Source organism: Sphingomonas baiyangensis, from assembly GCF_005144715.1.
GTDB lineage: Bacteria > Pseudomonadota > Alphaproteobacteria > Sphingomonadales > Sphingomonadaceae > Sphingomonas > Sphingomonas baiyangensis.
The window spans coordinates 2,527,200-2,581,717 of the sequence record NZ_SWKR01000002.1; the positions used below are offsets into that span (position 1 = coordinate 2,527,200).

The window sequence follows — 54,518 nt, forward strand, 5'->3', positions numbered from 1 at the left end:
GCTCGAAGCCTTCGAAGATGCGCGTGCCCACCAGCTTGGGCGTGCCGCCGCGCGCGGCATCGGCCTGCGCCTTGGCGTTCGCCCAGACGACGGTGCCGCACATCGCGCGGCCGCAACGCTCGGCGCGGATATGCACCGAATTGCTGCCATTGGCCCAGGTGCCCGACCAGTCGGGCGCGCGCTGCTGTGCCGCTGCGGGCGCTGCCGCCATGCCGAGCGCCAGCGCGCCGAACAGGATATTCCGCATCGAAACGACCTCATCCTTCTGGTATCGCTGAGGAATATAGGGGTGGCGATGCGCTGCTGCGAGTCCGCCCCCCTTGCCCGGCGCGGTCGAGCGGGTAGACCCCGCGCATGACCGCTGCGCCCGACATCGTACCCGACAGCCAGCATCGCGGAATGGTAGGCCGCCTGCCGCCCCGGCTGCGTGCCTATGCACTGCTCGCGCGCTTCGACCGGCCGATCGGCTGGTGGCTGCTGTTCTGGCCGGGCGCCTGGGCGCTCGCGCTTGCGGGTACGTTGCCGGCGCGCTGGGACATGCTCGCCTGGTTCCTGCTCGGCAGCATCGCGATGCGCGGCGCCGGCTGCGTCTATAATGACATCGTCGATCGCGATCTCGACGCGCGCGTCGCGCGTACCGCTAGCCGCCCGGTGGCGAGCGGCGCGGTGTCGCTCAAGGCGGCTTGGGGCTGGCTGGTGCTGCTGTGCCTCGTGGGACTGGTCGTGCTGCTGCAACTGCGCTGGCAGGCACAGCTGGTGGCGCTCGCGAGCCTCGCGCTGGTGGCAGCGTACCCGTTCATGAAGCGCATCACCTGGTGGCCGCAGGCATGGCTCGGCATCGTCTTCACCTGGGCAGCGCCGGTTGCATGGGTAGAGGCCGATCCGGGCACGCTGGCGCCGCTCGCCTTTCTCTATGCCGGCAGCATCGCCTGGGTGATCGGCTACGACACCATCTATGCGTTGCAGGACATCGAGGACGACGCGCTGGTGGGCGTGCGATCGTCGGCGCGCGCGCTGGGGCGCGGCGTGCGCGGGGGCGTGGCGTTTTTCTATGCCGCGGCACTGCTGCTGTGGGCGACGGCGATCTGGCAGGTCTTTCCCGATGCGCTGGCACCCGCTGCGCTGCTGCCCGTGGCAGCGCATTTCGGCTGGCAGGTGGCGACGCTCGCCCCCGCCGACGGCGCCAATGCGCTCGCGCGCTTCCGTGCCAACCGCGTGGCGGGCCTGCTGATGTTTCTCGCCTGCCTCGTCGTCGGCAGTGCGGGTGCGATTGCGGGCGCGAGCTTCGCACCCTAACTGGCAGCGATGCTTACTCCCGAACTGGCGCGCGACCGCGCGATGCAGGCGATCGACCGCGCGCGCGCCGCCGGTGCCGACGCCGCCGACGCCGTCCTCTCCGCCGATACCGGCACCGGCGTTTCGGTGCGGCTCGGCGCGGTCGAGGATGTCGAGCGGACCGAAGGCGAGGAGCTGAGTCTGCGCGTGTTCTGCGGTCAGCGCACCGCCAGCGTCTCGTCGACGCGGCTGGGCGACGCCGATCTTGCCGATCTGGCCGCGCGCGTGGTGGCGATGGCGCGCGCCGCACCCGAGGATCGCTGGGCGGGGCTGGCGCCCGAGGACCGGCTGATGAAGGGCAGCGCGCCCGATCTGGATATCTGGGACGGCGGCGCCGTCGACCCCGAAGCGTTGCGCCAACGCGCACTTGCGGTGGAGGACGCCGCGCGCGCGGTGGCGGGCGTCACCAACAGCGAGGGCGGCAGCGCCTCGGCGCATGCCGCCGTCGTCGCGCTGGTGACCAGCCACGGCTTCGCCGCCGCCTATCGCGCGACGAGCTACAGCCTCGCCGCCAGCGTCATCGCCGGTACGGGCAGCGCGATGCAGCGCGATTCGGCGAGCCACAGCGCGCGCTATCAGGCAGCGCTCGACGCCGCCGAGGCGATCGGCCGCAAGGCGGGCGAGCGTGCGGTGGCACGGCTCGATCCGGTCAAGCTCGGTTCGGGCGCGATGCCCGTCGTGTACGACCGCCGCATCGCATCGGGACTGCTCGGCCATTTCGCCTCGGCGATCGCGGGGCCGGCGATCGCGCGCGGCACGAGCTTCCTGAAGGATGCGATGGGTGCGCGCGTGTTCGCCCCCGGCATCGAGATCGTCGACGATCCGCATCGCCCGCGCGGGCTGCGCTCGCGGCCGTTCGACGGTGAGGGGCTGCCGGTATCGCCGATGACGCTGGTGGACGACGGGATGCTCGAGACCTGGCTGCTCGACGCTGCATCGGCGCGCCAGCTCGGCCTCGAGCCGACGGGCCATGCCAGCCGCGGTGGCGGCGTATCGACGAGCAATCTCTACATGGCTGCGGGTCATGTGCCGCGCGATACGCTGATCGGCGAGATCGAGCGTGGGCTGTACGTGACCAGCCTGTTCGGCCAGGGCGTCAACGGCCTGACGGGCGATTACAGCCGCGGCGCCACCGGCTTCCTGATCGAGCATGGCGAGATCACGCGGCCCGTCGCCGAGATCACGATCGCGGGCAATCTCAAGGACATGTATCTCGCGCTGACGCCGGCAAGCGACCTCGAGTTCCGCTACGGCGTCAACGCGCCGACGGTGCGGATCGACGGGATGACCATTGCCGGCGCCTGAGCGTCTGGCCGATCGGATCGCGGCGATCGCCGCCGAGGCGGGGGCGCTGGCGATGGCGCGCTTCGGCGGCCCGGTCGACCGCTGGGAAAAGGCGCCGGGGCAGCTGGTGTGCGAGGTCGATCTGGCGGTCGACGCGCTGTTGCGCGAGCGGCTTTCGGCGCTGCTGCCCGATGCCGGCTGGCTCTCGGAGGAGACGGTCGACGATGCGGCGCGGCTCGCGTGCCGGCGCATCTGGGTGGTCGATCCGATCGACGGCACGCGCGACTATCTGCGCGGGCGGCCCGGCTGGGCGGTTTCGATCGCGCTCGTGGAGGACGGGCAGCCGGTAGTGGGCGTGCTCGATGCGCCCGCGCGCGGCGAGCGATGGCGCGCCGAGGCGGGCGAGGGCGCATGGCGCGGCGATGTGCGGCTGCGCGCGAGCGATCATGCGACGCTTGCCGGCGCGCGCGTGCCCGCCGATGCGCTGGCCAAGGCCGATCGCGATTTCGCGACGGTGGCCAAGCCCAATTCGATCGCGCTGCGCATGGCGATGGTGGCGGCGGGCGAGGCCGATCTGCTAGCGACGCTGCGCTGGGGCCATGAATGGGACATTGCGGCATCGACGCTGATCGCGTGCGAGGCGGGCGCAGCCGTCACCGACGCGTTAGGGCGGCCTCTGGCGTTCAACACGCCTGCCGGAAAGGCGTTCGGCGTGCTCGCGACGGCGCCCGCCATCCACGAACTGGCGCGCAACCGGCTGCGCGCGCGTGCCGAGGCGGCAATGGCGCGGGGGGATTGAGGCGGAACGCCCCTTTTTCCGTTCGCACTGAGCCTGTCGAAGTGCTGCTCTTGCTCAACCTCGGGAGAAAGCAGTGCTTCGACAGGCTCAGCACGAACGGAAATAAGGGGTGGGTGGGGAACGAATCCGCCTACGCCGCCTTCGCTGCGTCGCTCGCGGCCTCGATCTCGGCGGCCTTCGCCTCGACCAGCTGGACGATGTGGTCGATCATCCCGGCATCGTCGATCGTGTGGCTGGTCATGCCCGACAGATAGACCATGTGCTTGCCGGCACCACCGCCGGTGAGGCCGATATCGGTCTCACGTGCTTCGCCGGGGCCGTTGACGACGCAGCCGAGCACCGAAAGGCTCATCGGCGTGCGGATATGCTGGAGCCGTTCCTCGAGCGTCTGCACCGTGCGGATGACGTCGAAGCCCTGCCGCGCGCAGGACGGGCACGAGACGACGCGCACGCCGCGGTTGCGGATGCCGAGCGCCTTCAGGATCTCGAAGCCGACGCGCACTTCCTCCTCGGGCTCGGCCGACAGGCTGACGCGGATCGTGTCGCCGATGCCGAACCACAGGAGCGATCCCATGCCGATCGACGACTTCACCGTGCCGCCGATCAGCCCGCCAGCTTCGGTGATCCCCAGATGCAGCGGGCAGTCGACGGCTTCGGCAAGCTGCTGGTACGCCGCCACCGCCAGGAACACGTCGCTGGCCTTCACCGCGACCTTGTATTCGCGGAAGTCATGGTCCTCGAGCAGCTTGATATGGTCGAGCGCGCTCTCGACCAGCGCCTCGGGGCAGGGCTCGCCATATTTTTCGAGCAGGTCGCGCTCGAGGCTGCCGGCGTTGACGCCGATGCGGATCGCGCAGCCATTGGCCTTGGCGGCGTTGACGACCTCGCGCACGCGATCGGCCGAGCCGATATTGCCCGGATTGATGCGCAGGCACGCAGCGCCCGCATCGGCGGCCTCGAGCGCGCGCTTGTAGTGGAAATGGATGTCGGCGACGATCGGCACGTTGCTGGCGCGCACGATCTGCCGCAGCGCCTGCGTGCTCTCCACATCGGGGCAGCTCACGCGGATGATGTCGACGCCGGCTTCCTCGCAGCGGCGAATCTGGTCGATCGTCGCGGCGGCATCGCTGGTGGGCGTGTTGGTCATCGTCTGCACCGTCACCGGCGCATCGCCGCCCACGGGCACGTTGCCCACCATGATCTGGCGGCTGGGGCGGCGGGCGATGTCGCGCCACGGACGAAGGGACATGGGGGTTCTCGCTAACGGTTCGCTTACGCTCGCCGCGCTATACGCGTGCCGGGCGTGACTTGAAAGGCAGGCACGCGTCCGGGGTCGTAGCGCGTGCAGATGTTGTCGAGTACCCATGCCGGCGAGGCGCCGGTCCGGCCGATGCGCCATTACGGGCTCGACTGGTTGCGCATTGCCGCGTTCGGCCTGCTCATCCTCTATCATATCGGCATGGTGTTCGCGCCCTGGCACTGGGTGATCGACACGCAGAAGAGCTATCCCGCGCTCATCGTGCCGATGGCGGCGCTGTCGCCGTGGCGGTTGGGGCTGCTGTTCGCGGTGTCGGGCTATGCCTCGCGCATGCTGCTGCTGCGATCGGCGGGGCGGCGCGCCTTCGTGCGCAGCCGCAACTGGCGGCTGCTGATGCCGCTGGCGTTCGGGATGGCGGTGCTGGTGCCCGTCGAGATGTATATCCAGGTGGTCGAGCGCGGCTATCAGGGCGGCTACTGGCGCTTCTGGACGACCGACTATTGGCGGCAGGGGCCGCTGTTCGGCGTGATGTTCCCCAGCTGGGAGCATCTGTGGTTCGTGGTCTATCTCTGGGCCTATACGATGGTGGCGCTGGCGCTCGACCGCGTGGGCCGCCTGCCCGGCGCGCGCACCGCCCGATGGCTGCTACGCGGCGGCCGGCTGCTATGGGCGCCGATCCTTGCGATCGAGGCGATGCGCCTGTCGATCCTGTTCGTGCTACCCGAGCGGCAGGGGCTGTTCACCGACTGGCCGGGCCATGTCGTCTATTTCCCGTTGTTCCTGTTCGGCTTCGCGCTTGCGGCGCATCCGGCGCTGTGGGACGCGATCGCGCGTCTGTGGAAGCCCGCTCTCGCCGTCGCGGCGGTCGCCGGTACGATCGTGGTGGCGACCGAGTTGCGCTATCCGGGCGAGGCCGTGCCCGGCCATGCCGCGATGCTTGCCGATCGCGCGGCGCGCGTGGCGATGGCGTGGAGCATGACGCTTGCGCTCTTCCATCTCGCGCAACGCTTCTGGAACCGCGACCATCGCTGGCGCCGCACGCTCGGCGAAGCGGTGTTCCCCTTCTACCTGCTCCATCATCCCGTGATCGTCTTCATCGCCTGGGAGACGCTCGGCCTCAGGCTCGATCCGTGGATCGAGTTCGCGATCCTGCTGGCGGGCACGCTGGCGGCGTGCACCGCTTTCTATCTCGCCGCGCGCGCGGTTCCGTGGCTGCGCCCGCTGGCGGGGCTGGGGCCACGACCGCCGGCCTGACGATCAGTCCTCGGCCGCGATCTTCACGCGCAAGCCGTCGAGCGCGTCGGTAAAGGGGATCTGGCAGGCAAGGCGCGAGGTGGCGTCGCGGTCGGACGAGCTGTCGAGCAGGTCGTCCTCGTCCTCGCTCATCGCCGGCAGGCGATCGGCGAAGTCGGCATCGACATGCACATGGCAGGTGGCGCACGAGCAGCACCCGCCGCACAGCGCCAGCAATTCGTCGAAGCCGTTGTCGCGGATGACTTCCATCACCGAAAACCCCGCTTCGCCCGAGACCTCGCGCACTTCCCCTTCCCGCGTCTCGACGATAAGCTTCGGCATGCCAGTCTCCTTGTCCGGTCGCCGCCGCCATGCCGCGTGCGGCCGCGTTTCGCAAGCATCGCCACGATGGGCCTGAGCGCCGAGGCGCTGCGCGCCGACCTCGATGCCCTCGCCGCGATCGAGCCCGCCTTCGCTGCGGCGATCGGCCGTGTGGGCTATCCCGAACCGCGCATCCGCGCACGCGGCGTCGCCACCTTGCTGCGCACGATCGTCGGCCAGCAGGTGAGCTACAAGGCGGCCGATGCCGTGTGGCTACGGCTGGAGGAGGCGTTGGGGGGCGACGCCACCGATACCGCCGCGTGGATGGCCGCGAGCGACGAGACGCTGCGCGCCGCCGGTCTCTCGCGTCAGAAGACCGGCTATGCGCGCAGCCTTGCCGGGCTGGTCGAGGCGGGCGCGCTCGATCTCGCGCATCTGCCCGAGGACGACGAGGCGGCGATCGCCGAGCTGGTGGAGGTCAAGGGCATCGGCCGCTGGTCGGCCGAAATCTACCTGCTGTTCGCCGAAGGGCGACCCGACATCTGGCCCGCGGGCGACCTGGCGGTGCAGATCGAGGTAGGGCGCATCCTGGGCTGGCCCGAGCGCCCGTCCGAGCAGCAGGTGCGCGAGGTGGCCGAGCGCTGGCGCCCGCATCGCGGTGCTGCCGCCATTTTCACCTGGCACCATTATCGCAGCGACATGGGCGTGATCTGAAAGGTCGTTTGATTGCGGCACCGCGCTCCGCAACCGTTCCAACGATGCTTCGCATCGCCGGAACCTTGGGTTGCTTCGCCCGCTCCCCCTCCCGGCCACCCATCAGGATATGTTGTGGGTGGCCGGGAGGGGGAGCGGGCCGGCACCGCTACCAACAGAAACGAAAGAACCCCGCCGCGGCTGGCAGCCGGGCGGGGTTCTCGCGTGCACGCTCCGCTGGGAGGAGGAGCGTCGGCCGGCACCACCGCCTGTTAGGGGGGTGGCGGCGGCGCCGGTATGCGGTCGCTTAGCGCAGCAGCGACAACACGCTCTGCTGCGACTGGTTGGCCTGCGCCAGCATCGCGGTCGATGCCTGGCTCAGGATCTGCGCCTTGGCGAGCTCGGCGGTCTCGGTCGCGAAGTCCGTGTCCTCGATCCGGCTGCGCGCTTCGGACAGGTTGGTCATGTTGGTCGTCAGGTTGTTGACCACCGACTGAAGGCGGCTCTGGCCGGCACCCAGGCTGGCGCGCGTCGTGGCGACTGAGTCGAGTGCATCGTCGATCGAGTCGAGCGCGGCCGAGGCCGTGGTGCGCGACGTGATCTGGAGACCCGTAGCGGCCGGCGTCTCGCCGGGGGTTTCGCCGGGCGTCTCGGCAGGCGCTTCGGCAGCGACGAAGATCTTGTCGCCTTCGACCAGCGTGTAGCTTTCGCCTGCCTCGGGAGCGGTGAGCGCGGCGAAGGTCGCGCCATCGTCGAGATCGTCCTGCGTGATCGTGTGATCGGTGCCGATCAGGCCCGAGGCGGTGTCGACCGTGGTGGTGCCGCCGGCGCCGTCCGAGATCGTGTCACCCTCGCGCAGCTTGACGACGCGGTCGACGACTGCTGCGAACTCGACACCCTCGGCGGCGTCGCCCTCGGCAACCGTGTATTCGGTGCCGATATGCTCGTCACCGGTTGCGACGGTAACCAGTTCGCCCGTAGCTGCCGGCGTCTCTGCCGGCGTGTCGGCGGCCGCCTCGACGAACACCTTGTCGCCTTCGACCAGCGTGTAGCTTTCGCCAGCCTCGGGAGCGGTGAGCGCGGCGAAGGTCGCGCCGTCGTCGAGATCGTCCTGCGTGATCGTGTGATCGGTGCCGATCAGGCCCGAGGCGGTGTCGACCGTGGTGGTGCCGCCGGCGCCGTCCGAGATCGTGTCACCCTCGCGCAGCTTGACGACGCGGTCGACGACTGCTGCGAACTCGACACCCTCGGCGGCGTCGCCCTCGGCAACCGTGTATTCGCTGCCGATATAGTCGTCGCCGGTCGCCACGGTCACCAGCGACTTCTCTGCCACCGGCTCTTCGCCATCGATGGGCTCTTCGACTGCCTCGACCGGCGCCGCGATCGTCTTGCCGGTGATCGCCGACAGATCGAGCTTGGTGATCGCGAGATCGACGGTCTGGCCCGAGTTCGAGCCCGTCTGGATCTTCACCGAGATGTCCTTGTCCGAAGCGAACAGCTGGACGTCGTTGAACTTGGTGTTGCGCATGATGTCGTCGATCTGCGCGGTCAGCTGCGTCACTTCGGTCTGCATGTTGGTGCGGTCCGAGTCGGAATAGGTGCCCGACGAGGACTGCACCGCCAGCTCGCGGACGCGCTGGAGCATGTTGGTGACTTCGCTCAGCGCGCCTTCGGCGGTCTGGGCGAGCGAGATGCCGTCATTGGCATTGCGGATCGACTGGTTCATGCCGCGGATCTGCGAGGTCATCGACGTCGCGATGGCGAGGCCGGCGGCGTCGTCCTTCGACGAGTTGATGCGGCGGCCGGTCGACAGGCGTTCCATCGACGTCGAGAGCATGTCGTTGGCCTTGAGCGCCGAGTTCGACGCCCGAAGCGAGGCCATGTTGGTTCCGATTACGGTCATTGTGCGTCTCCATTTCCCGTGCCGCCCACTTCCCCCCCCAACAGCGGGAGCCCGAGCAGCCAAGGGGAGGAACGACAGGCCCGAGGCGGGCTTAAATGGTTTACGCGAAGGTCGCGATGCGCCCGCCTGTGGGTAATCAACAGACGCGCGCGCGCGAGCGTAAAGCTGGAGCAAAAAATTTTCCGGACGCGGCCGCACCTTTACGCACCGTTTACCATTTATCGCGCATCAGGCTGCCCAAGGGGGCCTGCAATGACATCGATCTTTCCGTCGCCGAGCGTGCTCAACGATCATTATGCGCTGCTGTCGACGCTGCGCACGCAGGGTCTGACGCTGGGCGAGGCCGGCGCACGCCCATCTTCCACCGATCGTTTCCTGATCGCCGCGGGCGAGACCGTGCCGGTGCCGCAGCGCAGCCTGCTGCTGCGCGAAGGCGGCGGATCGGTCCGCGACTTCGGCGACATGCAGCCGGCCGAGATCGCCTTCGCCGCTGACGACGCCGCGATCGCTGCGGGCTATGCCAGCGCGCTGCTGCGTGGCGGCCACGCTCCCGTTGCCGCCGACCCCGAAAGCCTGGCACTTCTGGCGCTTGCCGAGCGCGTCGCGCAGTCCGAGATCACCGTGCTCATCGGCGGCCCCACGGGCACCGGCAAGGAAGTGCTGGCGCGCGCCATCCACCGCGCGAGCCCCCGCGCCGCCGGGCCATTCGTCGCGATCAACTGCGCCGCACTGCCCGAGTCGATGCTCGAGGCGATGCTGTTCGGCCATGTGAAGGGCTCGTTCACCGGCGCCTCGTCGGGCGGGCAGGGCTTCTTTCGCGCGGCCAATGGCGGCACGCTGCTTCTCGACGAGATCGCCGAGATGCCGCTGGCGTTGCAGGCCAAGCTGCTGCGCGCGTTGCAGGAGCGCGAGGTCGTGCCGATCGGCGCGACGGAGCCCGAGTCGATCGACGTACGCGTCATCGCCTGTGCCAACCGCGATCTCCAGGCCGAGGTCGAGGCGGGCCGCTTCCGCGCCGATCTCTATTACCGCCTGAGCGTCTTTCCGCTCGCCACGCGTCCGCTGGCCGATCGCCCCGCCGATATCGCGGCGCTCGCGACCGCGATGGTCGTGCGTCACGCCGCCGGCCGCGCGGTGCTGCCGTGGCTCGGCCGCGAGGCGCTGGCGCTGCTCGAGGCGCATGACTGGCCGGGCAATGTCCGCGAGCTCGAAAACGTCATCCAGCGCGCGCTGCTGCTGGCACGCGGCGACACGATCCAGGCCGGCGACATCATCTTTGATCGCCCTGCGGCGCGTGTCGCAGCGGCGCCCGCCATCGTCGGCGAAGGTCCGGCGCGGCTGAGCAACATCGTCCAGATGCACGAGTTTCAGGCGATTCGCGAGACGCTGGCGGCATGCGGCGGCAGCCGCATCGAGACGGCGCGGCGGCTGGGCATTTCGGAGCGGACGCTGCGCTACCGCCTCGCCCGCGCCCGCGAGCAGGGTGAGGACGTGCTTCCCGTTAGCATGAGGGCTTCGGCATGAGCGTGAGCGGTATCGGCGGCGGCGCGATGAGCGTCGACCGGATCATGGCGATGCGCCAGCAGATCCTCGAGAAGAACCAGGCGCTTTCGCGCGCCAACCAGGAGCTCGCGACGCCCGCGCCCGTCGCGCCTGCGCAGGGCGGCGCCGCGAGCTTCGCCGATGCGCTCGAAGGCGCCTTGGGCAAGGTCAACCAGTCGCAGCATCAGGCGACCGAGCTTTCGGCCGCCTATGAGCGCGGCGAGACGATCGACATCGCCAAGGTGATGCTCGCGCGCCAGCAGGCGTCGGTGGGCTTCGAGGCGACGCTGCAGGTCCGCAACAAGCTGTTGTCCGCCTACAAGGACATCATGAGCATGCCGGTGTAACGCCCCATGGAAAACGCACTCGCTCCCATCGCCAATGCCCGGCTGGCACAACCGCTGGCCCAGGCGCGCAGCTTCCTCACCCAGCCGGCGGTGAAGAAAAGCATGCCGCTGCTGCTGCTGTTCGGCCTCATCGCATCGGCGGCGCTCGCCTGGGCGATGCTCGCCACGCCGCCGCAGCGCGTGCTGTTCGCGCAGCTCGCCGACAGCGACAAGGCCGCCGTCAGCGAGGCGCTGACGGCCGCGAGTATTCCCGTGCGCTTCGATTCGGCCGGTGCGATCACCGTTGCCGAGGACGATTATCACAAGGCGCGGATGCTGCTCGCCGGGCAGGATCTGCCCAAGGCGATGCCCGGCGGCTATGCGCTGCTCGACGAGTTGCCGATGGGCGTCAGCCGTGCGGTGGAAGGCGAGCGGCTGCGCCAGGCGCGCGAGACCGAGCTGGCGCGATCGATCTCCGAGATCGACGCCGTCGCCGACGCGCGCGTACATCTCGCCACGCCCGAGGCCAGCGTGTTCGTGCGCGATCAGGCCAAGCCTTCGGCCTCGGTCATCGTCCGGCTCGAGGCTGGGCGCACGCTGTCCGACGCGCAGGTCCGCTCGATCGTCAACCTCGTCGCCTCGTCGGTGCCGGGGATGAACGCCGATCAGGTGACGATCGTCGATCAGATGGGCGCGCTGTTGAGCGGCAACGGCTCCGATCAGGGCACCAGCGTCGGCGATGCGCGCATCGACTATCAGCGCCGCGTCGAGGAGAAATACCGCCTCCAGCTCGCCAAGCTGCTGACGCCGCTGGTAGGTGGCGGCAATTTCTCGGCCGAGGTGCAGGCCGATGTCGATCTCGACGAAGCGCAGGCGACGCGCGAAAGCTACGACAAGGAAGGCGTGATCCGCGCCGAGCAGGGCAACTGGCAGGCACCGGGCGCCAACGGTGCGCCCGGCGGTATTCCGGGTGCGCTCTCGAACGTGCCGCCCGCTGCCGCCTCGCTCACCAACCCCGCCAACCCCGAAACGCAGCCCGGCGCCAACGAAGCCGGTGCGCCGCCCGCGGCGCCTGCGGGCAAGACGAGCGAGGAGTTCGCCCGCACCTATGATCTCGGCCGCGAGATATCGGTCACGCGCACCACGCCCGGCGGCATCCGCCGCCTGTCGGTGGCAGTGCTGCTGCGCGAGCCCGAGGGCGGCAAACCGCGCAGCCAGGCCGAAATCCGCCAGATCACCGAGCTCGTCCGCGCCGCCGTCGGCTATAATCAGGGCCGGCAGGATCAGGTGACGGTCATCAGCCGCCAATTCTCCGCCGACGTGACCGAGAGTGCCGCGCCGGCATGGTACGAAGCGCCGTGGGTGCCCGTGGCGGCGCGCAACGCCACCGCGCTGGTAATCGCGCTGCTGGTGCTGTTCCTCGGTGTGCGCCCGCTTGCCAAGGGGCTGATGAAGAAGCGCGACGAGGCGAGCGAGGCCGAGCGCGCCGCGGCCCTGCCGCTGCCCGGCCAGCCCGACGGACCACGCGGCACCGAGCGCGTGACCGATGGCGAGACGCCGGTGAGCATCGACATGCTTCAGAACGCACGCGGCTATGACGATCGCGTCGGGCTGGTCCGCGGCTTCACGCGCGACAATCCGGCGCGCGCCGCGCTTGCTGTGCGCGACATGATCCGCGCGGACGCATCGTGATGGAAGCCGCGCCCCGCAGCTATTCGGGCGTCGAGCGCGCCGCGGTGCTGATGATGCTGGTGGGCGAGGAGGAAGCCGCCACCATCCTGCAGAAGCTCGAGCCCGAGGAAGTGCGCCAGCTCGGCAAGGCGATGTTCGCCGTCGCCGACGTCAGCGAGGAAGAGGTCGAGGCGGTGCTCGACGATTTCGTCGACAAGGCGCGCGAGCGCACCGCGATCGGCTTCGATCCGCGCCCGCGCATCGAGGGCATGATGACGCGCGCCTTGGGCCAGGACAAGGCCGACAGCGTGCTGGCGCGCATCACTCCGCCCGAGGCGGCGTGCGCGATCGACCTGCTCGACTGGCTCGACGCCGGCGAGATCGCCGCGCTCATCGAAACCGAACATCCACAGATCGCCGCCGTGCTCATCGCCAATCTCGATCCCGGCGTGGCGGCACAGGTGCTCGAGCTGCTGCCCGAGGCAATGCAGCCGCAGATCCTCCACCGCGTCGCCCGGCTCGGCCCGATCACGCCCGAGGCGATCGAGACGCTGCGCGCCGCGCTTGCCGCGCGCGTCGGCCAGTCGTCGGGCGCGGCGGGGCTGCAACTGGGCGGCACGCGCGACGCCGCGCGCATCCTCTCGAGCGCGCGCAAGGCGACCGAGACGCGCGTCATGCCCAAGCTCGCCAAGATCGACCGCGAGGTCGCCAAGGCGATCGAGGAAGCGATGTTCGTGTTCGACAACCTGCTCGACATGGACGACAAGAATCTGGGCATCCTCATCCGCAACATCGACACCGATCTGCTGACGCGTGCGCTGAAGGGCGTCGACGAGGCGGCGCGCAACCGCTTCCTCGGCTGCATGTCGGCTCGCGCCGCCGACGGCATCCGCGACGAGATGGAAGCGCGGGGGCCAATGCGGCTTTCCGAAGTGCTCGATGCGCAGAAGGCGATCATCGCGCTTGCCCGCCAGCTTGCCAAGGACGGCACGATCATGATGGGCGGGGGCGAGGACGACTATGTCTGACGGTGCCTTCACCGCCGGTTTCGCCAGCCGACATGCCGCAGCCGGCGAGGCGCTGCGCCGCGCCTTCGCGCCGCCCGAGGGGTTCGCGCCGCGCGATACGCTCGTACGCGCAGCGTCGCGCGGCGGCGACACGCCACGCCATTTCGAGCCCGCCGATCGCGCCAGCCGGCCGACCGAGGGCTGGGACATGTTCGACCCTGAAGTCGAGCAGCCAGCAGCCCAGCCTTTCGTCGATCCCGTCGCCGCCGCACGCGCCGAGGGCTATGCCGAAGGCCTGCGCGCCGCCGGTGACGAGGCCGCCGCGATCCGCCAGCGCGACCAGGCGCTGCTCGACGGACTGGCGCACGCGCTCGGCAGCGCCCCGCATTTCGACCGCGAGCGGTTCGCGCGCCAGCTGCGCCAGACGGTGCTGACGCTGGTGACGCGGTTGGTGGGCGAGATCGGGATCGCGCCCGAACTGCTCGGCGATCGCATCGAGGCCGCCGTCGACCTGCTCGCCGATTCGGCCGAATCGGCGATCGCGCGGCTGCACCCCGACGATGTGACGCTGGTGCGCGACCTGTTGCCCAAAACGGTGTTCGCTGTCGGCGACGAGAGCGTCGCGCGCGGCAGCTTCGTGCTCGAATCGGCGTCCACCATCGTCGAGGATGGTCCCGACCAGTGGATCGAGCAGCTCTCGCATGCGATCGAGCGCGCACCGCTGCCGCGCCCATGCTGAACCGCTTCACCGACGAGTATCTGGGCGCGTTGTCTGCTGCGGGGGCGGCACCCCGGCCGCGCGTCTCGGGACGCCTGTCTTCCTATGACGGGCTGCTGATGGAAGCGACGGGGCTGTCGCTGCCCGTCGGCACCGTCTGTGCGATCGGCGAAGGCAGTGCGCGCGTCGAGGCCGAGGTGATCGGCTTTCGCGGACGTGCCACGCTGATGATGAACCTGGGCGGCCCCGCCGCGCTGCTTCCCAACGCCCCCGTGCGGCCGATCGGCCCGCCGGGCGAGGCCGAGGTGGGCGCGGCGCTGCTCGGTCGCGTCGTCGACGGCGCGGGCAAGCCGATCGACGGGCTGGGGCCAATTCGCGGTGCCAGCCGCTGGCCGCTTGCCGGCCATATCCAGAGCCCGCTCGATCGCGGGCGCGTCCTGCAACCGATGGATGTCGGCGTGCGCGCGATCAACGGCCTGCTCACCATCGGCCAGGGCCAGCGCGTGGGCATCATGGCGGGATCGGGCGTCGGCAAATCGGTGCTGCTCGGCATGATGGTGCGCGCGGCCGAGGCCGATGTGGTGGTCGTCGGGCTGATCGGCGAGCGCAGCCGCGAGGTCTCCGACTTCCTCGAAACCAAGGTGGCGGGTGAGGCGCGCAAGCGTGCCGTCGTCGTCGCGGTGCCTGCCAACCATTCGCCGGTGCTGCGCATCCGCGGCGCGCTGCGCGCCACCGCGATTGCCGAGGCGTTCCGCGCCGAGGGCAAGAAGGTGCTGCTCATCCTCGATTCGCTGACGCGCGTGGCGCATGCCGGGCGCGAGATCGGGCTGGCGCTGGGCGAGCCGGCATCGGCACGCGGCTATCCGCCCTCGGCAATCGCGATGCTGCCTGGGCTCATAGAGCGCGCGGGCACCTGCGTATCGTCGGGCGGGTCGATCACCGCGATCTACACCGTGCTGGCCGATGGCGACGACGGCAACGACCCCGTCGTCGATTCGGCGCGCTCGATCCTCGACGGGCATATCGTGCTCAGCCGCGCGCTGGCCGAGCGCGGCGTGTATCCCGCGATCGACGTGGGACCCTCGGTCAGCCGGGTGATGACCGACATCGCCGACAAGCGGCACGTGCTCGCCGCGCGCACGCTGCGGCGGCATCTGTCGACCTATGAGGAGAACCGCGATCTGGTGCTGATGGGCGCCTATCGCGCCGGTGCCGATCCCGCCATCGACCAGGCGATCGCCGCGCATGGCGCGGTGCTCGAATATATCCGGCAGGATTACGATCAGGTCGTCAGCCTGCCCGACGCCGTCGCCGAGCTGACCGGCGTGTTCGGCGATGGCTGACCGCGCGGCGAAGAAGCTCGAACGCATCCTGCGTGTCCGCACGCTGCAACTGGGGCTGAGCCGCGCCGAGGAAGCGCGCGCCGCCGAGCGCGTGGCGAGCGAGATCGCGCTGCGCAACCGCATCGCCGAACTCGCCGCCAATGTCGCGCCAGCGCCGTCGCCTGCGCAGACGCCGGGGATGAGCCTGGCGGCGGCGGCGCATTTCCGCGATCGGCTGCACCAGTCGGCCGATGCCGCGCAGCGCCGCGTGGTGGTCGCCGAACAGGGTCTCGGCCATGCGCAGACCGCAACGCGCGAGGCGCGGCGCGACCAGTCGGCGGTAGAGAAGCTCATCGCGCGTGCCGATGTCGATGCCGCGCTCAAGGCATTGCGCGCGATGGAAGCGCTGCCTCCGTCGCGGCCGAGGAAACGGCACGATCCTTGCTGATGGTCGGGCGATGACCCGACCGATCCTATCCCCATGCTGACGTTGCTCGCTGCTTCCGCGACCGATGGAGCGATGCCTGCCACCGGCCTTGCGCGGGGCGGGGGGGCAAGCGCGCGCTTCGCCGCGCTGCTTGCTACCGCCGCGCCGATGCCGCTGCTCGCGATCGGCGGCCGGCAGATGCCTGCCGACCCCGGCAATGCATTGCCGGCGATCATGCGCGATGCATCGATGCCGCTTGCCGTTCCGGCCGAGGGTGCCCGGCTCGAGGATGGCTCGGTCGCGCCGCATGGCGCGACCGACGCTGTGACGCCGCCGCAGGTGGTTATAGGACCGTCGCCACGGCCGATCGGACCGGCGCCGCTGGTGCAACGGGCGCCGTTTCAGGCAATCGTGGCCGGATCGCCAAGGGCCGATGGTGCACAGACCGAAAGCCGTCACCCGGCGACCATCGTCGCCACTGCCACGGTGGTTCCAGCCGACGCGAACGGGCGGCCGGTTCCCACGGTGCCCATGACTCACGAGGCTGAACCAGTGCCGGTCGTCGCAGCGCCACGCATCGCGGCGCCCGACGGGGCAGGCGATGGGCTGCGGGCCTCGTCGCTGCCAGCCGCACGCGACGAGCGCACCGTCGACGAAGCCCCCCAACCCACAACGATCGAGCACGACCGCACCGCGGGCGCGATGCCTACACCGCGCACAATCGATCCGGTTCCGTCGGTCACGCCAGCACCGCCGATAGCCCCATCGGTTGCAGTGGCCGAAGCCGCTTTGGATCAAACGACGCCCGCTACGACGCAGGTGTCGCCGCTGGAGCGCCGGATCGCGCTTGTGACTGCCGCTGCGCAGTTCGCAAACGAACCCGCTGCCTCGGACACCGATATGGGCGAGCACGCGCCCGCCGTGTCGCCGGGAACGCTGCCGCAGCATCCAGCCGCGCTTGTGACCGCCGCTTCGGGATTCGCCGACGCACCCGCTATGCCTGCCGGCGATATGGGCGAGCACGCGCCTGGCGCGCCGCCCGTGTCGCTGCCGGGTCGTCGAGCCGCTCCTGCAAGTCCCGCTTCGCTTGCCGCAGACGGGCCGCTTCCTTTCTCCACTGTACCTGTACCTGTACCTGTACCTGTACCTGTCCCTGTCGCGCCGGGTCCGGGAGCCGTCACTGACGCGACGCAGCCGATGCCGGTGGCCTCGCGCCTCGCAACGCCTGCGCTCGCGCGAGAAGCGCGGGCAGATGACGCGCCCCTGCCATCGGCGCCCTTGCCGCCGCGAACGATCAACGCGGCGGCGCATGCCGATAGGCAACGAGCAGCAGCGCGCGATGCGGTGCCGAGCGAACTCCGGCAAGTCGAAGCCGATCGCGTCGCGGCGAACGCGCCGGCGGCGATACCCTCCACGCCGCTGCCTCCGAGCGCGCCGGCTGGCGCCTCCCCGTCGAACCGCACCATCGGCATTCCTGCGATCGACGTGCCGGTTCGCCCGATGCGTGGCCGAGCCGAAGCGCTGCCGGCGGCATTGCCGGCGGGCGCCGCCGATACGCCGATCGCGACGGCGCATCGAGCAATCGCTCCGCTGCCGCTGACGCAGCCGGAAGCGCGGCCTGCTCCGCCGCCGCCGACGGTCGTGTTGCCGAGCGGGTCGACCGCGACCATCGTCGCGAATGACACGGCGTCGGTGCCGCCCGCCGCCCCGGTGGCGTCTTCGGCAATCCCGGCGCGATCGGCCGCGGTGCCTGCGCCTGGTGTGGCAGCCGCGATATCGGCGATGCGCGAGCCGATCGCGCTGCGTGTCGGTGCCCCGCAGGGCCAGGGAGCGGCCGTACGGTTCGCCGCGCCGATCGCCGACGCCATCGCGCATGTTGAACGCGTGGATGTCACGCTATCGCAAGAAGTATCGCCTGCCGCGGCCGTCGCTGCGTCGACGCTGCGCGCGTCGGCGCTCCCCGCCGCGGCCGTGTCGGCGCCGCTTCCCACCGGCGACGTGTTCCGCGCGAGGGCGCGAACCGCCTTTGCGGTCGGCGATCGCGCCTCCGCGCCTGCCCCGGCGCAGCCGATATTCTCCGAGTCGCTCGCGCCGCCGCTTGCAGCCCCGGCGCCGGTCGCGGTCGACGCTCCCGTTGCGATCGATACGTCGTCGGGCGAGTGGCTGACGGCGATGATCGACCGGATCGAGACGATGGTCGACGGCGCTTCGGATACCGGCGCCGCGCGCGAGACGCGCATCCGCCTGTCGCCCGATGCGCTCGGCAGCGTCGAGATCACGCTGGTCGAGACTGCCGACGGCTTCGAGGTGCGCATGGCTGCCGAGGCGCCCGCGACACGCGCCGCGCTTGCCGAAGCCGCGCCGCGCCTGGCCGAGCTCGCCGAGGCGCGCGGCGTCCGCCTGTCGCCGGGCGATGCCGGCGCCGGCGCGCAGGCTCAGGCTCAGGCGCAGGAGCACGGCCAGCGTGGCCAGCCGCAGCCACAGCCCGATCGCCCCGCCCTCTTCGCCCGGCGGGCAAGTGAAGGCGCCGGCGACTCGTCACAAACCGATGAACGCATTGCCTGATCGAAAAGGGACCGAACGATGAGCGACAAGAAGGAAGCCGCCGACGCCCCGGCCAAGAAGAAGGGGGGCAAGATGAAATGGGTGCTGATCGCGCTCGGCGGGCTCGTGCTCGTCGGCGGCGGCGTGGGCGGCGGGCTCTATGCCACCGGCGCGCTGGCGGGCGACACCGAAGCCGAGGCGAGCGGCCCGCGGCTGGTGCCCAAGTCCGAGGAGAAGCGCGCCGAATCGAAGGACGGCGAAGGCGGCGGCGAGGCACCACCGGTGGGCGAGGGCGGCGAGAAATACGCCTCGACCTATTATGCGATGGAGAAGGAGTTCACCTCAAACCTGCGCGACAGCGTGCACTTCGTGCAGGTCGGCATCGCGGTGTCGACGCATTACGACGACAGCGTCATCGAAAGCCTGAAGACGCACGAGATCGCGGTGCGATCGGCGGTGCTTTTGGCTCTCGGCGAAACCGACGAGGAGATGGTGTTCACCAGCGAGGGCAAGCGCCAGCTCCAGAAACGGCTGACCAAGGCGATCAACGATGTGCTGAAGGAAAAACAGGGCTTCGGGGGCATTGGTAACGTCTACTTTACCAATTTCGTTGTTCAGTGAGGCATGGTTAACGCGCCTTCAGGATCGACGACGTCCGAACGCCGGACGAGTCCCCGCACCGATGCGACGCACGCATCGGCGCTGGGGACCGCGAACCTGAATCCGTTCGGCGATCTGCACACGCTCCAGCATCTGTCGGCGCGGTTCGCGCGCGCACTGCGCGGCGTGTTCGAGCCGGTGACGCGCAAGGCGCTGCGCAGCTGGGCCGAACCGCTGAGCGTGATGCGCTTCGCCGACTATTGCGCCGAGCGGCCGAACGGCCTGACGGCATGGGTCCCCTTGTCGATCGAGCCCGCCGGCGGCCAGGCACTGCTGATCCTCGACGGACGCTTCGCGCTCGAACTGCTCGATCTCTATTTTGGCGGCGCGGGCGATGCGCCGCATCCGATGCCCGCCGAATTCTCGCCTGCCGCCGATGCGATGATCCAGCGGCTGGCGACCATGCTCGCCGAACCGCTCGAAGCGGCGTGGGAGCCTGTCGCGCGCCTCGGCTTCCGGCCCGGCCATGTCGAGATGTCGGCGGCGATGCTCTCCGATCTCGACGGCGACGACGCGATGGTGGTCACGCGCTTCGGCCTGGCCGCGGGCAGCGAGAAGCCGGTGTTCGTCGATCTCGTCTATCCCGTCGACGCGCTCAAGCCGCTCGGTGCCTCGCTCAACGCCAAGGTGCATGGCCGCACTGCCGAGCCCGAGCCCAAATGGCGCAACGGCCTGACGCGCGCCGCGATGGGCGTGCGCTTCCCCGTGCGATCGGTGCTCGCCGAGCCGGTGATGTCCTTGGGCCGCCTGCTCGAACTCAAGGAAGGCGACGTCATTCCCATCAGCTTCGGCCAGCATGTGCCGGTGATGGTGGGCACGCACCGGCTGGGCACCGGCGTCGTCGGCACCGCCAACGGCCATGCCGCCATCTGCATCGCCCACATCGAACAACTCGACCAAGAGGAACTCTCGCGATGAACGACATGACCGGCGGGTTCCCCGTCGACGGCGCGGTCGCCGCCAATTTCCGGCTGCTCCAGGATGTCGACGTCAAGCTGACGGTCGAGATCGGATCGACCAGCCTCACGCTGCGCGAGCTGCTGGCGCTGGGCGAATCGAGCGTGATCGAGCTCGACCGGCAGGCCAACGAGCTGCTCGACGTGTTCGTCAACGGCACGCTCATTGGCCGCGGCGAAGTGGTGACGGTGGGCGAGCGCTTCGGCGTGCGGATGACCGAGCTGGTCAGCCCCGAACGGCGCGTGCGCTGACCGCCCATGATGTGGGAATATATCCTCAAGCTGGTCATCCTGCTGCCGCTCGTCTGCGGGCTGCTGATTGGCTGCCTTTGGCTGTGGCGCAAGCTCGACACGCGGATGCCCGGCCAGCAGGGCGAGCGGATGCTCAAGGTGCGCGAGACGATGATGATCTCGCCCGGCACGCGGCTCGCGGTGCTCGATTTCGAGGGGCGCCGCCTGCTCGTGTCGGTAAGCCGCGCCGGCGTGGCGCTGATCGACAAGGCCGACCAGTGATGCGCCTGCTGCTTGCTTTTCTCCTGATGCTGACGGCGCTTCTCGCCGCCGATCCGGCACTTGCCCAGACGATCCAGCCCGCCGCCCCCGCGCCGCAGGTGCAGGCGCCGCAGCCCGGCGTGGGCGATGCGCTCGACCGTGCACTCGGCGATCTCGCGCGCAATTCGGGCGGGCAGACGGGCGGCGAGGCGCCGCTGTCGCTGTCGCTGCAAGTCCTCATCATCATGGGGCTGCTCACGATTCTGCCGGGCATCCTCTTGATGATGACCAGCTTCACGCGGATCATCATCGTGCTGGCCGTGCTGCGGCAGGCACTGGGATTGCAGCAGACGCCGCCCAACCAGGTGCTGATCGGCCTCAGCCTGTTCCTCAGCCTGTTCGTGATGGCGCCCACCATCTCGCACATCAACACCGCCGCGATCGAGCCCTATTCGGCCGGCCGCATCAACGCGACGCAGATGATTGAGGTAGGCGGCGGATCGCTTCACGCCTTCATGCTCAAGCAGACGCGCGTGAAGGACATCACGATGTTCTCCGACATCGCTAAGACCGGCCCCTATGCCAATCCGGCCGACGTGCCTTTCTCGGTGCTGCTCCCCGCCTTCGTCACCAGCGAGTTGAAGACGGCGTTCCAGATCGGCTTCATGATCTTCCTGCCGTTCATCGTCATCGACCTCGTCGTCGCCACGGTGCTGATGAGCCTCGGCATGATGATGCTGTCGCCCACCATCATCTCGCTGCCGTTCAAGCTCCTGCTGTTCGTGCTGGTCGACGGCTGGGCGCTGACGATGGGCAGCCTTGCCAACAGTTTCGTGAGCTAGCGCGATGGACGCCGACTATTTCCTCACCGTCGCGCGGCAGGCGATGTGGATTCTCGCACTCGCCTCGGCGCCGATCCTGCTGCCCGCGCTCGTCTCGGGCCTCGTCCTCGGTATGGTGCAGGCCGCCACGTCGATCCAGGAGCAGACGCTGTCGTTCGTGCCCAAGCTGATCGTCGTCGCGGTCAGCCTCGTCATCTTCGGCGGCATGATCCTGGGGCTGATCGGCGACTTCACCATCAGCATCTTCGAACGCATTCCCGATCTGGTGCGATAGGTCGTGCTCGGCCTCGGCCTCGCGATCGAACCGGCGATCTGGACATTGGTGTTCACCATGCTGCGCGTGGGCGCCGCGTTCCTCGTGGCGCCGGTGTTCAGTTCAGTATCGGTGCCCGTCACCGTGCGCGTCAGCCTGACGGGGGCGATCGGCATCCTCGTAATGAACGCGATGCCGGTGCCCGCCCCGACGCAGGTGTTCGCGCTCACCACCGTCCTGGCCGCCGCCGCCGAAATCCTCGTCGGCCTCGCGCTTGGCTTCATTCTCCAGATTGCCTTCGCCGCGCCGCTGGTGGCGAGCGAAGTCATCGGCACCTCGATGGGCATCGGTTTCGCCACCGCGATCAACCCGCAATCGGGCGCCTCGACGCCGGCGCTCGGCAATTTCCTGTCGATCCTGATGACGCTGCTGTTCCTCTCGATCGACGGCCATCTGGTGCTCGTCGACCTGATCCTGCGCAGCTACACGCTGCTGCCGCCGGGCGAGGCGTGGCTGGGCGCGGCGGCGCTGCGCAACATCGCGCTGTTCGGCGGCTATGCGTTTCTGGCGGGCCTGCTGCTCGCGCTGCCCGTGGGCTTCCTGCTCCTTTCGATCAACCTCATCGTGGGCATGCTCTCGCGCTCGGCGCCCGCGCTCAACCTGTTCGCCGTCGGCCTGCCCGCCAGCCTGCTCGCCGGCGTGGTCGCGCTGTTCGTCGCGATGCCCGCGATGGGTGAGTATATGCTCGTCGTCATCCGTGAGGCGCTCGACGCCACGCAGACGCTGGTGCTCGGCTGATGGCGGAGACCGCGGGCGAAAAGACCGAAGCCCCAACACCCAAGCGCAAGAAGAAAGCCATCGAGCAGGGCGATGTCCTGAAGTCGAAGGAGTTCGGTGCGGCGGTCGTCATCCTGCTGGGCTGCGGCTGGCTCGTCATGCTGGGATCGGCGCTGCTCGGCGCGATCGGCGAGGTGATGAAGGCGAGCTTCGTGTTCGGCCGCGCCGATGTCGAGGATTTCGCGCCCGATCGCGCGATCTGGGATGCCGGGTGGACGCTGGCGCCGTCGGTGGGCGGGCTGCTCGCGCTCACCTTCGTCGCCGCGATCGTCAGCCAGGCGGCGCTCGGCGGGCTGCGTTTCAACGGCACGCTGATCGCGCCCAAGGCTTCGCGCATCAATCCGGGCGCGGGTCTCAAGCGTATCTTCGGGCCGCAAGGGTGGATTGAGCTCGGCAAATCGCTGCTCAAGGTCGTGCTGCTCGGCGCGATCGGCTGGTGGCTGATCGACGGGACCGCGACGCGCACGCTCGGCGTCGCCTCGGCCGATCTCGGTCGCGCACTAGGCGCGATGGGCGACGACCTGACGCTGTTGCTGTTCGCGATGGCAGGCGGCCTCGCGCTGATCGCGGGCATCGACGTGCCGATCCAGGCGGTTCGGCGCATGGGCAAGCTCCGCATGAGCAAGCAGGAGATCAAGGACGAGCACAAGCAGACCGAGGGAAGCCCCGAGGCCAAGGGCGCGCAGCGCCAGCGCCAGCGCGAGATGGCGCGCGGCGGGATGCGCAAGAAGTTGGGCGAGGCGCATGTCGTGCTCACCAACCCCACGCATTTCGCTGTCGCATTGCGCTACGACAATGGCCGCGATCAGGTGCCCGTGGTGGTTGCCAAGGGACGCGGCGCCACCGCGCTCGCGATCCGCGACGTGGCGGGCGAGATGGCGGTGCCCGTGCTCGAATATCCCACCCTTGCGCGCGCCGTCTACTACACCACGCGCGAAGGGCAGGAGATTCGCGACGACCTGTATCTGGCGATTGCGACGGTTCTCGCTTTCGTGTTCGGCGTCAATCGCGCGGCGGGCGGCATGCCGCCGCCGGTGCTGGTGCCGGCGGGCGCACGCTTTGACGAAAACGGCAATCCGACGCCCGATCGCGCTTAAGAACAGGCCGTTCGGGTCGCTTGAACAGATAGCCGGCGGGGGGAATTTCGCGTGACCATCGAATCGATCGCCAAGACGCTGGGCACCGGATCGGGCATCGACATCGGTGCGCTGGTGACGAGCCTCGTCGACGCGCAGTTCGCCAACCGCACCGAGCGGCTCGACACACGCAGCGAGACGCTGACCGCGCAGATATCGAGCGCGTCCGAGCTCAAGAACGCGATCAGCGGCTTCTCGGCGGCGCTGGCCTCGCTCACGCGCAGCGGTACGCTCACCACACAGCCGACGAGCTCGAAGCCCGATATCCTCGGCGTGAGCGTGCAGCCGGGCAGCACCGCGCGGGCTTCGGCCGCCGATATCGAGGTGCGCCAGATCGCCACCGCGCAGACCGTGCACAGCCGTCTCGAGACGCGCGGCAGCGCGGCGACGGTCGGCACAGGCACGCTCACCTTCACCTTCGGCAAGGCCGAGATCGAGGACGGCGCGTTCACCGGCTTCACGCCCGGTGCGGGCGAGGCGGTGACGGTCGAGATCGGCACCGCTGACGCGACGCTCGACGGCATCGCCGCCAAGATCAACGCCGCCGGCATATCGGTGCGTGCGAGCGTGCTGAGCGATGGCAATGGCGCGCGGCTGGTGCTCAAGGGTGCGACGGGCGAGAGCCAGGCATTCGAGATGAACGTGGCCGAGACCGGCACGCCGGGCCTCGCTGCGCTCGCGGTAGGGCGGACCGGCACGCAGTCGACCGTCAGCACCGCGGCGGGCGATGCGCTGCTGCGCGTCGACGGCGTCGATCTCCAGCGCGCGAGCAATACGATCAACAATATCGTGCCCGGCGTACGGCTCGATCTGGTGACTGCGCAGCCCGGCACCGTCGTGCGGATCGGCACCACCGCGCCCGTGACCGCGCTGGGGCAGGCGGTGGAGGACGTCGTCGCCACCTATAACGAACTGCGCGCGATGCTCGCCGAGGCGACCGATCCGGTTACCGGCCCGCTGCGCAGCGATAATGCCGCACGCAACCTGAGCGACCAGTTGCGCCGCCTCGCCGCGCAACCGCTCGTCGCCAACGCCGCGCCGGGCGTACCCAACACGCTGGCCGAGCTCGGCGTCGCCACCAATCGCGACGGCACGCTGAGCGTCGACGCCGTGCGGCTGACGCGCGTGCTGACCGAACAACCGCAAGCCGTGGAGGCGATCTTCGCGAGCGGCGGCGGGCTTACCACTGCGCTGGCAAGCATCGCGACGGCGGCGACGAGCCGCAGCACCGGCTTGGGCGCCAGCGAGGCGCGCTATACCGACCAGCAGATGGACGTCGCCGACGAGCGCGCCAAGGCGCTCGAGAGTGCCGAGGCGCTGCGCGTGCGGATGACGCAGCAGTTCGCCAGCATGGATGCCAAGGTGGCGGTGTACAAGTCGACACAGACCTTCCTCGAGCAGCAGGTCGACGCCTGGAACGCGCAGCGCTGACGCCATGCCGCGCTACGCCACCGCGCTCGCCGCCGACCCGGCGACGACCTATCGCCAGATCGACCTGACCGCGCGCACGCAGTCGGCCGACCCGCACATGCTTGTCACCTTGCTCTACGACGAATTGATCGCCGCGCTGGGGGCGGCCGCCTGGGCGACCGAACGGCGCAACTTCAAGGTGAAGGGAGAACGCGTGACACGCGCCACCGCGATCCTGTTCGCGCTCGAGGCCGGGCTCGATTTCGACAAGGGCGGCGCGGCGGCGCAGTCGTTCGCGACGCTCTATCGCGCCTCGCGCCAGCAGGTGGTCGATGCCAGCATCGGCAACGACCCCGCCCCCTTCCGCCGCGTGGCCGGCGACATCGCCGACATCGCGCAAGCTTGGAAGGCGATGCGGCCGCAGTGAGCGCCGTTGCGGCGTATCGCTCGATTTCGCGACCCGCCGTTCCGCGCTATCAAGGCGCATGGTCGAGATCGTAAGCTATGCCGACTGGCACTTTGCAGGGGTCGAAGCGCTGTGGGAAGCGGTGTTTCAGCACGATCCGCCGTGGAACCGCGCGGCAGTAGCGATCCCGGCGAAGCTGCTCGTCCAACCCGAGCTTTTCATCGTCGCCGAAACGTCCGGCCATGTCGTGGGCACGATCATGGCGGGCTATGACGGCCATCGAGGCTGGCTCTACAGCGTCGCGGTGCGGCCCGACCATCAACGACAAGGCGCCGGGTCGCGGATGCTCGCCGAAGCCGAGCGTCGACTGGCGCGAGCCGGCTGCACCAAGATCAACCTCCAGGTACGAACCACAAATGACGGCGCCGCGGCATTCTATCGCCGGCACGGTTATCTCGAAGAACAACGTGTCAGCATGGGCAAACGGCTAGCGGGCGCATGCCCGACACAGGTGTGACGCTTGCCCCCGGCCGGCGCGGTTTCAGCGCCGGGCGACGTTCATCACCTTAGCCAGTGCGGCGGCGGCCTCGTGCATATCGGCTTCGCCGAGTGTCGGATGCACCAGCAGCATCAGGCTTTCGCGGCCGAGGCGCACGGCGTTGGGCAGGCGCTGCGCGGGGCCCAGCTTCGCCTCGACGAACGCTTTCTCGAGATAGATCTCGCTGCAACTACCGGTGAAGCAGGGCACGCCCTCGGCGGTCACGGCGGCGGCGATGCGCTGGTTGTCCCAGCCGTCGGCCAGCGCATCGGCATCGACCTGAACATAATATTTGTAGCGCGCATGGCGCACGCCCGCGGGCAGTGTCGCGACGTGCAGCCCGGCCACGCCGCCCAAGCCTTCGTCGAGCGCCTCGGCATTGGCGATGCGTCGCGCGGTCCAGCCGGGCAGCTTGGCGAGTTGCAGCCGGCCGATCGCCGCCTGGAATTCGGTCAGGCGCCAGTTGGTGCCGAAGCTCTCGTGCAGCCAGCGAAAGCCCGGCGCATGCTCCCGCTCGAACACCGCCGCGTAGGATTTTCCGTGGTCCTTGTAGGCCCAGGCGGTGCGGTAACGCTCCTCGTCGTCGAGCACGAGCAGCCCGCCTTCGCCGCCGGTGGTGATGATCTTGTCTTGGCAGAACGAGAAGGCGGCGGCGTCGCCGAAGCTGCCGACGGGCTCGCCGTCGATCTCGGCGCCATGCGCCTGCGCGCAATCCTCGATCACCACCAGCCCGCGCTCGCGCGCCAGCGCCATGATGCCGCGCATGTCGCACGGCCAGCCCGCCAGATGCACCGCGATGATCGCGCGCGTGGCGGGGGTGAGCACCGCGGCGATCGTCTCGGGCGTGATGTTCTGCGTGACCGGATCGACATCGGCGAGCACCGGCGTCGCGCCGCGCATCACCACGGCGCTGGCCGAGGCGATGAAGGTGCGCGGCGTCGTCACCACCTCGTCGCCCGGCCCGATGCCATAGGCCATCAGCGCGAGTTCGAGCGCCAGCGTGCCGTTGGCGAGCGCGATGGCATGACGCGCGCCGAGCGCTGCCGCATAATCGGCCTCGAAGTCGCGCACCTCGCTGCCCGTCCACTGGTTGACGCGGCCGGTGCGCAGGGTCTGTGCGGCAGCCTCAACCTCGTCGTCGGCGAAATGCGGCCAGGGGGCGAACGGCCGCTCGCGCAGCGGCGTGCCGCCATCGATCGCCAGCGTGGCATGGCTCATGTGCAGGCTTCCCCGTCGGCCGCCCCGCGCGGCGCTCTCGCGGCGCTTTCGGCCAAGCCGGTGCGTCGCGCAAGCCCCGGCCGGGCGGAACCGCGGCAACGCCTCGCCGGTTGAACGCGCATCGCAAAGCAGGAGCATGTCATGGCCGTCACCGAATCCCCCGCGCGCAGCAACGGGCGCATCCTCGCAACGGTGGTCGGCCTCGTCGCGGCCGGCGTCGGCGCCAATGCGGCACGACGTGCGCTGTCGCGCCGGGCGCAGCGCAAGGCGATCGGCGGCCACGCCGTTTCCGATCTTCAGGCGTTGGGCGAACCACGCGACGCGTCGGCGCGCGCACCCGAGGCGTTCCGCCCCGATCCCACCGCGCCGGTCAGCGAGGCCGATCGTGCGGCGCTGGCGCCTGCCACTGGGCCCGTTCCGAGCATCGCCCAGCCGCGCGGCGCCGTTGCGGCGCAGCCCTGACCCGCCCCGGGGACCCAAACGTTTCGGCACCGTCGCAACCTTATCGGCTTCCCCGCATTGACGCAGGACCAAGCAACAGGAGGTCGAGTATGCGTGCATTGACGATCGGGATCATCGGAGCAGCGACGATGGTCGCGGGATGTAGCCAATATGGCGGCGGCGGGCTGTTCGGCGGTGCGGGCATCGGCGGCGATCCCTATTATGCCGAGCAATATTATCGCGACGGACCCAATTATGCGCCGCGTCGCCTGAGCCGCAACGACCGCATCTATGCCGGTCGCGACGGCCGCTATTATTGCCGCCGCAACGACGGCACCACGGGCCTGATCGTCGGCGGTATCGCGGGTGGTGCGCTCGGCTCGATCATCTCGCCGGGCGGCTCGGGCCTGCTCGGTGCACTGCTGGGCGGTGCAGCGGGTGCCGCGGCAGGCGAAGCGATCGATCGCGACAACGTGACCTGCCGCTGACAAGACGGACGAAAATAGAGCCCCCGGACGCACGACGCGGCCGGGGGCTTTTCTATGTGCAGGTGCGGCGGGCTCAGGCAGCCATCACGGTACGCGTCTTCGCGATCGCGTCGACGAGCGCACTGGCGCCAAGCGTCACGTCGGCAAGCGTCTCGGCAAAGGCGTCGTCGCCGCCCGTATAGGGATCGAACACGTCCTCGCCCTCGCGTCCCGGGACATGATCGAGCAGCAGCGACACCTGCGCGGTGGCATCGTCGGGGCGTATCGATTCGATGTCGCTGCGGTTCGACCGGTCGAGCGCCACGATGTGCGTGAACCGATAGAAATCGGCGACCTCGAACTGGCGCGCGCGATAGCCCTTGATATCGAGGCCCGCGCGTTCGGCTGTTGTGATCGCGCGCCGATCGGGCGGTTGGCCGACATGCCAATCGCCGGTGCCGGCCGAATCGACGCGCACCGGCACGTCGCGACGATCGGCTTCGGCACGCATTGCCGCCTTGGCGAGCGGCGAGCGGCAGATATTGCCGAGGCACACGAACAGCACCGCCGGTTCGGGCGTCGCCATGTTCACGCGATCAGCTCCGCCGGAACACGCCGCAGGCGATGCGACCGCCGGCATTGCCCGAAGGGTCGGTACGCAGGTCGTCGGCGCCGGCATGGACGATGAAAGCCGAACCATCGGCATCGAACATGCCGTCGAGCGTGCCGGCGGGCAGCGTGAACTGCCCGCTGCCGCTACCGTCGGCGGCGATCGTCACGTTGGGCATGTCGCCGGCGTGCGGACCGGCGGGGTTCTGCGTGCCATGCTGCGCGTTGGTGGGGTTCCAATGGCCGCCGGCACTTTCGAACCCCGGCGCGTCGCAGCGGCCGGTGGTATGGACATGCACCGCATGCACGCCGGGCGGCATGTTGCGCGCATCGAGGCTGACGACGATGTTACCGTTGCTTTCCGACGCCGTCGCGCGACCGACCGCCTGCCCGTTGGCAGTGGTCAGATCGGCGACTGCGGCGGCATCGCCGCCTGTCATGCCGTCATTCATGGCGCAGGCGCCCAGCGCCAGCGCGGCGGCGGGGATAAGGGCAAGCGATCGGCGCATCTTGGGTCTCCTCGCGAATACAGCGTCCCAATCGCTCGGCGCGCGTCAGGGTTCCGTGCGGCGGGCGGCGGCCATGCCCCGCACGATGCGCGCCGCAAGGCCCGGACCACGATACACCAGCGCCGAATAGAGCTGCACCATCACGGCGCCGGCATCGATGCGGCGCAGCGCCTCGTCGGCCGAATCGATGCCGCCGGCCGAAATGAGCGGCAGCGCGCCATCGGCCATGGCATGCGCCTCGGCGAGCTTGGCGCGCGCCAGTGCGCGCAGCGGCGCGCCCGACAGGCCGCCTGCCTCGCGTGCGTTGGGCGAGCGCAGCGTCGATGGGCGCGAGATGGTGGTGTTCGACACGATCAGCGCATCGACATGGTTGTCGACCGCTGCGCGCACCGCGACCTCAATGCCCGCGCGGTCGAGATCGGGGGCGATCTTGAGGAACAGCGGCACGCGACCGCCGGCGGCGTGGCGCGCTGCGTCGCTCGCGGCGAGCAGTTCGCCGAGCGCCGGCTGCGCCTGGAGATCGCGCAGTCCCGGCGTGTTGGGGCTGCTCACGTTGATCGTGACGTAATCGGCATGCGGCGCGACACGTGCGACGGCCCTGGCATAATCGGCGACGCGATCGGCCGAATCCTTGTTCGCGCCGACATTGACGCCGAGCACGCCCGTGCGCCTGCGTGCCGCCGCGAGGCGTGGCAGCGCGCCCTCGACGCCGCCATTGTTGAAGCCCATGCGATTGACGACGCCATCGTCGTCTACGAGCCGGAACAGGCGCGGGCGCGGATTGCCCGGTTGGGGGAGCGGCGTGAGCGTCCCCACCTCGACCGCGCCGAAGCCCAGGCCGAAAAAGCCGGCGATCGCCTGCGCATCCTTGTCGACGCCCGCCGCCAGCCCCAGCCGGTTGCGAAAGCGCAGCCCGGCGATCTCGACGGGATCGTCGGGCAGCGATGGCGCGAACGGTGTGCCTGCCGCGCCCCAGCGCGCGAGCGCGGTGATCGTCAGGCCGTGCGCGCGTTCGGGGTCGAGCGCGAACAGCGCGGGGCGGGCGAGAGCGGCGAACATGGCGGCGCGTTTCGCATCGCGGCGGGACGCGCGCAAAAGGAAAATTGCGCGTTCACGCTATGTCGGATTCATCCAAGACCGAATCGGTACGACTCGCCTATCCGATCGTTGCGACCCGAGGGGGCTTTCTAACAGGGGGCACCTTCTTCTGAGGCGGCCGGCATTCGTGTCGGTCGCCTCTTTTTTGTGGCGGGTGGTTTCGCTAGCGTAAACCAACGACAGTCGCGCCGGACGTCGCCGGCGTATTTTCCGCGAGCCAATGATGCAGATCGATTTCGCGCATCCATCATCTGCCGTCGCGCCCTATGTCTCGACCTTCTATTATTATCGCTGCGACGATGCCGTGGTCGAGGGCGTCGAACGCGCCGATGTCGGCCAGATCCGCTTCATGCTGAAGGGGCACGGCGCGCTGCGCTTTCCAGGCGGCCATGTCGAACCCTCGTGCCCGGTGATGGTGAGTGGGCCCGGCACCGGCGCGGCATCGTGGCGTGTCGAGGGACCATTCCATTGTTTCGGCATGGCGTTGCGCCCGGTCGGATGGGGCGCGCTGATCGGCATTCCCGCCGACGAGCGCGCCGATCATGTGACCGATGGCGTCGCGGTGTTCGGGCAGGAAGCGGCGGCGCTGTACGATGCGCTAGCGACCTGCGACGGCGGCGTCGAGGCGATGGTCGCGCTGGCCGAGCCGTTCATCGTTCGCTATGCGCGCCCGCTGCCGATCGCGCACCAGCAGTTGTGCGAAGCGGTGCGGATATGGCTGGCCAACCCGCTGCCGCAGCCCGTCGCTGCGCTCTATGCGTCGCTCGCCATCTCGCCGCGCCAGACCGAGCGGCTGGTGAACCGCTATTTCGGCGCGCCACCCAAATTGCTCGAACGCAAGTTCCGCGCGCTGCATGCCGCCGCCGCCTTGCTCGACGGTGCCGACGCCGCCGATATCGCCGGCGCCTTCTATGACCAGAGCCACATGATCCGCGAGATCCGGCACTTCACCGGCCACACGCCCGGCGCGCTCGCCACGCGCATCGATCCGCTGCTGGCACTGACGCTCCAGCCGCAGGCATTCAACGAGCTGGCGCCACCGGGTTGACCCGCACCGCACGAGCGCCCACATGCAATCGGACGATTTCATTCCGATTGGGACCAAAGTGCGCCTCTCCGCCCAGGCCGATTATGCCGTCGTGATGTTGCAGGCCGCCGCGCGCCATTGCGGCGGCACGCGGCTGAACGCCACGCTCCTCGCGGCCGAGACGGCGCTGCCGCTGCCGACGGTGCAGAAGCTCGTCAGCCGGCTCTCGGCTGCCGGCCTGATCGAAAGCTCGCGCGGCACCGGCGGCGGCTTTCGCCTGGCGCGCCCGCCCGCCGCGATCAGCCTGGCCGAGATCATCGAAGCGATCGAGGGGCCGATCGCGCTGACGCCCTGCGTCGATGCCGGGCGCCACGATTGCGCGGCCGAGGGCAATTGCCGCGTCCAGCCGCACTGGAACGGCGTGAACGACGTGGTGCGCGGCGCGCTCGCCGCGATCAGCCTGGCGGCGCTCGCTTCCCCGATCACTATCGCCGCGCCACGTGCGCCGGCGAACGAGGTACATGCATGATGGCCACCCGCAATGCCGAGGCGCTCGCCGCCGCCAACAAGAAGTATGAATGGGGTTTCAGCTCGGACATCGAGCAGGACTTCGCGCCCAAGGGGCTGAGCGAGGAAACAGTCCGCTTCATCTCGGCCAAGAAGAACGAGCCCGAATGGATGCTCGACTGGCGGCTGAAGGCTTTTCGCCTGTGGCAGACGATGGAAGCGCCCGACTGGGCGAAGCTGAACGTCCCGCCGATCGACTATCAGGACGCCTATTACTACGCCGAGCCCAAGGCGAAGCCCAAGCTGGGCAGCCTCGACGAGGTCGATCCCGAAATCCTGCGCGTCTACGAGAAGCTCGGCATCCCGATCGAGGAGCAGAAGGTACTCGCGGGCGTCGAGGGCGAGCGGAAGGTTGCGGTCGATGCGGTGTTCGACAGCGTCTCGGTCGCCACCACCTTTCGCAAGGAATTGGAGGCCGCCGGCGTCATCTTCCGCTCGATCAGTGAGGCGATCCGCGAATATCCCGATCTGGTCCGCCAGTGGCTGGGCAAGGTCGTGCCGATGCGCGACAATTATTTCGCGACGCTCAATTGCGCGGTCTTTTCGGATGGCACCTTTGTCTACATTCCCGAGGGCGTGCGCTGCCCGATGGAGCTTTCCACCTATTTCCGCATCAACGCCGAGAATACCGGCCAATTCGAACGCACGCTGATCGTGGCCGACAAGGGCGCGTACGTCTCGTATCTCGAAGGCTGCACCGCGCCGATGCGCGACGAGAACCAGCTGCATGCCGCCGTTGTCGAGCTGGTCGCGCTCGATGATGCCGAGATCAAATATTCGACCGTGCAGAACTGGTATCCCGGCGACGAGAACGGCAAGGGCGGCATCTACAATTTCGTCACCAAGCGCGCTTTGTGCCAGGGCCGCAACAGCAAGGTGAGCTGGACGCAGGTCGAGACGGGCAGCGCGATCACCTGGAAGTACCCAAGCTGCGTGCTGAACGGCGAGAACTCGGTCGGCGAGTTCTATTCGGTCGCCGTCACCAACGGGCGCCAGCAGGCCGATACGGGCACCAAGATGATCCACAACGGCAAGGGCAGCCGCTCGACGATCGTGTCGAAGGGTATTTCGGCCGGGCGCAGCGACAACACCTATCGCGGGCTGGTGCGCGTGGCGCCGGGCGCCGAGGGCGTGCGCAACTTCACGCAGTGCGATTCGCTGCTGCTCGGCGAGCAGTGCGGCGCGCACACGGTGCCCTATATCGAGGTGCGCAATCCTTCGGCGCAGATCGAGCACGAGGCGACGACGAGCAAGATCAGCGACGACCAAATGTTCTATGCGATGCAGCGCGGGCTCGATGCCGAAAGCGCGGTGGCGCTGATCGTCAACGGCTTCGCCAAGGAAGTGCTGCAGCAGCTGCCGATGGAGTTCGCGGTCGAGGCGCAGAAGCTGCTGGGGATCAGCCTTGAGGGGAGCGTGGGGTGAACGTCATTCCTACCCGTCATGCCGGACTTGGTCCGGCATCTACCGCACAGCTTCTGGCGGCGGCGCGAGGGGAGACGTGGACCCCGGAACAAGTCCGGGGTGACGGTGAGGTGGGTCAGCGGCAGTGACCAGATTCGATCTTGCCGACACGTTAGAACGCTTCGTCGGCGATGCGCCGCACTGCGGCGATTACGAGTGGGATGACTTCACATCGGTTAAGCAGTCGCCTGAACTTGAGCCATATCGCCAACGGCTGCTGCTCCAGGGCGATGGCCTATTCGACATCGACGAAATCCGCCAAATCATCATCGAACTGAGAACCTGATGCTCGAAATCAACAACCTCCACGCCGAAATCGCCGGCAATGCGATCCTCAAGGGCCTCAGCCTCACCGTGAATGCGGGCGAGGTGCATGCGATCATGGGGCCGAACGGCGCGGGCAAGTCGACGCTCGGTTATGTGCTGGGCGGGCGGCCCGGCTATGAGGTGACCGAGGGAAGCGTCAGCTTCGACGGCGCCGACCTGCTCGAGCTCGAACCGCATGAGCGCGCCGCGGCCGGATTGTTTCTCGGCTTCCAGTATCCCGTCGAGATTCCCGGCATCTCGAACGTGCAGTTCCTGCGCGAAAGCCTTAACGCGCAGCGCAAGGGCCGGGGCGAGGCGCCGCTTTCGGGGGCCGAGTTCCTCAAGCTCGCGCGCGCGCAGGCCGATGCGCTGGGCATGGACCACGACATGCTCAAGCGGCCGGTCAATGTCGGCTTCTCGGGCGGCGAGAAGAAGCGCAACGAGATGGTGCAGATGGGCATCCTCTCGCCCCGCCTCGCGATCCTCGACGAAACCGATAGCGGGCTCGATATCGATGCGCTGCGCACCGTGGGCGACGGCATCAACCGCATCCTGCGCGCACCCGACAAGGCGGTGATCCTCATCACGCACTATCAGCGGCTGCTCGAATATGTGCGGCCCGATTTCGTTCACGTCCTTGCCGATGGGCGCATCACGCGCACCGGCGGGCCCGAGCTCGCGCTCGAGCTCGAGGCGCAGGGCTATGGAGCGCTCGCGGCGTGATGACGGCGCGACAGGGCTGGATCGGCTTCGCGCTCGGCGTAGGGCTGTGGGCGTGCGGCGCGATGATCGTGCATTTCCTGCCGTTCCTGTTCGACGGCGGCGTCGCGACGGCGGCGATGTTCGGCGTGGGCATCGTCACCAGCCTCGTCACCGTCGCGGCGGCGCGGCTGTTGGGGCAGGCGCGGGGCCCCGCGCTGGTCGCGATGATGGCGCTCGGCACCGGTGCGGCGCTGCTGCTCGACGGCATCGGCTTCGCGTTCGTGCCCGATGTCTATGCCGGCGTCAGCTTCGCGAGTCAGGCGGGGGCGGCGTTCATCATGTGGGCGGGCGGCACCGGGCTGCTGCTCGCGCTGTGGCAGGAGCGCGCGCGATGAGCATCACGCTTCCCACACGCCGCGACGAGGCCTGGCGCTGGGCCGATCTCGATACGCTCAGCGCGGCGCGCACGACGCCGCGCGCCGAGATTGGCGATGCTGCCGACCATTTCCTCGATCTCGATGGGCCGCGGCTGGTGTTTGTCGACGGCGCGTTCGATGCCGCGCGGAGCGATCCGCGTCGCGTCAGGGTGCAGGCGATTGCCGCCGAGACCGCGCATCCGCTGGGCATGCATGCCGCCGGCACCGGCTGGTCGCTCGACCTCGATGCCAGCGAGGCCGAGACGTGCATTCAGATCGCGCATTTGGGCAGCGGCGGCGAGAGCCATGTGCCGGCCACCCTTACGCTCGGCCGCGACGCGGTGGCGAGCGTGGTGGAAAGCTATGCCGGCAGCGGCTGGGCCAATCGCCTCACGCGCATCCGGCTGGCCGAAGGCGCGCGGCTGATGCGATCGGTACGGCTGGTGCAGTCGGCAGGCTTCGTGTCGCTGCGCGAGGAAGCCGAGATCGGCCAGGCGGCGAGCCTGGTCAGCATCTTTCTCGGCGCCGGCGGGATGGGAAGCCGGATCGACGGCGAACTGGTGGTGACGGGCGATGGCGGTTTCGCCGAGATGGGCGGCGCGCTGCTGACGCGCGGCGAGCAGCGGCAGGAATGTGCGGTTGCAGTGCGCCATGCGGCGCTCGACGGATCGAGCATGCAATTGTGGCGCGCCGTCGCCGCCGATCGCTCGGCCGCGAGCCTTGCCGCGCGCGTCGAGGTGGCGCGCGGCGCGCAGAAGACCGATGGCGAGCAGTCGCTGCGCGGCCTGCTGCTCGACCGCACCGCGACGGTGAACCTCAAGCCCGAGCTCGAGATCTTCGCCGACGACGTGAAGTGTGCGCACGGCGCGACGGTGGGCGAGCTCGATCGCGCGGCGATGTTCTATCTACAGTCGCGCGGCCTGCCCGAAGGCGTCGCCAAGGCTCTGCTGACGCGTGCCTTCGTCGCCGATGCGATCGATCGCATCGGCGAGGAGCCGGTGCGCGCGGCGTTCCTCGCCGATGCCGAGGCATGGCTCGCGGAGGCGCTGGCATGACGGTGCTCACCGCTGCCCGCCCACTCGACGCGCTCGCCGATTTCCCCGCGATCCCGGCGGGCTGGGCCTATCTCGACACCGCCGCCACCGCGCAGAAGCCGCAGGCGGTGATCGATGCCATCGCGCGCGGCTATGACAGCGCCTATGCGACGGTGCATCGCGGCGTCTATCAGCGATCGGCCGACATGACGCTGGCCTATGAAGCTGCGCGCCGGCGCGTGGCCGAGTTCATCGGCGCCGCCGCGCCCGAGGAATGCGTGTTCGTGCGCGGCGCCACCGAAGGCATCAATCTCGTCGCGCAGAGCTGGGCCGCGACCAATCTCAGGCCCGGCGACCGCATCATGCTGTCGCTGCTCGAGCATCATTCGAACATCGTGCCGTGGCAGATGGTCGCCGAGCGCACGGGCGCGGTGATCGACGTGGCGCCGCTGACGTCCGATCACGCGATCGATCTCGATGCGATGGCAGCGATGCTGACGCCGCAACACAAGCTGGTGGCGCTGGCGCACGTGTCGAACGTCACGGGTGCGATCCTCGATGCGCGCCGCGCCGCCGATCTGGCGCATGGCGTCGGTGCGAAGCTGCTGCTCGATGGCTGCCAGGCGGTGCCGCGCCTGACCGTCGATGTGGCGGCGCTCGGTTGCGACTTCTACGTGTTCTCGGGCCACAAGCTCTATGGCCCGACGGGCATCGGCGTGCTGTGGGCGCGTGGCGAGCTGCTCGCGGCGATGCCGCCCTGGCAGGGCGGCGGCGCGATGATCGACAAGGTGTCGTTCGCCGGCACGAGCTATGCGCCGCCGCCCGCGCGCTTCGAGGCGGGGACTCCGCACATCGTCGGCGCGCTGGGGCTGCACGCGGCGATCGACTATGTCGAGGCGATCGGCCTCGATGCCATCCACGCGCATGAATCGGCGCTGGTCGCCGCCGCGCGCGAGGCGCTGTCGGGCTTCAATTCGGTAACGCTTTATGGCCCCGAGAATTCGGCAGGCATCGTCAGCTTCGCGATCGAGGGGGTGCATCCGCACGACATCGGCACCATCTTGGACGAAGCGAAGGTGGCGATCCGCGCGGGCCACCATTGCGCGCAGCCGCTGATGGACGCTCTCGGCATACCCGCCACCGCGCGCGCCAGCTTCGGCGTGTATAACGGCCCTGCCGACGTCGAGGCGCTGGCTCGAGGCATCGAACGCGTAACACGGATATTCGGATGATGGACGGCAAGCTGAAGATCGAGGAAGTCGAAGGCGTCGAGGCGCCGCCGCGTGCGCGCGTCGATACTGAAGAAGCGCCGCAGGAGCGCCGTCGCGACTATCTCGACGGGTTCCTGGCGGCGAAGCCCGAGGGCATGGCGGCGGGGCAGCCCGGCGGCGCCACCTATGACGCGATCATCGATGCGCTGAAGGATATCTTCGACCCCGAGATTCCGGTGAACATCTACGACCTTGGCCTCATCTACGGCGTCGAGGTGACCGAGGACGGCCACGCCGTCGTCACGATGACGCTGACCACGCCGCATTGCCCGGTCGCCGAATCGATGCCGATGGAAGTCGAGCTGCGCGTCGGCGCGGTGCCCGGCGTCGGTACGGTCGACGTCAATCTGGTATGGGATCCGCCCTGGGACCCGATGAAGATGTCCGACGAGGCGCGGCTCGAACTGGGGATGCTGTGATGGCCACCACGACACGGCAGCGCCCCCAGGCGATCATGCTCACGCCTGCCGCCGAGCGTCGCGTCGCCGATCTGATGGCGCGCGCGCCCGAGGGCGCGATCGGCGTCAAGCTCTCCACCCCGCGGCGCGGCTGTTCGGGGCTTGCCTATTCGGTCGACTATGTCACCGCCGCCGATCCGATGGACGAGCGGATCGAGACGCCCGGTGGCAGCTTCTTCGTCGATGGCGGATCGGTCCTGTACCTGATCGGATCGACGATGGACTGGGTGGAGGACGACTTCACCGCGGGCTTCGTGTTCGCCAATCCCAACGCGAAGGGTGCTTGCGGCTGCGGCGAGAGCTTTACGGTCTAGGCCGCCGACGCCGATACGCGCGTGAGCATGTAGTGCATCCGCGCCGCTGCGATCGGGCGGGTACGGTCTTCCTGCCACGCCATCGCCTCGACATTCGCGATGCGTGTGCCCAGCCGGGTGACGATGCCCTGCGCCCAGGTCTCGCGTTCGCGCCCGCCGCGCATGTAATCGATCGTGACGTTGATCGGCTTGATCCGGTCGCCTTCGTCGCCCAGCGCGTGCGAGAGCGCCGCGATCGCCGCCATCTCGAGCAGGCCTGCGATCGCGCCGCCGTGGAGGAAGCCGGGCCGGCCGATTACCGCCCCGCCGAACGCCATCGTCAGCAGCGGTGGCTCGCCCGGCGCACTGGCGAGCGCGATGCCCAGCGTATCGGCATAGGGCGGCAGCTTCATGCGCCGGTACCCGTGAACATGAAGGTGCCCGCGACATGCGCGAGTGGATCGTCGGCGTCGCCGTCATGCGCCTGGCCGCGCACGAATGCGATCGATCGCGTCAGGCGGTAGCATTCGCCGCGCCCGATCACGGTGCGGCCGGGGGTGGCGGGGCGCAGATAGTCGACGCGTAGGTCGAGCGTCGCCTGCGGCACGAAGCCGCCGCGCCGGATCCACACCGCGCAGCTCGTCGCCATGTCCATCAGCGCGATGATCGCGCCCGATGCCATCACGCCGGTATCGGGCTGGCCGATCAGCCTGGCGTCATAGGGCAGCGCCAGTTCGCACCAGTCGGCAGCGTGACGCTCGTAGCGCACGCCGAGCATGCCGCCATGGCCGATGCGCGCATCGAACAGGCGTTGCAGGCTGCTGGGATCAAAGGGGATTGCCGGTGCGTCCACGCCCGCGCCTTAGGGGCGGTGCGGCGCCGTGGCAATCAGGCAGGCGGGCCTTCCCGATCGGCGGGGCTTAAGTAGCCATACCCATATGGCGAAAAGAGTTCGCATTCCAACCCGTAGCGAGCCATAGATGCCATACCCGATCTCCTACAGGTGCCTCATGAGCGATGCGCGCATAACCACCACGATCGACGGCGGCGTTGCCGATATACGGCTGGCGCGGCCCGACAAGATGAACGCGCTCGATCCCGCGATGTTCGCCGCCATCACCGACGCGGTCGAGACGCTGGGTGCGACGTCCGGCCTGCGCGCGGTGGTGCTTTCGGGCGAGGGGCGGGCGTTCTGCGCGGGGCTCGACATGGCGGCGATGGCGAGCGGCGGCATCGGTGCGCCGCTTGCCGAGCGCACGCATGGCGACGCCAATCTGTACCAGCATATCGCCTGGGGATGGCGCACGCTGCCGGTGCCGGTGATCGCGGCGGTGCATGGCATCGCCTTTGGCGGCGGGTTGCAGATCGCCGCCGGCGCCGACATCCGCATCGCCGCGCCGGCCACGCGCCTCGCGGTGATGGAGATGAAATGGGGCATCGTCCCCGACATGGCGGGCTATGCGCTGTGGCGCGGCTGCGTGCGCGACGATGCGCTGCGCGAGCTGGCCTATACCGCGCGCGAATTCACCGCCGAGGAAGGCGTGGCGCTGGGCTTCGTCACGCGCATCGCCGCCGACCCCCATGCCGAGGCGATGGCGCTGGCGCGTGCCATCGCGGCGCGCAATCCGCATGCGGTCCGCGCGGCCAAGGCGCTCGCCAATCGCGCGGCCGATGCCGACAGCGCAACGATCCTTCAGGCCGAAAGCGATGCGCAGGCGCTATTGCTGCGCACGCCCAACCAGATCGAGGCGGTGCGCGCCAATATGGAAAAGCGCGATCCCCGCTTCACCGATTGAAAGGAAGTCCATGCGCGAAGCCGCTATCGTTTCCACCGCGCGTACCGGCATCGGCAAGGCCGGGCGCGGCTGGTTCAATGCCACCGAAGCGCCGGTGCTGGGCGGGCATGTGCTGCGCTCGGCGATCGAACGTGCGGGTATCGACCCCGCGCGGATCGATGACGTGTTCTTCGGCGCAGGCAACCAGTGGGGGACGCAGGGGGCCAATCTTGCGCGCATGAGCCTGTTCGCCGCGGGCCTGCCGCAGACGGTGCCGGCGTTCAGCCTCGATCGCAAATGCGGCTCGGGCCTCAACGCGGTAGCGCTGGCGGCGCGATCGATCATCGCCGGCGATATCGACATGGCATTGGCGGGCGGCATGGAATCGATCAGCCTGACGATGAAGGACGCGCCGCGATACGTGAACCAGTCGGTGATCGCCGAAGTGCCGCATGCCTATATGGCGATGATCGAGACCGCCGAGATCGTCGCCGAACGCTATGGCATCAGCCGCGAGGCGCAGGATGCGTTCGCCGCGCAGAGCCAGCAGCGGGCCACCGCCGCACGCGACGCCGGCCGCTTCGATGCCGAGATAGCGCCGATCACCGTCGAGCAGGCGCTGTTCGAGAAGGACGGGACGCCGGCGGGAACGCGCGTGGTGACGGTGACGAGCGACGAGGGCATCCGCGCCGGCACCACCGCCGAAGTGCTGGGCGGGCTCAAGCCCGTCTGGAAGGACGGGCAGGTGGTGAAGGAGGGCAAGTATGTCACCGCGGGCAATGCCAGCCAGCTGTCGGACGGCGCCGCCGCGCAGCTGGTGATGGACCGCGCCACTGCCGAGGCCGAGGGGCTGCCGGTGCTCGGCATCTATCGCAGCTTCCAGGTGGCCGGGTGTGCGCCCGAGGAGATGGGCATCGGCCCCGTCTTCGCGATCCCCAAGCTGCTGGCGAAGGCCGGTCTCTCGATCGACGATATCGGGCTGTGGGAGCTCAACGAGGCGTTCGCCAGCCAGTGCCTCTATTGCCGCGACCATTTGGGCATCGATCCCGAGCGCTACAATGTCGATGGCGGCGCGATCGCGGTCGGCCATCCCTTCGGCATGAGCGGCAGCCGGCTGGTGGGTCATGCGCTGATCGAGGGCAAGCGGCGCGGCGTGCGCTGGGTAGTGGTGTCGATGTGCACGGCGGGCGGCATGGGCGCGGCGGGGCTGTTCGAGATCGTGTAGGCGAGCGGCTGGCGCTCCCTAGCCGTCACCCCGGACTTGTTCCGGGGTCCACGGTGCAGCGGGCGTGGTGGATTTGGGTCGCGCGCGAGGGTGCAAGCGGCGCTATGACGCTGCCATAGCGCTTCGGGCGCGGTGGACCCCGGAACAAGTCCGGGGTGACGGGAAGCGTTTGCGAAACGCAGCCTCAATGGAAGTCGCGTGATTTCTGGCGGATGGCGTCTTCGGGATCGCAGCCGTCGCGAAAGGCGGGGTGGTAGTGCGAGCGCACGCGCGGCTTCCATTCGGGATCGCCGCGATCGGGCGATCCGCCGCCGCCGGGGCGCGACAGGCGCGGCATGTCGATGTCGCCGATCGCGTGGAGCATGGGGGTATAGTCCTCGATCCGGTCGGTGATGACGTGGATCACCTGGCCCTCGCGCTGCACGCGCCCCACTACGCCAATCATCGCCGCCGACATCACGGTGCGGCGCTGCGCCTCGAACCGGTCGGGCCACAGGATCGCGTTGGCGACGCCGGTTTCGTCCTCGATCGTGATGAACAGCACGCCCTTGGCGCTGCCGGGCTTCTGGCGCACGAGGATGATGCCTGCCACCTCGACCCGTGCCCCGTCCTTCAGTCGCGCGAGATCGGCGCAGCGTGTGATGCGGCGGCGCGTGAAGGCATCGCGCAGGAAGCTGAGTGGATGCGCGCGCAGCGATAGCTGGGTGGCGCGGTAATCCTCGACCACTTCGCGCCCGGCGGTCAGCGGATCGAGCGCTACCGCAGGCTCGGCGAGTTCGGGGGTAAGGCCGCCGGCGCGCGCATCGGCGGCGGCGAACAGCGGCAGCGGCGCGGCACCCAGCCCCTTGATCGCCCAGAGCGCCTGCCGCCGGTCGAGCCCCAGCGCATGGAAGCCATCGGCGCGCGCGATCTTCTCGAGCGCCGCCAGCGGCACGCCCGAGCGGCGCCACACATCCTCGATCGAGGTGAACGGCGCCGCGCCGCGCGCCGCGACGATCGCGGCGGCATGGACGTTCGACAGTCCCGCGACGACGCGCAGGCCCAGCCGCAGCGGCAGGTAGCGCTGCCCCGTCTCCTGCTCGACCAGCGTATCCCAGCGGCTGGCGTTGATGCATACCGGCCGCACCTCGACGCCATGCTCGCGCGCGTCGCGCACGATCTGTGCGGGCGCATAGAAGCCCATCGGCTGCGCATTGAGCAGTGCCGCGCAGAAGATGTCGGGATGGTGGCACTTCATCCAGCACGAGGCATAGGCGATCTTGGCGAAGCTCGCGGCGTGGCTTTCGGGAAAGCCGTAGCTGCCGAACCCTTCGATCTGCCTAACCAGCCGGCCGGCGAAGTCGGTGGCGATGCCGTTGGCCTGCATCCCCGCCACCAGCTTGTCGCGAAAGCGGCTGACGCCGCCGGTGAACTTGAACGTCGCCATCGCACGGCGCAGCTCGTCGGCCTCGGCGGGGGTGAAGCCGGCACCGACGATCGCCACCTTCATCGCCTGTTCCTGGAACAGCGGCACGCCCAGCGTCTGTTCGAGCACATGGCGCAGTGCCTCGTTGGGATATTCGACGCGCTCGCGCCCTTCGCGGCGCTTGAGATAGGGGTGCACCATGTCGCCCTGGATCGGCCCCGGCCGCACGATCGCCACTTCGATCACCAGATCGTAGAACCGGACGGGCTTCATGCGCGGCAGCATCGCCATCTGCGCGCGGCTCTCGATCTGGAACACACCCAGCGTATCGGCGCGCTGGATCATCGCGAAGGTCTCGGGATCGTCGGTCTGCATCTCGGGGCTTGCCATGTCGATGCGCACGCCCTTGTGCGCATCGAGCAGCTCGAAGGCGCGGCGCATGCAGCCCAGCATCCCGAGGCCGAGCACGTCGACCTTCATGAAGCCCAGTTCCTCGATATCGTCCTTTTCCCATTCGATCACCCAACGGTCTTGCATCGCAGCGGGCTCGACGGGGACGAGATCGGCCAGCCGGTCGCGCGAGAGCACGAAGCCGCCGGGATGCTGCGACAGATGGCGCGGCGTGCCGATCAGCTCGCGCGCGAGTTCGAGCGTGAGCGCGATGCGCGGGTCGCCGGCGTCGAGGTTGAGCTGTTCGACATGCTCGGCGGAAACGCCCTGCTCTGACCAGCCCCAGACCTGCCCGGCGAGCGCGCCGGTCATGTCTTCGGGCAGGCCCAGCGCCTTGCCCACCTCGCGCACCGCGCCGCGTGCGCGGAAGCGGCTGACCACGGCGGTGAGTGCAGCATGATCGTGGCCATAGGTCTGGTAGATCCACTGGATCACTTCCTCGCGCCGCTCATGCTCGAAATCGACATCGATATCGGGCGGCTCGTTGCGGCTGGGCGAGATGAAGCGCTCGAACAGCAGCCGGTGCTGGATCGGATCGATCGAGGTGATGCCGAGCACGAAGCAGACCATCGAATTGGCCGCCGACCCGCGACCCTGGCACAATATCTCCTGGCTGCGCGCGAACTGGACGATCGAATTGACCGTCAGGAAATAGGGCGCGTAGCCCATCGCCTCGATCGCGCGCAGCTCGTATTCGAGCAGGTCGCGATAGGCAGCTGGAACCGCGCCATCGAAGCGCCGGTCAAGCGCGGCGCGTGACATCGCTTCCAATGCCTGTTGCGGCGTGCGGCCCGACATCACGACCTCGTCGGGATATTGGTACGAAAGCTCGCGCGGCGTGAAAGTGCAGCGCTCTGCGATCGTGCGCGTGGCGGCGATGGCATCGGGATGGTCGCGAAAGCGCCGCGCCATCTCGTCGGGCGGCATGAGGTGACGGCCGGCGATGCGCTCGCGCCGGCTGCCCAGATCGTCGATCGTGCATTTGTGGCGGATCGCGGTGAGCACGTCCTGCAAAAGCCGCCGGTCGGGATGATGATAGAGGATGTCGCCGGTGGCGAGCGGGGCGAGGCCGTGTGCACGCGCGGCGCCGGTCAGCCGGTGCAGCCGCAGCGCATCGTCGGGCCGGCGTTGCAGCGCCAGCGCGACATGGCCGCGTCCGGCACCGAAGATATCGGCCATCGCGCCGAGCGCGTGGGGATCGCCTTCATCGGCGAGGCCGGGGACGAGTGCCGCGACCAGCCCATCGGCATGGGCCGCGACATCCTCCCAGTGCAGGAAGCATTGCCCCTTCTCGCCCCGCCGGCGATCAGCGCGCAGCTTGCCCGCGGTCAGCAGGCGCGTGAGATTGCTCCAGCCGCCGCGATCCTCGGGCCAGACAAGCAGCGACACGCCATCGACCAGATCGAGCCGGCAGCCCGGGATCAGCCGGATCGGCGCGGCCTGTCGAGAGACCTGCTCGGACGCGACCAAAGCGCGCACGATCCCGCCTACCGAATTGCGATCAGTGACGCCGAGCACGTCGTGGCCCATCAGCGCGGCGGTCGAGAACAGCTCCTCAGGCGATGAGGCGCCGCGCAGGAACGAGAAATGCGTCGTGACACTCAGTTCGGCGTAGCGCATCGCGGCTTCACCCGAACAGGCCATGGAGCCACCAGCTCAGGTCGCCTGTTGCGGTGCGTTCACCGTCGCCTCGGCGGTATAGCCAGAAGCGGCGGCCGGCATCGTCCTCGACGCGAAAATAGTCGCGCACGGCATCGCGCTCGGCGCCGCGGCGCCACCATTCGCCATGGATGCGCTCGGGCCCGTCGGCGCGCGCCACGCGATAGCTTTTGCCGCGCCATGTGAAGCGCATCGGCGCATGATCGGGCAGCAGCGCCATCACGTCGTCGAGCCGCTCGGGCCGCCTGAGCAGGCGCGGCGGGCGATGCCAGCGTGGGTGCCATGCGCCGGGCGGCGCGCTGCGATCGAGCCGGCGAACATCGTCGGCATGCAGGCGGGCAGCGGGGGGCGCGGCCGTGTCGAGTGGCGGGGCCGGGGCGACCGAGCGTTCGGGTACGTCGCTTTCGACCGCGCGGTTACGCCACAGTCGCGCCATGCCGATGCGATTGGCGATGGCATCGACCAGGGGCGCCAGATCGGGCGCGGTTTCGGCATCGAGCCGTTCGACCAGTTCCTGCGGCCCGAGCGGCTCGGCACGGCGGACGTGCAGCGCCATCGCGTCGATGCCGTAGCCGGGTTCAATCTCGTCGATCCGCCGTGCGATCAGTCGCAACAGATGCGCGGGATCGCGGCTGGCGCGCGCCAGACCGATGCGCAGCCGCTGCGGCACATGATCGACACGCTCGGCCACCAGTTCGACCGCGCGCGCACCCATGCCCTGGGTGGCGAGCGCGGCGCAGAGCTGCGGCACCAGCACGCCCAGCCAGTGCGCGATCGCCTCGGCAGTGCCGATGGGTTCGAGAAAGCCCTGCCGGCAGAGGATCGCCTCACGCGGGATCACCGGATCGAGCGGTTCGGGCAGGTGGCCCAGCGCCTGGTCGAGCCGGTGCAGCACGCGGGCGAAGCGCCGCGCGATCGGCGCGCGCGGCATTGCGGCAAGCTGGCCGACATGCTCGACGCCCAGCCGCCGCAGCAATTCGAGATCGGCGGCATCGGCACGCAGCGCGGCGAGCGGCAGCGGGGCGAGCGCATCGGCCTGCGCGCGCGGCGGCACGATGACGCTGCCCTGTGCCTCGGCAAGCGACGACGTGGTGGGGCGCGTGCGACGATAGGGGCCTTCGTGGCGCGGATGGCGGATTCGGCCGGTGGGGCGCAGCCCGGCATGACGCGGCGGCGGCGGATCGAACGCCGCTGCATCGCCGGCGGGCGGCGCGCCGAAATGCGCCAGTGCCCAGGCGGCGCCCGGCGTGTCGGCGATGGCGATGCGTGCCCGATGCCCAAGCCGCGCCATCAGCCGCACGAGCCGCGCCGCCATCGCCGCCTCGCCGCCGAACAGATGAGCGACGCCGGTGAGATCGATCAGCAGCGTGTCGTCGCCCTCGACCGCGACGGTAGGACTGAAGCGCCGCGCCAGCGCGATCGCGAGGCGATGCAGCGCGTGCGCGTCACCTTCGGGATCGGCGGCATGTGCTTCGATCCCCGGCACGCTGGCGCGCGCGGCGGTGAGCGCCATGCCGGGGCGGATGCCCTGCGCGCGTGCCTGCGGACATGCGGCGATGATCTCGACGCGCGCGCCGCGCCGTGCGGTGGTGACGCGGAGTGGGGTAAGAGTTTCCGCGACATGCGAGAGATCTCTGCTTTTCGATGCGGGGCCGCACCCATCCACCTCCGCCTTCGGCGGCGGTCCCCCTCCCCGTACCGGGGAAGTTTGGGCAGGGCCGCTGGCAGCCTTCAGGCTGAACGGCACGGCGCCGCGTGCCTCGTCAGGGCGCAGCGCGCGGAAGGGATGGTCGGCGGCTTCGGCGCGGCGGCCGAGCTCGCGCATCGGCGGGCGCTGGTGCGCGGGCATGCGGGCGATCGCCTCGGCGGTGTCGGCACGCGCCCAGCGCGCGCCGGGACGCCAGCCGGGCGTGTTGGGCACCGAGCATTCGCCCACGCGCTCGGCAGCGACGGCAGCGGCGAGGCCCGAGGCGTCGATGGGGAGCGCGGCTTCAGGCGGCGCGGGGAGTGGCGTTGCCATGCGCGCCAGCCGTTCGATCGGCCATTGCGGCAGGCAGAGCGCAGCGACCCGTTTCATCGCAAGCCTCCATGATCCATTCGCCCGTCTCGCCGCCGCGCTGCCGGGCAAGCGCCACGCGCCAGCGTGGCCGGCCGACGCCCGCCACACCGCGCGGCAGCGGCGTCGAAGGTGCGCAGCCGATGCGCCAGCGCGTGATCGCCGCCGAAGGGACGGCAAGCGGATCGCCATCCACGCGGCCATGGCGCTTGAGCATCAGCGCGATCGTGCGCCCACCTTCGGCGGCCAGTTGCAGGCGGCGCGTGGCGGGCATCGCGACGCGCTTGGCCTCGCCGATCACCGCGCCCAGCCCACGGTGGCGCAATCCCTCCTCCATCAGTGCCAGCACCTCGGCATCGTCGGCGGCCTCGGCATGGATGACACGCTCGGGCGAGAGCCCCGCCTGCATCAGTCCCGGCGCGAACAGGTCGCGCCGCCGCACCACCCACAGCACCGGCCCCCAGGCGCGTGCGGCGATACCGGCGAGGAACAGCGTGGCGGCGGCATCGTCGCTGAGGTCGGCGCTTTCGCCGGCCACTTCGTGCAACGCATCGAGCCGGAGGCCGCCAGCCGCCAGCCGCGCATCGACCGCGCCCAGCCCGAACGGCAGCGCGGGGCGGCGGCGGAAACCGCTTCCCTCTATGGCGCTCAGCGTTTCGCGCAGGGCAGACAGGCGTTGGGCGGACATTACGACTCGATCGAACCAGAATGTTCCTATTCTGTTCCATGCGAGTGCAGAGTCAATGCCCGGCTTTGGCGGGGGTCTGGTAATTACATTTGAAACTTTATAACAGACTCCCAACGCGACTCCGGGCGTTGTCCCCGATACCGAGCGCGGCGATCTGGAGAGTGCATTGACCGGCGACACGCACGCCAACCGGCCCAAATTGACGCTGCACGTGCCCGAGCCCAAGTTCCGGCCGGGCGACAAGGCCGACTTCAGCGATGTGGAGGTGCCGCCCGCCGGCGCCGCCCGCCGGCCCGAACACGGCGACGCAGCCGCAAGTTTCCACGAGCTTGCCTATGGCATGGTTCGCGTGCTCGACGATGCGGGCCGCGCGGTCGGTCCCTGGGCGCCGCGCCTGTCGCCCGATCGGTTGCGCCAGATGCTGCGCTACATGGTCACGCTGCGCGCATTCGACGAACGCATGTTCCGCGCCCAGCGCCAAGGCAAGACCAGCTTCTACATGAAGGCGACCGGCGAGGAGGCGGTGGCCGTCGCGGCGACCATGGCGTTGCAGCGCGACGACATGACCTTTCCCAGCTATCGCCAGCAGGGCATCCTCATCGCGCGCGACTGGTCGCTGGTCGACATGATGAACCAGATCTATTCGAATCGCGGCGACCGCCTGCAGGGCAAGCAGCTGCCGATCATGTATTCGACCAAGGAAGGCGCGTTCTTCTCGATCTCGGGCAACCTCGCCACGCAATATCCGCAGGCGGTGGGCTGGGCGATGGCGTCGGCGGCCAAGGGCGACAGCCGCATCGCGGCAGTCTGGTGCGGCGAGGGATCGACCGCCGAGGGCGATTTCCATTCGGCCTGCACCTTCGCCAGCGTCTATCGTGCGCCCGTCATCCTCAACGTCGTCAACAACCAGTGGGCGATCTCGAGCTTTTCGGGCTTTGCGGGGGCCGAGGCGACGACCTTCGCGGCGCGCGCGGTAGGCTATGGCATCGCCGGGCTGCGCATCGACGGCAACGATGCGCTCGCCGTCTATGCCGCCACCGAATGGGCCGCCGAGCGCGCGCGCACCAACCAGGGGCCGACGCTGATCGAGCATTTCACCTATCGCGCCGAGGGCCATTCGACGTCGGACGATCCCTCGCAATATCGCTCGGCCGACGAGGCGAGCGAATGGCCGCTCGGCGATCCCGTCCGGCGGCTGCGCGATCACCTGATCGCGATCGGCGAATGGGATGACGAGCGCCACAAGGCGCAGGATCTGGAAATCGCCGAGATGGTGAAGAAGGCGCAGAAGGAAGCCGAGGCCAACGGCATCCTCGGCCATGGCCTGCACCAGCCGCTCGACACACTGTTCGAGGGCGTGTTCGAGGAAATGCCATGGCATTTGCGCGAGCAGCAGGCGCAGATGCTTGCCGAGGAAGCCGAGAGCGGCCGCCCCTGGGCGCGCAAGGAGGGCGGGCGATGAGCGAAATGATCGAGGCGCCCGCCATCGCCGACGAGGCCGGCGCAAGCGTCCAGATGAACATGATCCAGGCGATCAATTCGGCGATGGACGTGATGATGGCGCGCGACGCCGACGTCGTCGTGATGGGCGAGGATGTCGGCTATTTCGGCGGCGTGTTCCGCGCCACCGCGGGCCTGCAGAAGAAGTTCGGCAAGACGCGCGTGTTCGATACGCCGATCACCGAATGCGGCATCATCGGCGTGGCGGTGGGCATGGGTGCCTATGGCCTGCGCCCGGTGCCCGAAATCCAGTTCGCCGATTACATCTATCCCGCGCTCGACCAGCTCGTGTCCGAAGCTGCGCGGCTGCGCTATCGCTCGGCGGGCGAGTTCACCGCGCCGATCACCGTGCGTTCGCCCTTCGGCGGCGGCATCTTCGGCGGGCAGACGCATTCGCAGTCGCCCGAGGGTATCTTCACGCATGTCTCGGGCATCAAGACGGTGATCCCCGCGACGCCCTATGACGCCAAGGGCCTGCTGATCGCCGCGATCGAGGACAACGACCCCGTGTTGTTCTTCGAGCCCAAGCGCATCTACAATGGCCCTTTCGACGGCCAGTGGGATGGGCCCGCCAAGAGCTGGGCGGGCCACAAGGCCGCACAGGTGCCCGAAGGCTATTACCGCATCCCGCTCGGCAAGGCTTCGATCGTGCGCGAAGGCGGCGACGTCACCATTCTTGCCTATGGCACGATGGTGCATGTCGCGCTGGCGGTGGTCGAGGCGGCGGGCGTCGATGCCGAGGTGATCGACCTGCGCACGCTGGTGCCGCTCGACATCGAGACGATCGAGGCATCGGTGAAGAAGACCGGCCGCTGCATGATCGTCCACGAAGCGACGCGCACCGCGGGCTTCGGCGCCGAATTGTCGGCACTGGTGCAGGAACGCTGCTTCCACCATCTCGAAGCGCCGATCGAGCGCGTGACGGGCTTCGACACGCCCTATCCGCACAGCCTCGAATGGGCGTATTTCCCCGGCCCGGTGCGCATCGGCATGGCGCTCAAGAAGATCATGAAGGACTGACCGGCACATGGCTCTGTTCAAGTTCCGCCTGCCCGATATCGGCGAAGGCATCTCCGAAGCCGAGATCGTCGCGTGGCACGTCAAGGTGGGCGACCGTGTCGAGGAGGACCAGCAGCTCGCCGACATGATGACCGACAAGGCGACCGTCGAGATGGAGTCGCCGGTATCGGGCGTGGTGGTCGAGCTGGCGGGCGAAGTCGGCGATCAGGTGCCGATCGGATCGACGCTGGCGGTCATCGAGGTCGAGGGTGATGATGCGGCGGACACCGCCGATGCCGAACCCGAGGTCGAGGAGCAGATCGAGGCCGAGACGCCGGGCGTGGATGAGGTAACCGAGCCACCCGTTGCCGCTCCTACGGCGCCGGCAAAGTCTGCCGCGCCTGCGCCCGAGGCATCGTCGCCGCCAGTTGACGAACCTGCCGTTCGTGTCACCGCATCGCCGGCAGTGCGCGCGCGGGCCAAGGCGCTGGGCGTCGATCTGGCGCAAGTGAAGGCCGATGGCGCGCATGTCCGTCATGCCGATCTCGATGCGTATCTGCGCTATGGCGCGAGCGAGGGCTATCATGCGCCGCACGCCCGCCGGGCGCGGGCCGACGAGACGGTGAAGGTCATCGGCATGCGCCGCCGCATCGCCGAGAACATGGCGGCCTCCAAGCGCAACATCCCGCATTTCACCTATGTCGACGAAATCGACGTGACCGCGCTCGAGGCGATGCGCGGCGACCTCAATGCCAATCGCGGTCAGCGTCCCAAGCTGACGATGCTGCCGTTCCTGATCGTCGCGATCTGCCGGACGCTGCCCGATTTCCCGATGCTCAACGCCCGCTATGACGACGAGGCCGGCGTGGTGACGCGCAGTGGCGCGGTGCATCTGGGCATGGCAACGCAGACTGATGCCGGGCTGATGGTGCCCGTCATCCGCGACGCGCAGGACCGCAACATCTGGCAGCTCGCCAGCGAGATCACGCGGCTGGCCGAGGCGGCACGCACCGGCAAGGCGAAGTCCGACGAGCTTTCGGGATCGACGATCACCGTCACCTCGCTGGGTCCGCTCGGCGGCATCGCGACCACGCCGGTCATTAACCGGCCCGAGGTAGCGATCCTGGGTCCGAACAAGATCGTCGAGCGGCCGGTATTTTCGGGCGACGACATCGTCCGCGCCAAGCTGATGAATTTCTCGATCAGCTGCGACCACCGCGTCGTCGATGGCTGGGATGCAGCCAGCTTCGTCGCCGCACTCAAGAAGCTGGTCGAAACGCCGGTGCTGCTGTTCGCCGACTAAGCAGCAACAGGATGCCCGCGCCCGCCGCCGATTTGGCGAGCGCGCCGGGCAGGAAGGGCAGCACGCCGCTTGCGATCGCCGCTTTGGCGCTGATAGCGGCGGCGAGCCACAGGCCGCCGAGCGCCAGGCACAGCGCGTTGGCTGCCAGCATCAGCCCGAGGGCGCGGCCGGGGCGCGCCGCCCATCCGCGTGCAGCGAGCCGGCCGACCAGCCATGCCGCCATCGGAAACGCAGCAAGGTAGCCGCCGCCCGGCCCGGTGAAGCGTGCAATGCCCGATGCGCCCTCGGCCAGCACCGGCGCGCCGAGTGCGCCCGCCGCCAGCCACGCGAGCACCGCCGCGGTGCCGAGGCGGGCGCCGAGCAGCGCGCCGATGAGCGGGACGACGAGCGTTTGCAGCGTGATCGGCACCGGCTGCATCGGAATCGCGACGTACGAGGCGAGTACCAGCGCCATCATGGCGACGAGCAGCGCGCCTACCCGCCGCGCCGGCGTGGCGAGCGTCAGAACGGCAGGATTTCCGGCCCGCCGGGCCAGATCCAGTCCTCGGTCCAGTCGGCGCCGGCGAGCAGCGTCGTGATGATCGCCCCCAGCAGCAGCAGGTCGAACAGCGCCACCGCCGCGAAGGTCCAATAGGGATGCAGCCCGGCGATCCGGTCCATGCCGCCGCGCGTCAACCTGTCGCCGCTCATGCCTTCAGCGCCGCCTGTGCCGCCGCCAGCCGCGCGATCGGCACGCGATAGGGGCTGGCCGAGACGTAATCGAGGCCCACTTCCTCGCAGAAGGCGATCGATGCGGGGTCGCCGCCATGCTCGCCGCAGATGCCGAGCTTGATGTCGGGGCGCGTGGCGCGGCCGCGTTCGGCGGCGATGCGCACCAGCTCGCCCACACCTTCGACATCGATGCTGACGAAGGGATCGCGGGCATAGATGCCCTTTTCGACATACTGGGTCAGGAAGCGCGCGGCATCATCGCGGCTGACGCCCAGCGTCGTCTGCGTCAGGTCGTTGGTGCCGAAGCTGAAGAACGCGCCCGCCTCGGCGATCTCGCCGGCGCGCAGCGCGGCGCGCGGCAGCTCGATCATCGTGCCGACCAGATAGTCGATGCGCCGGCCCTTTTCAGCGAACACGGCTTCGGCGGCCTTGTCGACCACCGCCTTCATCAGCTTGAGCTCCTTCGCCGTCGCAACGAGCGGGATCATCACTTCGGGGATCGGCGCCTCGCCCGTCTTCTCCGCCACCTCGACCGCGGCCTCGAAGATGGCGCGGGCCTGCATCTCGTAGATTTCGGGATAGGTCACGCCCAACCGGCAGCCGCGATGGCCGAGCATCGGGTTGAACTCGTGCAGCTCGGCGGCGCGGCGGCGCAGCTTCTCGATATCGATGCCGGTGGCCTTGGCGACCTCGGCAAACTCGGCATCCTCGTGCGGCAGGAATTCGTGCAGCGGCGGGTCGAGCAGGCGGATGGTGCAGGGCAGGCCCGCCATCACCTCGAAGATCTCGGCGAAGTCGCTGCGCTGCTCGGGCAGCAGCTTGTCGAGCGCGGCGCGGCGCCCGGCTTCGTCCGACGCCAGGATCATCTGGCGCACCGCGGTGATGCGGCTGCCATCGAAGAACATGTGCTCGGTGCGGCACAGGCCGATACCCTCGGCGCCAAACTCGCGCGCGGTGCGGCAATCGGCGGGGGTTTCGGCATTCGCCCGGACGCGCAGGCGGCGCACCCGGTCGGCCCAGACCATCAACGTGCCGAAATCGCCCGCCAGCTCGGGCTGGATGGTGGCGACGGCGCCGACCATGACTTCTCCGGTCGATCCGTCGATCGTCACGATCTCGCCTTCGCGGACCTCGCGCTCTCCGACGCGCATCACCTTGTCGGCGGCCTTGATCGAGAGCGTGCCGGCACCCGATACGCAGGGGCGGCCCATGCCGCGGGCGACGACGGCGGCGTGGCTGGTCATGCCGCCGCGTGCGGTGAGGATGCCGCGGGCGGCGTGCATGCCGTGGATGTCCTCGGGCGACGTCTCGACACGCACCAGGATCACGTCCTCGCCATTGGCGGCGGCGCGCTCGGCGGCGTCGGCATCGAACACCACCTTGCCCGATGCCGCGCCGGGCGAGGCGGGCAGGCCCTTGGTGAGCACGTCGCGCGGTGCCTGCGGATCGAGCGTGGGGTGGAGCAGCTGGTCGAGCGCCGCCGCATCGACGCGGGCGACGGCCTGTTCCTCGGTAATCAGCCCTTCCTGCGCCATGTCGACGGCGATCTTGAGCGCGGCCTTGGCGGTGCGCTTGCCGCTGCGCGTCTGGAGCATCCAGAGCTTGGCCTTCTCGACCGTGAACTCGATGTCCTGCATGTCGCGATAATGGCGTTCGAGCAGGTCGAAGGTGCGCGCCAGCTCGCCATAGACTTCGGGCATCGCCTCTTCCATCGAGGCGGGCTTGGCGCCGGCGGCCTCACGCGCGGCGCGCGTCAGATATTGCGGTGTGCGGATGCCCGCCACCACGTCCTCGCCCTGCGCGTTGATGAGGAACTCGCCATAATAGCCGGGCTCGCCGGTGGAGGGATCGCGGGTGAAGGCGACGCCGGTGGCGCTGGTATCGCCCATGTTGCCGAACACCATCGCCTGCACGTTGACTGCGGTGCCCCAGTCGCCGGGAATGTCGTTGAGGCGGCGATACACCTTGGCGCGATCGGACTGCCACGATCCGAACACCGCGCCGACGGCGCCCCAGAGCTGGTCGTGGACGTCCTGCGGGAAGGGCTTGCCCCACAATTCGGCGACGAGCGCCTTGTACTGCGCGACGAGGCCCTTGAGGTCGTCGGCAGTCAGATCGGTGTCGAGGAAATAGCCATTATCCTCCTTGGCGATCTCGAGCGCTTCCTCGAAGCGGCCGTGTTCGAGCTCGAGCACGACATCGGCGTACATCTGGATGAAGCGGCGATAGCTGTCCCAGGCGAAGCGCGGATCGTCCGACACGCGCGCCAGCCCTTCGACCGTCTCGTCGTTGAGGCCGAGGTTGAGCACGGTGTCCATCATGCCCGGCATCGAGACGCGCGCGCCCGAGCGGACCGAGACGAGCAGCGGGTTGGTCGGATCGCCGAACGCCTTGCCGGTCACGCGCTCGATATGCGCCAGCCCCTCGGCCACTTCGGTGCGCACGCTCGCCGGGAAGGACTGGCCCTCGTCATAATAGCGCGTGCACATTGCGGTGCTGATGGTGAAGCCCGGCGGCACCGGCAGGCCGATCGACGCCATTTCGGCGAGGTTGGCGCCTTTGCCGCCCAGCAGATTCTTGTCGCCCTTGCCGCCATCGGACACGCCGCCGCCGAAGCGGAACACATATTGCTGATCGGTCATGCTGGTCCCTCGATCGGCTGGAAGTTCACACAAGTTCACGCGCTATGCGCGGGCGCGGCGGGTGAACGACGGCGATCACCCTTCAATCCGCGAGAAATCGGCCACGCTGTGCACGGCGGCGCGCACGCGGGCGAGCAGCGCGAGGCGCGCCTGGCGCTTCGCCGGATCGGCATCGTTGACGGTCACGCTTTCAAAGAACGCATCGATCGGCGCGCGCAAGCCCGCGAGCGCCGCCATCGCCGCTTCGAAATCCTCATCCGCCACCGCTTGCGCGGCAGCGGGTTCGGCAGCGTCGAGCGCGGCGACAAGATC

57 protein-coding genes and 2 pseudogenes (2 of these 59 cut by a window edge) are annotated in these 54,518 nt (G+C 69.1%); 41 read left to right on the top strand and 18 right to left on the bottom strand.

Annotated features, from left to right (window positions below):
* Positions 1-247: the 5' portion of a DUF2147 domain-containing protein gene (locus FBR43_RS15520; protein ID WP_136943923.1), read on the bottom strand. Its footprint begins 161 nt before the window's first position; only the first 247 of its 408 coding nucleotides appear in the window; the start codon lies at positions 245-247; its stop codon lies beyond the left edge, outside the window.
* A 107-nt stretch (positions 248-354) separates the two neighbouring features.
* Here FBR43_RS15520 and ubiA point away from each other — a divergent pair, with 107 nt between their 5' ends.
* The 3 genes from ubiA to FBR43_RS15535 are packed head-to-tail and all read left to right on the top strand — an operon-like array spanning position 355 to position 3,418.
* Complete coding sequence (gene ubiA / locus FBR43_RS15525; protein ID WP_136943924.1) at positions 355-1,296, top strand: 4-hydroxybenzoate octaprenyltransferase; 942 nt, start codon at positions 355-357, stop codon at positions 1,294-1,296.
* Between the two features lie 9 nt (positions 1,297-1,305).
* Complete coding sequence (locus FBR43_RS15530; RefSeq protein WP_136943925.1) at positions 1,306-2,640, top strand: TldD/PmbA family protein; 1,335 nt, start codon at positions 1,306-1,308, stop codon at positions 2,638-2,640.
* On the top strand, positions 2,627-3,418 hold the full coding sequence (locus tag FBR43_RS15535; protein ID WP_136943926.1) for a 3'(2'),5'-bisphosphate nucleotidase CysQ: 792 nt from the start codon (positions 2,627-2,629) through the stop codon (positions 3,416-3,418). The genes FBR43_RS15530 and FBR43_RS15535 overlap by 14 nt, the downstream gene beginning before the upstream one ends.
* 130 nt (positions 3,419-3,548) lie before the next feature.
* Here the strand turns inward: FBR43_RS15535 and ispG are convergent, their stop codons facing one another.
* The gene (ispG, locus tag FBR43_RS15540) at positions 3,549-4,667 is read right to left on the bottom strand and encodes a flavodoxin-dependent (E)-4-hydroxy-3-methylbut-2-enyl-diphosphate synthase (protein WP_136943927.1); all 1,119 of its coding nucleotides are present in this window, start codon (positions 4,665-4,667) and stop codon (positions 3,549-3,551) included.
* A 99-nt stretch (positions 4,668-4,766) separates the two neighbouring features.
* On the opposite strand from ispG, the gene FBR43_RS15545 reads away from it, so the two are divergent.
* Positions 4,767-5,930, top strand: coding sequence for an acyltransferase family protein (locus FBR43_RS15545; RefSeq protein ID WP_169542640.1), 1,164 nt, complete (start codon positions 4,767-4,769; stop codon positions 5,928-5,930).
* 3 nt (positions 5,931-5,933) lie between these two features.
* Here FBR43_RS15545 and FBR43_RS15550 read toward each other — a convergent pair whose 3' ends face one another.
* Complete coding sequence (locus tag FBR43_RS15550; protein WP_136943929.1) at positions 5,934-6,251, bottom strand: 2Fe-2S iron-sulfur cluster-binding protein; 318 nt, start codon at positions 6,249-6,251, stop codon at positions 5,934-5,936.
* 66 nt (positions 6,252-6,317) lie between these two features.
* Between FBR43_RS15550 and FBR43_RS15555 the strand changes: the two genes are divergently transcribed.
* Positions 6,318-6,944 carry a DNA-3-methyladenine glycosylase family protein gene (locus FBR43_RS15555; RefSeq protein ID WP_136944287.1) on the top strand — a complete coding sequence of 209 codons (627 nt, stop codon included), beginning with the start codon at positions 6,318-6,320 and terminating at the stop codon, positions 6,942-6,944.
* Between the two features lie 286 nt (positions 6,945-7,230).
* On the opposite strand, the pseudogene FBR43_RS16530 reads toward FBR43_RS15555, so the two are convergent.
* Together FBR43_RS16530 and FBR43_RS16365 are read right to left on the bottom strand one after the other, a co-directional pair.
* Positions 7,231-7,506: pseudogene (locus FBR43_RS16530) on the bottom strand (flagellin); the annotation flags it as partial.
* Between the two features lie 783 nt (positions 7,507-8,289).
* Positions 8,290-8,826: pseudogene (locus FBR43_RS16365) on the bottom strand (flagellin N-terminal helical domain-containing protein); the annotation flags it as partial.
* Between the two features lie 252 nt (positions 8,827-9,078).
* Between FBR43_RS16365 and FBR43_RS15565 the strand changes: the two are divergent.
* From FBR43_RS15565 to FBR43_RS15655, 19 genes are read left to right on the top strand one after another with little or no spacing between them, the layout of a single operon-like run.
* Positions 9,079-10,350, top strand: a complete 1,272-nt coding sequence (locus tag FBR43_RS15565) for a sigma-54 interaction domain-containing protein (protein ID WP_136943931.1) — start codon at positions 9,079-9,081, stop codon at positions 10,348-10,350.
* Positions 10,347-10,715, top strand: a complete 369-nt coding sequence (gene fliE, locus FBR43_RS15570) for a flagellar hook-basal body complex protein FliE (protein ID WP_169542641.1) — start codon at positions 10,347-10,349, stop codon at positions 10,713-10,715. The genes FBR43_RS15565 and fliE overlap by 4 nt, the downstream gene beginning before the upstream one ends.
* 6 nt (positions 10,716-10,721) lie before the next feature.
* Positions 10,722-12,386, top strand: a complete 1,665-nt coding sequence (fliF, locus tag FBR43_RS15575) for a flagellar basal-body MS-ring/collar protein FliF (RefSeq protein WP_136943932.1) — start codon at positions 10,722-10,724, stop codon at positions 12,384-12,386.
* Positions 12,386-13,393 carry a flagellar motor switch protein FliG gene (gene fliG, locus FBR43_RS15580; RefSeq protein WP_136943933.1) on the top strand — a complete coding sequence of 336 codons (1,008 nt, stop codon included), beginning with the start codon at positions 12,386-12,388 and terminating at the stop codon, positions 13,391-13,393. Before fliF ends, fliG begins: the two co-directional genes overlap by 1 nt.
* Positions 13,386-14,111 carry a FliH/SctL family protein gene (locus tag FBR43_RS15585; RefSeq protein ID WP_136943934.1) on the top strand — a complete coding sequence of 242 codons (726 nt, stop codon included), beginning with the start codon at positions 13,386-13,388 and terminating at the stop codon, positions 14,109-14,111. Before fliG ends, FBR43_RS15585 begins: the two co-directional genes overlap by 8 nt.
* Positions 14,105-15,433: a FliI/YscN family ATPase gene (locus tag FBR43_RS15590; protein ID WP_136943935.1), complete on the top strand. Its 1,329-nt coding sequence runs from the start codon at positions 14,105-14,107 to the stop codon at positions 15,431-15,433. Before FBR43_RS15585 ends, FBR43_RS15590 begins: the two co-directional genes overlap by 7 nt.
* Complete coding sequence (locus tag FBR43_RS15595; protein ID WP_136943936.1) at positions 15,426-15,860, top strand: hypothetical protein; 435 nt, start codon at positions 15,426-15,428, stop codon at positions 15,858-15,860. The genes FBR43_RS15590 and FBR43_RS15595 overlap by 8 nt, the downstream gene beginning before the upstream one ends.
* A gap of 33 nt (positions 15,861-15,893) precedes the next feature.
* Positions 15,894-18,404, top strand: a complete 2,511-nt coding sequence (locus FBR43_RS15600; RefSeq protein WP_136943937.1) for a flagellar hook-length control protein FliK — start codon at positions 15,894-15,896, stop codon at positions 18,402-18,404.
* An 18-nt stretch (positions 18,405-18,422) separates the two neighbouring features.
* Positions 18,423-19,004 carry a flagellar basal body-associated FliL family protein gene (locus FBR43_RS15605; protein WP_136943938.1) on the top strand — a complete coding sequence of 194 codons (582 nt, stop codon included), beginning with the start codon at positions 18,423-18,425 and terminating at the stop codon, positions 19,002-19,004.
* 3 nt (positions 19,005-19,007) lie between these two features.
* On the top strand, positions 19,008-19,961 hold the full coding sequence (locus FBR43_RS15610) for a flagellar motor switch protein FliM (protein ID WP_136943939.1): 954 nt from the start codon (positions 19,008-19,010) through the stop codon (positions 19,959-19,961).
* Positions 19,958-20,251, top strand: a complete 294-nt coding sequence (gene fliN / locus FBR43_RS15615) for a flagellar motor switch protein FliN (RefSeq protein WP_136943940.1) — start codon at positions 19,958-19,960, stop codon at positions 20,249-20,251. The genes FBR43_RS15610 and fliN overlap by 4 nt, the downstream gene beginning before the upstream one ends.
* Positions 20,252-20,257: 6 nt before the next feature.
* Positions 20,258-20,512 (top strand): flagellar biosynthetic protein FliO, encoded by a 255-nt coding sequence (locus tag FBR43_RS15620; protein WP_136943941.1) that lies wholly within the window; start codon positions 20,258-20,260, stop codon positions 20,510-20,512.
* Positions 20,512-21,333: a flagellar type III secretion system pore protein FliP gene (gene fliP, locus FBR43_RS15625; protein WP_136943942.1), complete on the top strand. Its 822-nt coding sequence runs from the start codon at positions 20,512-20,514 to the stop codon at positions 21,331-21,333. The genes FBR43_RS15620 and fliP overlap by 1 nt, the downstream gene beginning before the upstream one ends.
* Positions 21,334-21,337: 4 nt before the next feature.
* Positions 21,338-21,607 (top strand): flagellar biosynthesis protein FliQ, encoded by a 270-nt coding sequence (fliQ, locus tag FBR43_RS15630; RefSeq protein WP_136943943.1) that lies wholly within the window; start codon positions 21,338-21,340, stop codon positions 21,605-21,607.
* 3 nt (positions 21,608-21,610) lie between these two features.
* Positions 21,611-22,384, top strand: a complete 774-nt coding sequence (fliR, locus tag FBR43_RS15635; protein ID WP_169542642.1) for a flagellar biosynthetic protein FliR — start codon at positions 21,611-21,613, stop codon at positions 22,382-22,384.
* Complete coding sequence (locus FBR43_RS15640; protein ID WP_136943944.1) at positions 22,384-23,520, top strand: EscU/YscU/HrcU family type III secretion system export apparatus switch protein; 1,137 nt, start codon at positions 22,384-22,386, stop codon at positions 23,518-23,520. The genes fliR and FBR43_RS15640 overlap by 1 nt, the downstream gene beginning before the upstream one ends.
* A 51-nt stretch (positions 23,521-23,571) precedes the next feature.
* Positions 23,572-24,990 (top strand): flagellar filament capping protein FliD, encoded by a 1,419-nt coding sequence (gene fliD, locus FBR43_RS15645; RefSeq protein WP_136943945.1) that lies wholly within the window; start codon positions 23,572-23,574, stop codon positions 24,988-24,990.
* 4 nt (positions 24,991-24,994) lie between these two features.
* Positions 24,995-25,396 carry a flagellar export chaperone FliS gene (gene fliS, locus FBR43_RS15650; protein ID WP_136943946.1) on the top strand — a complete coding sequence of 134 codons (402 nt, stop codon included), beginning with the start codon at positions 24,995-24,997 and terminating at the stop codon, positions 25,394-25,396.
* A gap of 58 nt (positions 25,397-25,454) precedes the next feature.
* On the top strand, positions 25,455-25,892 hold the full coding sequence (locus FBR43_RS15655; RefSeq protein WP_394344039.1) for a GNAT family acetyltransferase: 438 nt from the start codon (positions 25,455-25,457) through the stop codon (positions 25,890-25,892).
* Positions 25,893-25,916: 24 nt separating this feature from the next.
* On the opposite strand, the gene FBR43_RS15660 is transcribed toward FBR43_RS15655, so the two are convergent.
* A complete protein-coding gene (locus FBR43_RS15660; protein ID WP_136943948.1) occupies positions 25,917-27,131 on the bottom strand; it encodes a DegT/DnrJ/EryC1/StrS family aminotransferase in 1,215 nt (404 codons plus the stop codon).
* 141 nt (positions 27,132-27,272) lie between these two features.
* Here FBR43_RS15660 and FBR43_RS15665 point away from each other — a divergent pair, with 141 nt between their 5' ends.
* Positions 27,273-27,593, top strand: a complete 321-nt coding sequence (locus FBR43_RS15665; protein WP_136943949.1) for a hypothetical protein — start codon at positions 27,273-27,275, stop codon at positions 27,591-27,593.
* Between the two features lie 89 nt (positions 27,594-27,682).
* On the top strand, positions 27,683-28,060 hold the full coding sequence (locus FBR43_RS15670; RefSeq protein WP_169542643.1) for a hypothetical protein: 378 nt from the start codon (positions 27,683-27,685) through the stop codon (positions 28,058-28,060).
* 73 nt (positions 28,061-28,133) lie between these two features.
* Here the strand turns inward: FBR43_RS15670 and FBR43_RS15675 are convergent, their stop codons facing one another.
* Genes FBR43_RS15675 through FBR43_RS15685 form a run of 3 tightly spaced genes read right to left on the bottom strand, consistent with a single transcriptional unit; the run spans position 28,134 to position 30,216 of the window.
* Positions 28,134-28,625, bottom strand: a complete 492-nt coding sequence (locus FBR43_RS15675) for a low molecular weight protein-tyrosine-phosphatase (RefSeq protein WP_136943950.1) — start codon at positions 28,623-28,625, stop codon at positions 28,134-28,136.
* A 10-nt stretch (positions 28,626-28,635) separates the two neighbouring features.
* Complete coding sequence (locus FBR43_RS15680) at positions 28,636-29,157, bottom strand: superoxide dismutase family protein (protein WP_136943951.1); 522 nt, start codon at positions 29,155-29,157, stop codon at positions 28,636-28,638.
* 45 nt (positions 29,158-29,202) lie between these two features.
* Complete coding sequence (locus FBR43_RS15685) at positions 29,203-30,216, bottom strand: quinone-dependent dihydroorotate dehydrogenase (protein ID WP_136943952.1); 1,014 nt, start codon at positions 30,214-30,216, stop codon at positions 29,203-29,205.
* A 259-nt stretch (positions 30,217-30,475) separates the two neighbouring features.
* Here FBR43_RS15685 and FBR43_RS15690 point away from each other — a divergent pair, with 259 nt between their 5' ends.
* From FBR43_RS15690 to FBR43_RS15735, 10 genes are all read left to right on the top strand, one after another.
* Positions 30,476-31,303, top strand: coding sequence for a helix-turn-helix domain-containing protein (locus FBR43_RS15690; protein ID WP_136943953.1), 828 nt, complete (start codon positions 30,476-30,478; stop codon positions 31,301-31,303).
* A gap of 58 nt (positions 31,304-31,361) precedes the next feature.
* The gene (locus FBR43_RS15695) at positions 31,362-31,811 is read left to right on the top strand and encodes an RrF2 family transcriptional regulator (protein ID WP_136943954.1); all 450 of its coding nucleotides are present in this window, start codon (positions 31,362-31,364) and stop codon (positions 31,809-31,811) included.
* Positions 31,811-33,274, top strand: coding sequence for a Fe-S cluster assembly protein SufB (sufB, locus tag FBR43_RS15700; protein WP_136944290.1), 1,464 nt, complete (start codon positions 31,811-31,813; stop codon positions 33,272-33,274). Before FBR43_RS15695 ends, sufB begins: the two co-directional genes overlap by 1 nt.
* 124 nt (positions 33,275-33,398) lie before the next feature.
* The gene (locus FBR43_RS15705; RefSeq protein ID WP_136943955.1) at positions 33,399-33,599 is read left to right on the top strand and encodes a hypothetical protein; all 201 of its coding nucleotides are present in this window, start codon (positions 33,399-33,401) and stop codon (positions 33,597-33,599) included.
* On the top strand, positions 33,599-34,342 hold the full coding sequence (gene sufC, locus FBR43_RS15710) for a Fe-S cluster assembly ATPase SufC (RefSeq protein ID WP_136943956.1): 744 nt from the start codon (positions 33,599-33,601) through the stop codon (positions 34,340-34,342). Before FBR43_RS15705 ends, sufC begins: the two co-directional genes overlap by 1 nt.
* Positions 34,342-34,716 (top strand): hypothetical protein, encoded by a 375-nt coding sequence (locus FBR43_RS15715; protein ID WP_136943957.1) that lies wholly within the window; start codon positions 34,342-34,344, stop codon positions 34,714-34,716. Before sufC ends, FBR43_RS15715 begins: the two co-directional genes overlap by 1 nt.
* Complete coding sequence (locus tag FBR43_RS15720; protein ID WP_136943958.1) at positions 34,713-35,792, top strand: SufD family Fe-S cluster assembly protein; 1,080 nt, start codon at positions 34,713-34,715, stop codon at positions 35,790-35,792. The genes FBR43_RS15715 and FBR43_RS15720 overlap by 4 nt, the downstream gene beginning before the upstream one ends.
* Entirely contained in the window at positions 35,789-37,003 is a 1,215-nt protein-coding gene (locus FBR43_RS15725) for a cysteine desulfurase (RefSeq protein WP_136943959.1), read from the top strand. Before FBR43_RS15720 ends, FBR43_RS15725 begins: the two co-directional genes overlap by 4 nt.
* Positions 37,000-37,461 (top strand): SUF system Fe-S cluster assembly protein, encoded by a 462-nt coding sequence (locus FBR43_RS15730; protein ID WP_394344040.1) that lies wholly within the window; start codon positions 37,000-37,002, stop codon positions 37,459-37,461. The genes FBR43_RS15725 and FBR43_RS15730 overlap by 4 nt, the downstream gene beginning before the upstream one ends.
* Positions 37,461-37,814, top strand: a complete 354-nt coding sequence (locus FBR43_RS15735; RefSeq protein ID WP_136943960.1) for a HesB/IscA family protein — start codon at positions 37,461-37,463, stop codon at positions 37,812-37,814. The genes FBR43_RS15730 and FBR43_RS15735 overlap by 1 nt, the downstream gene beginning before the upstream one ends.
* Here FBR43_RS15735 and FBR43_RS15740 read toward each other — a convergent pair.
* Both FBR43_RS15740 and FBR43_RS15745 read right to left on the bottom strand, forming a co-directional pair.
* Complete coding sequence (locus tag FBR43_RS15740) at positions 37,811-38,206, bottom strand: PaaI family thioesterase (RefSeq protein ID WP_136943961.1); 396 nt, start codon at positions 38,204-38,206, stop codon at positions 37,811-37,813. The genes FBR43_RS15735 and FBR43_RS15740 overlap by 4 nt on opposite strands.
* Entirely contained in the window at positions 38,203-38,571 is a 369-nt protein-coding gene (locus tag FBR43_RS15745; RefSeq protein WP_136944292.1) for a PaaI family thioesterase, read from the bottom strand. Before FBR43_RS15745 ends, FBR43_RS15740 begins: the two co-directional genes overlap by 4 nt.
* Positions 38,572-38,803: 232 nt before the next feature.
* Between FBR43_RS15745 and FBR43_RS15750 the strand changes: the two genes are divergently transcribed.
* Positions 38,804-39,589 (top strand): crotonase/enoyl-CoA hydratase family protein, encoded by a 786-nt coding sequence (locus FBR43_RS15750; protein WP_136943962.1) that lies wholly within the window; start codon positions 38,804-38,806, stop codon positions 39,587-39,589.
* A gap of 10 nt (positions 39,590-39,599) precedes the next feature.
* Positions 39,600-40,793, top strand: a complete 1,194-nt coding sequence (locus FBR43_RS15755; RefSeq protein WP_136943963.1) for an acetyl-CoA C-acyltransferase — start codon at positions 39,600-39,602, stop codon at positions 40,791-40,793.
* A gap of 184 nt (positions 40,794-40,977) precedes the next feature.
* Here FBR43_RS15755 and FBR43_RS15760 read toward each other — a convergent pair whose 3' ends face one another.
* The 3 genes from FBR43_RS15760 to FBR43_RS15770 are packed head-to-tail and all read right to left on the bottom strand — an operon-like array spanning position 40,978 to position 47,051.
* Positions 40,978-44,292 (bottom strand): error-prone DNA polymerase, encoded by a 3,315-nt coding sequence (locus tag FBR43_RS15760; RefSeq protein ID WP_249276636.1) that lies wholly within the window; start codon positions 44,290-44,292, stop codon positions 40,978-40,980.
* Positions 44,276-46,384, bottom strand: a complete 2,109-nt coding sequence (locus FBR43_RS15765; protein ID WP_249276637.1) for a DNA polymerase Y family protein — start codon at positions 46,382-46,384, stop codon at positions 44,276-44,278. The genes FBR43_RS15760 and FBR43_RS15765 overlap by 17 nt, the downstream gene beginning before the upstream one ends.
* Positions 46,299-47,051: an ImuA family protein gene (locus FBR43_RS15770; RefSeq protein ID WP_136943964.1), complete on the bottom strand. Its 753-nt coding sequence runs from the start codon at positions 47,049-47,051 to the stop codon at positions 46,299-46,301. The genes FBR43_RS15765 and FBR43_RS15770 overlap by 86 nt, the downstream gene beginning before the upstream one ends.
* Before the next feature lie 166 nt (positions 47,052-47,217).
* Here FBR43_RS15770 and FBR43_RS15775 point away from each other — a divergent pair, with 166 nt between their 5' ends.
* Genes FBR43_RS15775 through FBR43_RS15785 form a run of 3 tightly spaced genes read left to right on the top strand, consistent with a single transcriptional unit; the run spans position 47,218 to position 50,853 of the window.
* Entirely contained in the window at positions 47,218-48,513 is a 1,296-nt protein-coding gene (locus tag FBR43_RS15775) for a 3-methyl-2-oxobutanoate dehydrogenase (2-methylpropanoyl-transferring) subunit alpha (protein ID WP_136943965.1), read from the top strand.
* A 53-nt stretch (positions 48,514-48,566) separates the two neighbouring features.
* On the top strand, positions 48,567-49,571 hold the full coding sequence (locus tag FBR43_RS15780; RefSeq protein WP_136944295.1) for an alpha-ketoacid dehydrogenase subunit beta: 1,005 nt from the start codon (positions 48,567-48,569) through the stop codon (positions 49,569-49,571).
* A 7-nt stretch (positions 49,572-49,578) separates the two neighbouring features.
* Positions 49,579-50,853, top strand: coding sequence for a dihydrolipoamide acetyltransferase family protein (locus tag FBR43_RS15785; RefSeq protein WP_136943966.1), 1,275 nt, complete (start codon positions 49,579-49,581; stop codon positions 50,851-50,853).
* Here FBR43_RS15785 and FBR43_RS15790 read toward each other — a convergent pair.
* The 4 genes from FBR43_RS15790 to glyS form a co-directional block, all read right to left on the bottom strand.
* Positions 50,810-51,310 (bottom strand): biotin transporter BioY, encoded by a 501-nt coding sequence (locus FBR43_RS15790; protein ID WP_136943967.1) that lies wholly within the window; start codon positions 51,308-51,310, stop codon positions 50,810-50,812. The genes FBR43_RS15785 and FBR43_RS15790 overlap by 44 nt on opposite strands.
* A gap of 44 nt (positions 51,311-51,354) precedes the next feature.
* Positions 51,355-51,543 carry a hypothetical protein gene (locus FBR43_RS15795; RefSeq protein ID WP_136943968.1) on the bottom strand — a complete coding sequence of 63 codons (189 nt, stop codon included), beginning with the start codon at positions 51,541-51,543 and terminating at the stop codon, positions 51,355-51,357.
* Positions 51,540-54,206 (bottom strand): pyruvate, phosphate dikinase, encoded by a 2,667-nt coding sequence (gene ppdK / locus FBR43_RS15800; protein ID WP_136943969.1) that lies wholly within the window; start codon positions 54,204-54,206, stop codon positions 51,540-51,542. The genes FBR43_RS15795 and ppdK overlap by 4 nt, the downstream gene beginning before the upstream one ends.
* 75 nt (positions 54,207-54,281) lie before the next feature.
* On the bottom strand, positions 54,282-54,518 hold the end of the coding sequence (gene glyS / locus FBR43_RS15805) for a glycine--tRNA ligase subunit beta (protein WP_169542645.1). 2,295 nt of this gene lie beyond the right edge of the window; 237 of the gene's 2,532 nt are visible here — the last part of the coding sequence; its start codon lies beyond the right edge, outside the window; its stop codon occupies positions 54,282-54,284.

Bases quoted from the DNA above. Each gene is read 5' to 3' on its own strand.
- ubiA (WP_136943924.1), top strand. From the start codon at position 355: ATGACCGCTGCGCCCGACATCGTACCCGACAGCCAGCATCGCGGAATG.
- FBR43_RS15530 (WP_136943925.1), top strand. From the start codon at position 1,306: ATGCTTACTCCCGAACTGGCGCGCGACCGCGCGATGCAGGCGATCGAC.
- ispG (WP_136943927.1), bottom strand. From the start codon at position 4,667: ATGTCCCTTCGTCCGTGGCGCGACATCGCCCGCCGCCCCAGCCGCCAG.
- FBR43_RS15545 (WP_169542640.1), top strand. From the start codon at position 4,767: ATGTTGTCGAGTACCCATGCCGGCGAGGCGCCGGTCCGGCCGATGCGC.
- FBR43_RS15550 (WP_136943929.1), bottom strand. From the start codon at position 6,251: ATGCCGAAGCTTATCGTCGAGACGCGGGAAGGGGAAGTGCGCGAGGTC.
- FBR43_RS15555 (WP_136944287.1), top strand. From the start codon at position 6,318: ATGGGCCTGAGCGCCGAGGCGCTGCGCGCCGACCTCGATGCCCTCGCC.
- FBR43_RS15565 (WP_136943931.1), top strand. From the start codon at position 9,079: ATGACATCGATCTTTCCGTCGCCGAGCGTGCTCAACGATCATTATGCG.
- fliE (WP_169542641.1), top strand. From the start codon at position 10,347: ATGAGCGTGAGCGGTATCGGCGGCGGCGCGATGAGCGTCGACCGGATC.
- fliF (WP_136943932.1), top strand. From the start codon at position 10,722: ATGGAAAACGCACTCGCTCCCATCGCCAATGCCCGGCTGGCACAACCG.
- fliG (WP_136943933.1), top strand. From the start codon at position 12,386: ATGGAAGCCGCGCCCCGCAGCTATTCGGGCGTCGAGCGCGCCGCGGTG.
- FBR43_RS15585 (WP_136943934.1), top strand. From the start codon at position 13,386: ATGTCTGACGGTGCCTTCACCGCCGGTTTCGCCAGCCGACATGCCGCA.
- FBR43_RS15590 (WP_136943935.1), top strand. From the start codon at position 14,105: ATGCTGAACCGCTTCACCGACGAGTATCTGGGCGCGTTGTCTGCTGCG.
- FBR43_RS15595 (WP_136943936.1), top strand. From the start codon at position 15,426: ATGGCTGACCGCGCGGCGAAGAAGCTCGAACGCATCCTGCGTGTCCGC.
- FBR43_RS15600 (WP_136943937.1), top strand. From the start codon at position 15,894: ATGCTGACGTTGCTCGCTGCTTCCGCGACCGATGGAGCGATGCCTGCC.
- FBR43_RS15605 (WP_136943938.1), top strand. From the start codon at position 18,423: ATGAGCGACAAGAAGGAAGCCGCCGACGCCCCGGCCAAGAAGAAGGGG.
- FBR43_RS15610 (WP_136943939.1), top strand. From the start codon at position 19,008: ATGGTTAACGCGCCTTCAGGATCGACGACGTCCGAACGCCGGACGAGT.
- fliN (WP_136943940.1), top strand. From the start codon at position 19,958: ATGAACGACATGACCGGCGGGTTCCCCGTCGACGGCGCGGTCGCCGCC.
- FBR43_RS15620 (WP_136943941.1), top strand. From the start codon at position 20,258: ATGATGTGGGAATATATCCTCAAGCTGGTCATCCTGCTGCCGCTCGTC.
- fliP (WP_136943942.1), top strand. From the start codon at position 20,512: ATGCGCCTGCTGCTTGCTTTTCTCCTGATGCTGACGGCGCTTCTCGCC.
- fliQ (WP_136943943.1), top strand. From the start codon at position 21,338: ATGGACGCCGACTATTTCCTCACCGTCGCGCGGCAGGCGATGTGGATT.
- FBR43_RS15640 (WP_136943944.1), top strand. From the start codon at position 22,384: ATGGCGGAGACCGCGGGCGAAAAGACCGAAGCCCCAACACCCAAGCGC.
- fliS (WP_136943946.1), top strand. From the start codon at position 24,995: ATGCCGCGCTACGCCACCGCGCTCGCCGCCGACCCGGCGACGACCTAT.
- FBR43_RS15655 (WP_394344039.1), top strand. From the start codon at position 25,455: ATGGTCGAGATCGTAAGCTATGCCGACTGGCACTTTGCAGGGGTCGAA.
- FBR43_RS15660 (WP_136943948.1), bottom strand. From the start codon at position 27,131: ATGAGCCATGCCACGCTGGCGATCGATGGCGGCACGCCGCTGCGCGAG.
- FBR43_RS15665 (WP_136943949.1), top strand. From the start codon at position 27,273: ATGGCCGTCACCGAATCCCCCGCGCGCAGCAACGGGCGCATCCTCGCA.
- FBR43_RS15670 (WP_169542643.1), top strand. From the start codon at position 27,683: ATGCGTGCATTGACGATCGGGATCATCGGAGCAGCGACGATGGTCGCG.
- FBR43_RS15675 (WP_136943950.1), bottom strand. From the start codon at position 28,625: ATGGCGACGCCCGAACCGGCGGTGCTGTTCGTGTGCCTCGGCAATATC.
- FBR43_RS15680 (WP_136943951.1), bottom strand. From the start codon at position 29,157: ATGCGCCGATCGCTTGCCCTTATCCCCGCCGCCGCGCTGGCGCTGGGC.
- FBR43_RS15685 (WP_136943952.1), bottom strand. From the start codon at position 30,216: ATGTTCGCCGCTCTCGCCCGCCCCGCGCTGTTCGCGCTCGACCCCGAA.
- FBR43_RS15690 (WP_136943953.1), top strand. From the start codon at position 30,476: ATGATGCAGATCGATTTCGCGCATCCATCATCTGCCGTCGCGCCCTAT.
- sufB (WP_136944290.1), top strand. From the start codon at position 31,811: ATGGCCACCCGCAATGCCGAGGCGCTCGCCGCCGCCAACAAGAAGTAT.
- sufC (WP_136943956.1), top strand. From the start codon at position 33,599: ATGCTCGAAATCAACAACCTCCACGCCGAAATCGCCGGCAATGCGATC.
- FBR43_RS15715 (WP_136943957.1), top strand. From the start codon at position 34,342: ATGACGGCGCGACAGGGCTGGATCGGCTTCGCGCTCGGCGTAGGGCTG.
- FBR43_RS15720 (WP_136943958.1), top strand. From the start codon at position 34,713: ATGAGCATCACGCTTCCCACACGCCGCGACGAGGCCTGGCGCTGGGCC.
- FBR43_RS15725 (WP_136943959.1), top strand. From the start codon at position 35,789: ATGACGGTGCTCACCGCTGCCCGCCCACTCGACGCGCTCGCCGATTTC.
- FBR43_RS15730 (WP_394344040.1), top strand. From the start codon at position 37,000: ATGATGGACGGCAAGCTGAAGATCGAGGAAGTCGAAGGCGTCGAGGCG.
- FBR43_RS15735 (WP_136943960.1), top strand. From the start codon at position 37,461: ATGGCCACCACGACACGGCAGCGCCCCCAGGCGATCATGCTCACGCCT.
- FBR43_RS15740 (WP_136943961.1), bottom strand. From the start codon at position 38,206: ATGAAGCTGCCGCCCTATGCCGATACGCTGGGCATCGCGCTCGCCAGT.
- FBR43_RS15745 (WP_136944292.1), bottom strand. From the start codon at position 38,571: ATGCTCGGCGTGCGCTACGAGCGTCACGCTGCCGACTGGTGCGAACTG.
- FBR43_RS15750 (WP_136943962.1), top strand. From the start codon at position 38,804: ATGAGCGATGCGCGCATAACCACCACGATCGACGGCGGCGTTGCCGAT.
- FBR43_RS15755 (WP_136943963.1), top strand. From the start codon at position 39,600: ATGCGCGAAGCCGCTATCGTTTCCACCGCGCGTACCGGCATCGGCAAG.
- FBR43_RS15760 (WP_249276636.1), bottom strand. From the start codon at position 44,292: ATGGCCTGTTCGGGTGAAGCCGCGATGCGCTACGCCGAACTGAGTGTC.
- FBR43_RS15765 (WP_249276637.1), bottom strand. From the start codon at position 46,384: ATGAAACGGGTCGCTGCGCTCTGCCTGCCGCAATGGCCGATCGAACGG.
- FBR43_RS15770 (WP_136943964.1), bottom strand. From the start codon at position 47,051: ATGTCCGCCCAACGCCTGTCTGCCCTGCGCGAAACGCTGAGCGCCATA.
- FBR43_RS15780 (WP_136944295.1), top strand. From the start codon at position 48,567: ATGAACATGATCCAGGCGATCAATTCGGCGATGGACGTGATGATGGCG.
- FBR43_RS15785 (WP_136943966.1), top strand. From the start codon at position 49,579: ATGGCTCTGTTCAAGTTCCGCCTGCCCGATATCGGCGAAGGCATCTCC.
- FBR43_RS15790 (WP_136943967.1), bottom strand. From the start codon at position 51,310: ATGATGGCGCTGGTACTCGCCTCGTACGTCGCGATTCCGATGCAGCCG.
- FBR43_RS15795 (WP_136943968.1), bottom strand. From the start codon at position 51,543: ATGAGCGGCGACAGGTTGACGCGCGGCGGCATGGACCGGATCGCCGGG.
- ppdK (WP_136943969.1), bottom strand. From the start codon at position 54,206: ATGACCGATCAGCAATATGTGTTCCGCTTCGGCGGCGGCGTGTCCGAT.